Source organism: Prevotella sp. KH2C16, from assembly GCF_900113305.1.
In the GTDB taxonomy this organism is placed as follows: domain Bacteria; phylum Bacteroidota; class Bacteroidia; order Bacteroidales; family Bacteroidaceae; genus Prevotella.
The window spans coordinates 1-45,762 of record NZ_FOOW01000023.1 but is presented as its reverse complement, the minus strand read 5'-3'; the positions used below and the strand labels follow the sequence as shown (position 1 = coordinate 45,762).

At 51.5% G+C, this 45,762-nt stretch carries 41 protein-coding genes and 1 other RNA gene; 26 read left to right on the top strand and 16 right to left on the bottom strand.

Going from position 1 to position 45,762, the window contains the following annotated elements:
- A partial coding sequence (locus BM114_RS11985; RefSeq protein WP_092113736.1) for an SPFH domain-containing protein occupies window positions 1–908 on the bottom strand: 908 nt, incomplete at its 3' end.
- 672 nt (window positions 909–1,580) lie between these two features.
- Between BM114_RS11985 and BM114_RS11980 the strand changes: the two genes are divergently transcribed.
- On the top strand, window positions 1,581–1,844 hold the full coding sequence (locus tag BM114_RS11980; protein ID WP_092113734.1) for a hypothetical protein: 264 nt from the start codon (window positions 1,581–1,583) through the stop codon (window positions 1,842–1,844).
- 90 nt (window positions 1,845–1,934) lie between these two features.
- On the opposite strand, the gene BM114_RS11975 is transcribed toward BM114_RS11980, so the two are convergent.
- Complete coding sequence (locus BM114_RS11975) at window positions 1,935–2,357, bottom strand: DoxX family protein (RefSeq protein WP_092113732.1); 423 nt, start codon at window positions 2,355–2,357, stop codon at window positions 1,935–1,937.
- A gap of 306 nt (window positions 2,358–2,663) precedes the next feature.
- Between BM114_RS11975 and BM114_RS11970 the strand changes: the two genes are divergently transcribed.
- From BM114_RS11970 to BM114_RS11960, 3 genes are all read left to right on the top strand, one after another.
- Window positions 2,664–3,023 carry a DUF1304 domain-containing protein gene (locus BM114_RS11970; protein WP_092113730.1) on the top strand — a complete coding sequence of 120 codons (360 nt, stop codon included), beginning with the start codon at window positions 2,664–2,666 and terminating at the stop codon, window positions 3,021–3,023.
- 18 nt (window positions 3,024–3,041) lie between these two features.
- Window positions 3,042–3,536: a DUF255 domain-containing protein gene (locus BM114_RS11965; protein WP_092113728.1), complete on the top strand. Its 495-nt coding sequence runs from the start codon at window positions 3,042–3,044 to the stop codon at window positions 3,534–3,536.
- Between the two features lie 103 nt (window positions 3,537–3,639).
- Window positions 3,640–4,359, top strand: coding sequence for a sulfite exporter TauE/SafE family protein (locus BM114_RS11960; protein WP_255406509.1), 720 nt, complete (start codon window positions 3,640–3,642; stop codon window positions 4,357–4,359).
- A 205-nt stretch (window positions 4,360–4,564) separates the two neighbouring features.
- Here the strand turns inward: BM114_RS11960 and ssrA are convergent.
- The 3 genes from ssrA to BM114_RS11945 form a co-directional block, all read right to left on the bottom strand.
- Window positions 4,565–4,964, bottom strand: a transfer-messenger RNA (tmRNA) gene (gene ssrA, locus BM114_RS11955).
- Between the two features lie 66 nt (window positions 4,965–5,030).
- Window positions 5,031–5,561: a methylated-DNA--[protein]-cysteine S-methyltransferase gene (locus BM114_RS11950; protein ID WP_092113726.1), complete on the bottom strand. Its 531-nt coding sequence runs from the start codon at window positions 5,559–5,561 to the stop codon at window positions 5,031–5,033.
- Window positions 5,562–5,570: 9 nt separating this feature from the next.
- On the bottom strand, window positions 5,571–6,779 hold the full coding sequence (locus tag BM114_RS11945) for an MFS transporter (protein WP_092113725.1): 1,209 nt from the start codon (window positions 6,777–6,779) through the stop codon (window positions 5,571–5,573).
- An 814-nt stretch (window positions 6,780–7,593) separates the two neighbouring features.
- Between BM114_RS11945 and BM114_RS11940 the strand changes: the two genes are divergently transcribed.
- The 10 genes from BM114_RS11940 (at window position 7,594) to BM114_RS11895 (ending at window position 19,769) form a co-directional block, all read left to right on the top strand.
- Window positions 7,594–8,205: a sugar transferase gene (locus BM114_RS11940; protein ID WP_092113723.1), complete on the top strand. Its 612-nt coding sequence runs from the start codon at window positions 7,594–7,596 to the stop codon at window positions 8,203–8,205.
- A 5-nt stretch (window positions 8,206–8,210) separates the two neighbouring features.
- Window positions 8,211–10,703 (top strand): SLBB domain-containing protein, encoded by a 2,493-nt coding sequence (locus tag BM114_RS11935; protein ID WP_092113721.1) that lies wholly within the window; start codon window positions 8,211–8,213, stop codon window positions 10,701–10,703.
- Window positions 10,704–10,810: 107 nt separating this feature from the next.
- Window positions 10,811–11,938 carry an AAA family ATPase gene (locus BM114_RS11930; RefSeq protein WP_092113719.1) on the top strand — a complete coding sequence of 376 codons (1,128 nt, stop codon included), beginning with the start codon at window positions 10,811–10,813 and terminating at the stop codon, window positions 11,936–11,938.
- A gap of 103 nt (window positions 11,939–12,041) precedes the next feature.
- Window positions 12,042–13,064 carry a GumC domain-containing protein gene (locus BM114_RS11925; RefSeq protein ID WP_092113717.1) on the top strand — a complete coding sequence of 341 codons (1,023 nt, stop codon included), beginning with the start codon at window positions 12,042–12,044 and terminating at the stop codon, window positions 13,062–13,064.
- Between the two features lie 7 nt (window positions 13,065–13,071).
- The gene (locus BM114_RS11920; protein WP_092113716.1) at window positions 13,072–13,989 is read left to right on the top strand and encodes an AAC(3) family N-acetyltransferase; all 918 of its coding nucleotides are present in this window, start codon (window positions 13,072–13,074) and stop codon (window positions 13,987–13,989) included.
- On the top strand, window positions 13,970–15,316 hold the full coding sequence (locus BM114_RS11915; RefSeq protein ID WP_092113714.1) for a lipopolysaccharide biosynthesis protein: 1,347 nt from the start codon (window positions 13,970–13,972) through the stop codon (window positions 15,314–15,316). Before BM114_RS11920 ends, BM114_RS11915 begins: the two co-directional genes overlap by 20 nt.
- On the top strand, window positions 15,313–16,653 hold the full coding sequence (locus tag BM114_RS11910) for a hypothetical protein (protein ID WP_092113712.1): 1,341 nt from the start codon (window positions 15,313–15,315) through the stop codon (window positions 16,651–16,653). Before BM114_RS11915 ends, BM114_RS11910 begins: the two co-directional genes overlap by 4 nt.
- Window positions 16,650–17,768, top strand: a complete 1,119-nt coding sequence (locus tag BM114_RS11905; RefSeq protein WP_092113711.1) for a glycosyltransferase — start codon at window positions 16,650–16,652, stop codon at window positions 17,766–17,768. Before BM114_RS11910 ends, BM114_RS11905 begins: the two co-directional genes overlap by 4 nt.
- On the top strand, window positions 17,746–18,537 hold the full coding sequence (locus BM114_RS11900; protein ID WP_092113709.1) for a polysaccharide deacetylase family protein: 792 nt from the start codon (window positions 17,746–17,748) through the stop codon (window positions 18,535–18,537). The genes BM114_RS11905 and BM114_RS11900 overlap by 23 nt, the downstream gene beginning before the upstream one ends.
- A complete protein-coding gene (locus BM114_RS11895; RefSeq protein WP_092113708.1) occupies window positions 18,537–19,769 on the top strand; it encodes a glycosyltransferase in 1,233 nt (410 codons plus the stop codon). The genes BM114_RS11900 and BM114_RS11895 overlap by 1 nt, the downstream gene beginning before the upstream one ends.
- A gap of 90 nt (window positions 19,770–19,859) precedes the next feature.
- On the opposite strand, the gene BM114_RS11890 is transcribed toward BM114_RS11895, so the two are convergent.
- Entirely contained in the window at window positions 19,860–20,612 is a 753-nt protein-coding gene (locus BM114_RS11890; protein WP_092113706.1) for a glycosyltransferase family 2 protein, read from the bottom strand.
- A 108-nt stretch (window positions 20,613–20,720) separates the two neighbouring features.
- Here BM114_RS11890 and BM114_RS11885 point away from each other — a divergent pair, with 108 nt between their 5' ends.
- The gene (locus BM114_RS11885; RefSeq protein WP_092113705.1) at window positions 20,721–21,806 is read left to right on the top strand and encodes an MraY family glycosyltransferase; all 1,086 of its coding nucleotides are present in this window, start codon (window positions 20,721–20,723) and stop codon (window positions 21,804–21,806) included.
- Between the two features lie 8 nt (window positions 21,807–21,814).
- Here BM114_RS11885 and BM114_RS11880 read toward each other — a convergent pair whose 3' ends face one another.
- Together BM114_RS11880 and BM114_RS11875 are read right to left on the bottom strand one after the other, a co-directional pair.
- Window positions 21,815–22,273, bottom strand: coding sequence for a lipocalin-like domain-containing protein (locus tag BM114_RS11880; RefSeq protein ID WP_255406507.1), 459 nt, complete (start codon window positions 22,271–22,273; stop codon window positions 21,815–21,817).
- 3 nt (window positions 22,274–22,276) lie between these two features.
- Complete coding sequence (locus BM114_RS11875) at window positions 22,277–23,842, bottom strand: capsule assembly Wzi family protein (protein ID WP_092113701.1); 1,566 nt, start codon at window positions 23,840–23,842, stop codon at window positions 22,277–22,279.
- 163 nt (window positions 23,843–24,005) lie between these two features.
- Between BM114_RS11875 and BM114_RS11870 the strand changes: the two genes are divergently transcribed.
- Window positions 24,006–25,070, top strand: a complete 1,065-nt coding sequence (locus tag BM114_RS11870; protein ID WP_092113699.1) for a hypothetical protein — start codon at window positions 24,006–24,008, stop codon at window positions 25,068–25,070.
- Window positions 25,071–25,255: 185 nt separating this feature from the next.
- Here BM114_RS11870 and BM114_RS11865 read toward each other — a convergent pair whose 3' ends face one another.
- Complete coding sequence (locus tag BM114_RS11865; protein ID WP_092113698.1) at window positions 25,256–25,762, bottom strand: histidine phosphatase family protein; 507 nt, start codon at window positions 25,760–25,762, stop codon at window positions 25,256–25,258.
- 88 nt (window positions 25,763–25,850) lie between these two features.
- On the opposite strand from BM114_RS11865, the gene BM114_RS11860 reads away from it, so the two are divergent.
- On the top strand, window positions 25,851–26,585 hold the full coding sequence (locus BM114_RS11860) for an HdeD family acid-resistance protein (protein WP_092113696.1): 735 nt from the start codon (window positions 25,851–25,853) through the stop codon (window positions 26,583–26,585).
- 413 nt (window positions 26,586–26,998) lie between these two features.
- Here BM114_RS11860 and udk read toward each other — a convergent pair whose 3' ends face one another.
- Genes udk through BM114_RS11845 form a run of 3 tightly spaced genes read right to left on the bottom strand, consistent with a single transcriptional unit; the run spans window position 26,999 to window position 29,409 of the window.
- Window positions 26,999–27,634, bottom strand: a complete 636-nt coding sequence (gene udk, locus BM114_RS11855) for a uridine kinase (RefSeq protein WP_092113694.1) — start codon at window positions 27,632–27,634, stop codon at window positions 26,999–27,001.
- A gap of 31 nt (window positions 27,635–27,665) precedes the next feature.
- Entirely contained in the window at window positions 27,666–28,316 is a 651-nt protein-coding gene (locus tag BM114_RS11850) for a uracil-DNA glycosylase family protein (RefSeq protein ID WP_092113693.1), read from the bottom strand.
- Between the two features lie 46 nt (window positions 28,317–28,362).
- Window positions 28,363–29,409, bottom strand: a complete 1,047-nt coding sequence (locus tag BM114_RS11845) for an endonuclease/exonuclease/phosphatase family protein (protein ID WP_092113691.1) — start codon at window positions 29,407–29,409, stop codon at window positions 28,363–28,365.
- Window positions 29,410–29,559: 150 nt separating this feature from the next.
- Here BM114_RS11845 and BM114_RS11840 point away from each other — a divergent pair, with 150 nt between their 5' ends.
- The 7 genes from BM114_RS11840 (at window position 29,560) to BM114_RS11810 (ending at window position 41,127) form a co-directional block, all read left to right on the top strand.
- Window positions 29,560–32,130: a TonB-dependent receptor gene (locus tag BM114_RS11840; protein WP_092113689.1), complete on the top strand. Its 2,571-nt coding sequence runs from the start codon at window positions 29,560–29,562 to the stop codon at window positions 32,128–32,130.
- 11 nt (window positions 32,131–32,141) lie between these two features.
- Entirely contained in the window at window positions 32,142–33,377 is a 1,236-nt protein-coding gene (locus tag BM114_RS11835) for a DUF5689 domain-containing protein (protein ID WP_092113686.1), read from the top strand.
- Between the two features lie 42 nt (window positions 33,378–33,419).
- Entirely contained in the window at window positions 33,420–34,748 is a 1,329-nt protein-coding gene (locus BM114_RS11830; RefSeq protein ID WP_092113684.1) for a hypothetical protein, read from the top strand.
- 105 nt (window positions 34,749–34,853) lie between these two features.
- The gene (locus tag BM114_RS11825; RefSeq protein WP_092113682.1) at window positions 34,854–35,105 is read left to right on the top strand and encodes a type B 50S ribosomal protein L31; all 252 of its coding nucleotides are present in this window, start codon (window positions 34,854–34,856) and stop codon (window positions 35,103–35,105) included.
- Between the two features lie 95 nt (window positions 35,106–35,200).
- Window positions 35,201–36,121 carry a DNA/RNA non-specific endonuclease gene (locus tag BM114_RS11820; RefSeq protein ID WP_092113680.1) on the top strand — a complete coding sequence of 307 codons (921 nt, stop codon included), beginning with the start codon at window positions 35,201–35,203 and terminating at the stop codon, window positions 36,119–36,121.
- A 446-nt stretch (window positions 36,122–36,567) separates the two neighbouring features.
- Window positions 36,568–39,645, top strand: a complete 3,078-nt coding sequence (locus BM114_RS11815) for a SusC/RagA family TonB-linked outer membrane protein (protein WP_369808426.1) — start codon at window positions 36,568–36,570, stop codon at window positions 39,643–39,645.
- 18 nt (window positions 39,646–39,663) lie between these two features.
- Window positions 39,664–41,127 (top strand): RagB/SusD family nutrient uptake outer membrane protein, encoded by a 1,464-nt coding sequence (locus BM114_RS11810; RefSeq protein WP_092113677.1) that lies wholly within the window; start codon window positions 39,664–39,666, stop codon window positions 41,125–41,127.
- Window positions 41,128–41,477: 350 nt separating this feature from the next.
- Here the strand turns inward: BM114_RS11810 and BM114_RS11805 are convergent, their stop codons facing one another.
- Together BM114_RS11805 and BM114_RS11800 are read right to left on the bottom strand one after the other, a co-directional pair.
- Window positions 41,478–42,299: a hypothetical protein gene (locus BM114_RS11805; protein WP_143089330.1), complete on the bottom strand. Its 822-nt coding sequence runs from the start codon at window positions 42,297–42,299 to the stop codon at window positions 41,478–41,480.
- Window positions 42,300–42,394: 95 nt separating this feature from the next.
- Entirely contained in the window at window positions 42,395–42,919 is a 525-nt protein-coding gene (locus BM114_RS11800) for a hypothetical protein (RefSeq protein WP_143089329.1), read from the bottom strand.
- A 149-nt stretch (window positions 42,920–43,068) separates the two neighbouring features.
- On the opposite strand from BM114_RS11800, the gene BM114_RS11795 reads away from it, so the two are divergent.
- The gene (locus tag BM114_RS11795) at window positions 43,069–43,623 is read left to right on the top strand and encodes a glutathione peroxidase (protein ID WP_092113673.1); all 555 of its coding nucleotides are present in this window, start codon (window positions 43,069–43,071) and stop codon (window positions 43,621–43,623) included.
- The gene (gene trxB, locus BM114_RS11790) at window positions 43,623–44,552 is read left to right on the top strand and encodes a thioredoxin-disulfide reductase (RefSeq protein WP_092113672.1); all 930 of its coding nucleotides are present in this window, start codon (window positions 43,623–43,625) and stop codon (window positions 44,550–44,552) included. The genes BM114_RS11795 and trxB overlap by 1 nt, the downstream gene beginning before the upstream one ends.
- Window positions 44,553–44,737: 185 nt before the next feature.
- Here the strand turns inward: trxB and BM114_RS14465 are convergent, their stop codons facing one another.
- Entirely contained in the window at window positions 44,738–44,884 is a 147-nt protein-coding gene (locus BM114_RS14465; protein WP_177207115.1) for a hypothetical protein, read from the bottom strand.
- A 19-nt stretch (window positions 44,885–44,903) separates the two neighbouring features.
- Window positions 44,904–45,611, bottom strand: coding sequence for a toxin-antitoxin system YwqK family antitoxin (locus tag BM114_RS11785; protein WP_143089328.1), 708 nt, complete (start codon window positions 45,609–45,611; stop codon window positions 44,904–44,906).
- Window positions 45,612–45,762 lie beyond the last annotated feature (151 nt).

Below are 45,762 nucleotides of genomic sequence, written 5' to 3'. Positions count from 1 at the left end.
TTACCGGTCTCCGCAGCCTTCGCGCCAGAGCCGCCGGCCTGCGGGGCGAAGATGTCCTTGGCCAGCTGTACGCCTGCCCCCACCTGCAGTCCGGCACCGGCGAGTCCGCCTTCGTTGCGTGCGGCATCGCGCATCGCGGCCAGTTTCTGCACGCCGGTATAGTCTAAGTCAACTTCGGCAGCCGCCCGCTGCTCTGCCGTCATGTCGGCAATCTTGCCGATACGCTCCATCGTGTCTTCGTCGAAGGTTACGGAGTCCACGCGGAAGTCGGTCAGCGTGAGTCCCAGCCTCAGCAGCTCGTCGCCGGTCTTTTCCTTCAGGTCGGCCGAAAGCTCCATCAGGTGGCGGTCCACCTCACGATAGGGATAGGCCTTCGAGGCAAGGAAGGCGGTGAGCGGGGCCACGATACGCGAGGAAACGAGCTCCTGCACATCGGCCACACGATAGTCGCCCACGGTTCCGAGCAAGGTGGTGAACATACAAGCGGCGTCGGCAATCCTCACCGAGAAGTTGCCGCAGACACCGAGTGCCACGGGCAGTTGATAGTCGGGCTCTATATACTTCACGGGCGAGGCGGTGCCCCAGAGCACATTCACGAGTTCCGCCGTGCGGAAGAAGTAGAAGCGCATCTTGTGCTCGCTCTCCATCTGCTGCGCCAGGTTGAGCAGCGTGGTGATGAAAGGATGGTTGGCGGTGGCCATCTCATAGATGCCGGGCTCGGTCAGCGTGGCCATCACCTTGCCGTCGTAGACCACGAGGCAGCCCTGCCCCGGGGCCACGATGAGCTTGCTGGCGTTCTTGATTTCATCCGTCGTCGTTTCCATCCGGTGGAAGAGAAGGGAGGCGTCTTGCTCCTTCCATTCAATGACCGTGCGTAGTTGTCGCTTGAAAAAGTTCTTTAGTTCCATAGCCTTTAGTTAGTAAGTTTTCAGGGATGGCTTCCCCTGATTTGGTTTTTATGACTTCCGCAAAGGTAGAAAAATTATTTTGAAAAAAGCCACGGTAAAGGCAGAAAATATGTTTCCTGTCCCTCCAGACCGCCTCCCCGCATGGCTCTCCGCCCCCTGCGGGAGGAAGCCCCCTTTACCGAAATTCAGGACAATGGTTTCTGGTCTGATCGTAAGCAAAAATGAATATTTATACATGTCGCACGAGAGGCGTCGGAACGGTGCAGGTGGGGAATTGTGCCACCGCGACAGGCCAAAGGCTTTACGAGGCTTCTAAAAGGGGATTTTCCCTTTTTATGATAAACAGGATTTCCGTTAGGTGCCCTGCGAACGGCCGATTTCAGAGTAAAAGGCGGTCTTTTACACCCTGAAAGGCCGCTGGAAGCAGGGTCGGAAGCCGCTAAAAGGCGAGTAAAAGGCCGTTTGCAGCAAGGCGAGCGGCGGTATCCTGCATAAATATGCAATATCGAGTGAATATACAACTGCCGGGACTGGATTCCGGAGTGTCCGTTTTCGGAACAAGCACTTGCCGCGCACGGTCAGCCTCCCCGTGAGAAATTCTTCGCCATGAAACCATGCCAGTTGAAATAAAAGTCGTATATTTGCGGACAGTAAGCCAAAACAGACAAAGGTATGCAGCAAATCGATACAACCAACATGTGCTCCCAACTGAAGAAGAAGTTGTTTGAAGAGGAGGGTGCCTACCACCACCTTTGGACAGCCATGCTGCATGACGATGGGCTGACGGCCGTGATACGCTCACGCCAGCTCTACATCTACCGGAATGGCAAGAAAGTGTTGGTGCTGGCAGGCAAGGCCGCTCCGAAGATAATCAGGGAAGACCGGATTTGCGAGATGCTTGTCAAGGGAATCAAGGAAACAGGAGCAAACCCATAAGGCCGGGGCAAAGGCTGGGCACAGAACACAAAAGGATGGGTTTTCGCGGCTCATCCTTTTGTGTTTCCAGATTCTTTTACCGGGCAGACCTCAGCTGAAGATATTCCCCTTGGTGAGGGCATATCTGCCTCCGCCGGTAAAGCAGAGAGCAGCGGCTCCGAGCAAGAAGAGCAGCGGGTCTTCGATGAGCAGTCCGCCCGTCATGGGGTCAAGTGAGAATATCTGAGAGGAATGTGCCATGAGTATGGCTACCACCATATTGCCGGTGAGCACGAAAGCGGCAGCGCGCGTCCACAGCCCCACAAGGATGAAGGCTGCACCGACGAGCTCTGCCAGCAGGCAGCCGTAGGCAATGAAACCGGGAAGTCCCAGGCCGGCGAGCATGCCCTCGATGAAGCCCACGCCGTGCAGTAGTTTAGATACACCATGGAAGAGCATCAGTCCCCCTATACTTACTCTCAATACGAGCAATCCCAAATCCTGATTGCGAAGGAAATCTTTGTCGACTATCATTTCTTTCTATTGGTTTTATATTCGCCTTTACCGGGCTCCGTCGGCAAAGGTATGACAAAAAATTGAATTCCGCAAGAAGACAGCTTAATAATATATGGTTACCTTTTGGCAGGAATCAGGAAGGCGGCAGGCAGGACCGAATCAAATTTAACAACCATTAACCCAATTTCCCTTGGCACTTTGGCTTCTGGAAGTTATCTTTGTAATCCTGTAACAAAGGATTGCCCATGGGGGGAATCCACCGACACGGGGAAAAACCGATGAAGCAAAAGACAAGGACAGTCATGTTTAAAGTAAAAATATACAATGGGAACCATCACTATTATCCTGGCATCGCTTGTCTCCCTGGAGCATGTCTATATCATGTATCTTGAGACGGTGGCCACGACTTCCGGACATACGGCGAAGACCTTCGGACTGCAGCCGGGGATACTTCAGGCCAAGGAGGCCAGGGCTTTGCTCAAGAACCAAGGCATCTACAATCTATTGCTGGCCGTCCTGCTGGCCATAGCCGTTGTCCTGGGCGATACCTTATGGCTGCGCCTGCTTCTCGGCTATGTCATCCTTGTGGCAGCCTATGGCAGTCTGACGAGCAATAAAATGATCATCATGAAGCAGGGAGGCCCGGCCACGCTTGCCCTCATCTGCAGTTTTCTCGGAATCTAATCTCACAAAATAAGAACAATGAAGAAAGCAGCATTCACACTCTTGCTGGCTCTGACCACCATCATGGCCAGCGCCCAGGGCACCCTGAAGAAAGTATATGACGAGACCATCAACCCGATGGAGCAGATCGACAGGGCCATAGAAGATATACGGGCAACGGGTGCAAACAAGTTCATCGTCTGCCAGATTGGCGGCAACTGGTGCCCGTGGTGCCTGCTCTTTGCCGACTTTGTCAGCAGGGATACCGACATCATGAAGGTGATTAACGACAACTATCTCTATCTGCATGTCAACTACAATCCCCGTAAAGGCAATGCGGAAAACGCCACGGCCCTGATGAAGCGACTTGGCAGTCCTCAGCGATTCGGGTTCCCCGTATTTGTCATCCTTGACGGGAATGGCAAGGTGCTGCATATCCAGGACTCCAGTTTCTTGGAAGAAGGCAAGGGATACGACAAAGAGAAGGTGCTTCGCTTCTTGAAGGCCTGGACGCCCGAGGCCGTAAGAAACTGATTCGCAGGATGCCATCTGCGAAGTAATCGGCGAAGGCCTTCCTGCCGCCCGGCTGCCGAAGACACGGGACATCAGGAAAGAGGTGCTTCAAGATTGACACGAAATGATGTATATAGTATTAGTCGTTGTAGGATTCCTTGCAGGCTTCCTGTCGAGTGCGGTCGGCTTCGGGGGCGGAATGGTCCTGCTCCCTGTCATCACATATTTCTTTGGCATAGAAGTAGCAGTACCCATCAGCACCATCGCACAACTGCTGAGCAATGCTTCGCGGGCAGCACTGGGGTGGAAAGAGATTATGTGGAAGCCTACGATGTGGTTTCTTGCCACGGCAGTACCCCTGTCGGCACTGGGCGCATACGGCTTTTCAATAGCGCCTAAACATCTGATGACCGGCATCGTGGCCCTGGCCCTCATCGTGTTTGCCCTACTGAAACTGCGAGGCAAGATCAGGCTGAAGAAGCGTCCGGCTACCATGCTTGTCGGAGGTGCAATAACCGGATTCGTCAACGGTCTGCTGAGTATCTCCGGACCACTGAGCAGCGCAACCTTCCTCACCCTCGACCTCTCCCCGGTCTCCTACATCGCCAGCGAGGCGACAGCGGCAACCGTGATGCACATCGTGAAGACTCTTGTCTACGGGAAACTGAATCTGGTGAATACGCAAATCCTATTGACCGGACTCTTCATCGCATCGGCAATGATTGCCGGCAACTATTTGGCCTTGAAATCGATAAAGGACATCAACCGCAAGAAATATCAGAAATTGGTGGCAGGGTGCATGATAGCGCTCTCCGCCTACCTGTTTATCTCGAACATGATTTGACTGCCATGCCAGGGTGCTGAAAAACCGGCAGCAAACTCCAGGGCGCCTTCCTGCAGGCAATCCCCCCCGTAGAGGGAGGGATTGCCAATGTCCGCTTGCCGTGTTGGCAAAGTCGGCTGACAGCCCGCAAGCCAATGCCCTACCCTACCTATTTATATAAAAAGAAGCTGACGGTTGGACTTTCTGCAACCATCAGCTTCTTTACGAGTGGACCTGGAGGGATTCGAACCCTCGTCCGCACGGGGAAACCATATGCTTTCTACATGCTTATTCCGGCCTTTGATTTTCGTGCGGCGGCAAGACCCGGACCACCAACCGTCGCCTTATCCTCTGAATCTTCGCCCGCGGAGCGAGGCCTCCACAGGGCTATCCCCGACTAATCTAGCACCGCTGAGTCAAGCTATTTCGGGAAAAGAGTGCTTGAGCGATGTCCCGTCCCCTCACCTTGTGAAAGGATTGAGCCTGTCTACTATACTTCGACTAGGCAGCGAGAGCGTAATTGTTTTCGCCAATTAATTTGTTGATAACTGATATTTAGGAGCCAGCCACCGAAGCTCCGCATGCTTACATACCATCTCGGCCCGCCGTCAAATCCAGTCAAGCCCATTGTGTATATGCGCTGCAAAGATAGTATTTTTTTCGAATCAAAGCAAGTTTTCTGATGAAATTTCTCATTTCTGGCGCATTTTCTTCTCCGATAGGAAGGCCGAGGCTACGCCCTCCAATCGCAGCAGGCTGCGCTTGCGGTCGAGGCCGCCGGCATAGCCGGTGAGACTTCCGTCGGAACCCACCACCCGATGGCAGGGAACGAGGATGCTGACGGGATTGTGGCCTACCGCCCCGCCCACGGCCTGTGCTGACAGATGGGGCAGTCCGCGACTCTCTGCCATACGCCTCGCTATCTCTGCATAGGTAATAGTCTGCCCGTAGGGAACAGTAAGGAGGATGTTCCATACCTCGCGACGGAACTCCGTTCCCATCCGGCACAGCTGCGGACGGAAACCGGGCTCCCGCCCCGAAAAATAGATGTCGAGCCACTCCGCCGTCTGCCGGAACACCGGCAGGTCGCGCTCCTCGTGGTCCTGACCCAATGTAGAGCCGAAGTATTTCTGTCCGTCAAACCACAAGCCCGTGAGGAAACGACCGTCGCTTGCCATCGTGATGCCGCCCAAGGGCGACTGGTAATGTGCTGTATAGTCCATAGAAAAACCTTAAATAGTTTCTTTTTTCATTTTAGGAAGATACACCGCAATGACGCCCAGCAGAGGCAGCAGGGTGCTCACTTTGAAAATGAAGAGGATGCTCGTCTGGTCGGCCAGCCATCCGAAGAACGAGCTCCCGAGGCCGCCCAGCCCGAAGGAGAGCCCGTAGAAGATGCCCGCCACGACCCCCGTATGCGCCGGCATGAGATCGGTGGCATACACGAGGATGGCCGAAAAGGCGGAGGCGATGATCAGGCCGATGGCCACCGAGAGCAGAATCGTGCCCCAGAGCGTGCCCACATAAGGCAGCAGCAGCGTGAACGGAGCCGCCCCGAAGATGGAAAACCAGATGACATACTTGCGCCCGTATCGGTCGCCCAGCCACCCGCCTACGATCGTTCCCACGGCCTGGGCGGCGAGGAAAACGAAGAGGCAGAGCTGCGACTGCTGTATCGAGACGGCGAACTTGTCGATGAGGAAGAAGGTGAAGTAGTTGGTCATGCTCGCCGTATAGAAGTTCTTGGAGAACATGAGCATGAAGAGAATGAAGACGAAGAAATAGATTTGCCCCCGGCTATAGGGCTTCACGGTGGCCCAGCGGCTGCGCGCCTTGTGGGCATAGGTCTTCAGCTCGCGCATGTGCCACCGCCCCACATAGCCCAGTATCGTGGCCGCAAGGATGGCTACGACGGCAAAATAGCGGATGCCCGGCATGCCGTGGGGCAGTATGATGACGGCAGCCAGGAGCGGGCCGACGGCGTATCCGGCATTGCCGCCCACCTGAAAGATGCTCTGCGCCAGACCCTTCCGACCGCCGGAGGCCAGCTGCGCCACCTGCGAGGCCTGCGGATGGAACACCGACGAGCCGCAGCCAAACAAGGCCACGGCCATGAGAATCATGGGAAAGCTCGTGGCCGAGGAGAGCAGGAAGATGCCCGCAAGTGTGAAGACCATGCCCACCGAGAGTTGCCAGGCATGGTGATGCTTGTCGGCATAGAGCCCCACGAGGGGCTGCATGATCGACGAAGTGAGCTGCAAGACCAGCGTTATCGCGCCGATCTGGGCAAACGAAAGGGCGAAATCCGACTTCAGCATCGGATAAATCGACGGCAGCATCGACTGGATGGTGTCGTTCAGAAAATGACAGAAGCTCACCGTGAAGAGCACCGCAAACGAGGTGCTGCCGGCCTGCCGCATGATGTTAGAATCCGTGCGCATTGTAATTCCTTATCCTGCAAGGCCGCCCTTACCCCTACCGCCTCCCCTCCCAGCACGCAGACTGGTGAATGGCGTCAGGGAATCAGGATACCTTACCGCATGCAAAGATACACATTTGATTTGAAAACGCAAAATCCGGAACCCAACTTGAAAAAACCGGCGGCGAATGGGCGAAATGCCTTCGTGGAGCAAGGCTACTTATAAGAATTATTACGAAAATAGTTTATTGTTTTGCAAAGCACAAGGCAAAATATGCCCAAAAGACAAAAATCGGAAGACTTCGGGCAAAAACGAGACCGAAAATTCAGAAATTTATACTTCCTTGATAATCATAAAGTTATATTCAGTCCTGTTCTGAAAGCTATTGTCTGCACATCGAAAATCATCGTCGAAAGCGGCTAAAAGAGTTGAAAAAAGCGGTTAGAAGGAAGACAAAAGGCCGCTAAAAACAGAGTAAAAGGCGGCTAAAAGAAAAGTAAAAAGCCGTCCCCGACAGCTCTTGGGGTAGTCATTTTGTGAGAAAGCAGTCATTCTCTGTATATTTAAATGGAATTCGCAGATTTTCAGAATATTGTTGGAAATCGATAATTTTATCATTTTATCTAACTTTTCTTCTCAATACACGACACTTTAGAGGCCTCTCATACAGAAAGAAAAAGATTCTTACGGATTCCAGAAAGGCTACCCATTCCTCCGTTTCCGACGCCGAAAAATGCAACTGGATGCTTAAATTCGGCATTTTTTCGGAATTTATTGCGTATCTTTGCAACAATCTAACAAAAAGAGAGTTATTATTAAAAACTATCAAATAAGCATGGCTGTACAAGACGGAATGGGGAAGACGCAACTTGCGATAAAAAGGCTCACGGACATCATATGCGCCTCTCTCGGGCTGATTCTGCTCTCTCCCCTCCTCCTCTATATTGCCATCCGGCTCTATCGGCAGAACAACGGGCCCGTCTTGTTTCGGCAGGAACGCGTGGGAAAGGGCGGCAAAACCTTCACCATCTACAAGTTCCGCACCATGCCGAGCATCATCGAAGAAGACGGGCCGCAACTCATCGCCACCTGCGACGACTCCAATTCCACCCGATTGGAGCAAATGCTCCGCAGCCACCACCTCGACGAACTGCCGCAGCTCTGGAATGTGGTCCGGGGCGACATGTCGATTGTGGGCCCGAGACCGGAAAGGAAATACTTCGCCGACAAAATCATGGAGGTAGACAGCAGCTACGCGCAAATCTACCGGATGCGCCCCGGGCTCACCTCAGAGGCCACCCTCTACAATGGCTATACGGACACGATGGAGAAGATGCTGACGCGCCTGCACATGGACCTCAGCTATCTGGAGCGCCGCTCGTTGTGGCTGGACTTCAAGATTGCCGCGAAAACCGCTGCCGTCATCATTACCGGAAAGAAATTCTAAAAGATATGAAACGAATCCTTCTCTATGCATTGCTCTTGCTATGCGTTCCCCTCGGAATGAGCGCCCAGTCGTCAATGACCGACGAGCAGGTGATGCGCTTTGTCGCAAAAGAATACAAAGCAGGCACTTCGAATTCCCAGATTGTAACCAAACTCATGCAGAACGGCGTGGACATATCTCAGATTCGGAGGGTAAGAAAGAAGTATGAACGCCAGATAAACAACCACGGTCTCGGCACCGTGGCGGATGAAACCGTGGAGCAGACAGACGACCGCATGCGCAAGAACAACAGCGACAAGAAAGAGGGCAAACTGTCAAACTATCGCGTAAGTCCCGACGCAAGCTACCAGCACACCTACGACGAGAACGACGAGGAGTATACGGCCATCCGCCACGAGATGGCCGGCATGCTTAGAGACTCGCTCGAGACGGAGGAGCAGAAGACCTCGGGGCCGAAGGTCTTTGGCCGCGACATCTTCAACAAGAAGAACCTGACCTTCGAGCCGAACATGAACATTGCCACCCCTCAGAACTACCGTCTGGGCCCGGGCGACGCAGTCTTCATCGATGTATACGGCGCCTCGCAGAAGTCTGTCCAGGCCACCGTGTCGCCCGACGGCGATGTAACGATACCCGATTTCGGCCCCGTACAGGTAAGCGGCCTCACCGTGGCACAGGCCAACGCGCGGCTCCGCTCCACGCTGGGCGCACGCTATAGCAGTTCCAAAATACGCCTCACGGTGGGACAGACGAAGACCATCATGGTGAATGTGTACGGCGAGGTGAAGGCTCCGGGCACCTATACGCTGTCGGCCTTCGCGTCGGTATTCCACGCGCTCTACATGGCTGGCGGCACCAACGACCTCGGAACGCTGCGTAACATCAAGGTATATCGCAACAACAGGCTCGTTACCACGGTGGATGTCTACGACTATATCCTCAACGGCAAGCTGTCGGGCAACATCCGCCTTGCCGACAACGATGTCATCTATGTCGGTCCCTACGACTGCCTGGTGAACATTACGGGAAAGGTGAAGCGCCCCATGTTCTACGAAATGAAGAAGAGCGAGAGCATCAAGAGCCTGCTGACCTACTCCGGGGGATTCACCGGCGACGCCTACACGAAATCCGTCAGGGTGGTCCGCAAGACAGGGCGGGAATACGCCGTATTCAATGTGGAGGAATTCGACATGAGTTCCTTCCGCATCTCAGACGGCGACTCCGTAAGCGTAGACTCCATCCTTCCGCGCTATGCCAACACCGTGGAGGTCAAGGGAGCCGTGTTCCGCCCGGGCATGTATCAGCTTGGCGGCGACATCACCAGCGTGCGCAGCCTCGTCTCCCACGCCGAGGGACTGACGGAGGAGGCCTTCACCAACCGGGCTGTCATGCACCGCATGAAGACGGACCGGTCGCTCGAGGTGATCAGCATGGACATCGCAGGCATCATGGACGGCAGCGTTGCCGACATCCCGCTAAAGGAAAACGATGTGCTCTTCATCCCTACGAAGACCGAGCTCCAGACCCAGCGCACCATTACCATCCATGGAGAGGTGCAGTATCCGGGCATCTATAAATATGCCGACAACGAGACCATTGAGGACTTCGTGCTGCAGGCAGGCGGACTGAAAGACCAGGCCTCCACCGTGAAAGTGGATGTAGCGCGCCGCGTGAGCAATCCCAAGGCTCTCTCCACCGACAGCATTATCTCCGAAACCTTTACCCTTGCGCTCAAGGACGGATTTGTCGTAGACGGACAACCGGGCTTCACTCTGATGCCGTTTGACGAAGTATATGTGCGCAAGAGCCCGGGATTCTCCTCCCAGAAGAATGTGTATGTAGAAGGTCAGGCCATGTTTGCGGGCACCTATACGCTAAACAAGAAGAACGAACGCTTGAGCGATGTCGTCAAGAAAGCTGGCGGCGTTACCGACCTGGCCTATGTGCAGGGGGCGCGCATCCTGCGCCGCACGACTCCCGAAGACCGTACAAAGATAGAGACGCTGACCCGTCTCCTGCAAGCCCAGGCTGGCGGAAGCCGCGACTCCCTGAATGCTGCCCTGCTCCAGCTGGGCGACACCTACCCCGTGGGCATCGAACTCGACAAGGCCCTTGAGAACCCCGGAGGCGATGCTGACCTCGTTCTCCGCGAAGGCGACCGCCTCGTCATCCCGGAATATAACGGAACCGTCAAGATCAGCGGAGATGTGATGTATCCTAACACCGTGGCCTACGAGCAGGGCAAGCGGCCAGCCCATTACATCAACGAGGCTGGCGGATGGGGCAACAGAGCCAAGAAGAGCCACACCTTTATCATCTATATGAACGGTAAGGTGGCCCGCGTAGGACACGACGCCAAGGTGCGTCCGGGCTGCGAAATCGTTGTGCCTACCAAGCCAAAGCACGACGGCAGCGCCCTCAGCAGATGGCTCGGCATCGGCACCAGCGTGGCCTCTATCGCCACAATGATTGCCACGATAGCAAACCTGAGTAAATAAAAACGCAAAGAGCAAAGAGCTTACAGACAGTGATTTATAAAAAAGTTACCTTTGGGTAAGTTACCTTTGGGTAAATTTTTGTATCTTTGCAGCAAAGAAAAGAGAAAATGAAGGTACCCTTTCAGTTTGGAACACTCGCAACCAAAGAGAATTTCATTGACCGCGACGAAGATCGGGCACTGCTCAAGCAGCTGCTCACTTCACACATCAATGTGATGCTCATCTCCCCCCGCCGATGGGGCAAATCGTCGTTGGTAAGGCGCTCGATGGAAGAGCTCATGGTCGAGAGAAGCGATATCAAGGTATGTTACATTGACGCTTTCAGCATCGGATCGGAATCAGAATTCTACAGAACCTTTGCCAGCAAGGTCATTGAGTGCGCCTCAACCAAGTTTGAGAAATGGGCCGACGACGCACGAAAGCTCTTGAATGGAGTGGTTCCCCAGCTGGTTATCAAAGACCAGATTACCAACTTCATGGCCTTCGACATCAAGTTTAAGCCCGAAGAAAGAGACAAGCTCTCTATCCTCCAGCTCCCCCAAACGCTGGCAAAACAGAAAGGCATTGCCATCATCGTCTGCATCGACGAGTTTCAGCAACTGGCCAATCTGCCGGAATATAAAGACATGGAAGGCAAGATGCGCGCCGTTTGGCAGCAGCAAGAAGACACCACCTACTGTCTCTATGGCAGTAAGCGCCACATGATGATGGATATCTTCAATAACTCTAACAACCCCTTCTACCGATTTGGGCAGGTTATCTTTCTCGACAAAATCAACAAGGAAAACTGGTTGCCATTCATCCTCGCAGGCTTCAAGAAGACCAACAAACAGATATCAGAAGAATACGCATCCCAGATTTGCGACATCGTGGAATGCCACCCCTGGTATCTCCAGCAGCTGAGCTTCTTCATCTGGAACAAAACTGCCGATAACGTAACCGCCGACGATTTCAACTATGGCGTGGAGCAACTCCTCAACATCAACACGCCCATGTTCCAGGCCGACATCAACCGCCTCACCCCAGCGCAGATAGAACTCCTCCGAGCCATAGCGGCTGGCGAAACCAAATTCTCTTCTGCCGAAGTACGCAGGAAATATAATCTTGGCAATCCCAACACCCTCGTCAAGAACAAGCGGACCCTGCAAGAACAAGACATCATAGAGAAAACTCACGACGGGGGTTTTCACTTCGTAGACCCCCTCTTCCACCTGTGGATGGAACGATATTTCTAAGATGGAAATGTATGAAATGCATCGCCAACTTGACTGGAACAGCTATCTACATGAACAAGGCTGGCATTTGAATATCTAAAAGATTATAACTTAGAAACAGAATATGAAAAGCAATCAAGATGTGGCCGTCATTGACCTAAGACTGATCGTTAAGAAAATCAAGAGCAACAAGCTACCCTACCTCATTGTCTTGCCCATTGCCTTGATGATCTTTGTCTTCGTCATTCTGAGCGTGCCCAGATATTTCACAACTGACACGAAACTGGCTCCAGAAGTAGAAAATGCCTCCCCTTCGGGCACTATTGGCACTCTGGCCTCTTCTCTGGGCATCGACATATCGCAGATAAAAAGTTCAGATGCCATTACGCCCCTACTCTATCCTGAGCTCATGGAAGATGATCGATTCATCGTGGATCTCTTCGGAATTAAAATACAGACACTTGATGGTCAAAAGTACACCTACTCAGATTACTTAGCCAACCATCAGAAGGAAGCATGGTGGGGTAAAATCTTCAGCAAAGAAAAAGCCCCCCTACCAACGAATCGCGTGATTCCCTATCACCTCACAAAAGAGCAAGCTAAGGTAGCAGAGAAGATAAGGAGCGATGTATCGCTGAAAGTAGACTCTAAAGACGGAGTGATTACAATCACGGCCACCTCACAGGATCCAATGGTCTGCAAGATATTGGCAGATTCCATCAGTACCCGATTGAAGCAATATATCACAACCTATCGCACCGACAAAGCCCGAAAAGATGTGCTCTATTACAAGAAACTCGTACAAGAAGCCCAGGCCAAATATGAGCGTGCACGACAAATCTACGCTTCCTACTCCGATGCCAACCAAGATGTGGTACTACAGTCAGTGCAATCGAAGATAGAGGATTTGGAAAACGATATGCAGCTGAAATTCAATACCTATTCGAATGCGAAAAATCAGTATGACGCTGCACAGGCAAAATTACAGGAAAAGACACCTGTGTTCACCATACTAAAAGGAGCTTCCGTTCCTATCAAACCATCAGGGCCCAAGCGCATGATCTTCGTCCTGGTCATGGAAATTCTCACTGCCCTCATCCTGACCATTTGGGTGATGAGGAAAGATATTAAAAAGTTGTTTGCATAATCCTGATATGTCTACCTCTATTCTCACATCCTTAGGATTGGTATTCAAGAAAGTCACTGGCATCAAGGATATCTCCATGCTGAGGAAAGACATTCATAAACGACTTGGGATGCTGGTCTATCACCAGAAATACTCTGCCGATGATGTGGTAGATGTGATGTGCTCTATGGGAATGAGCAAAGGCAGTGTAGTCTGCATTCATGCGGCCATGAAGGAGTTCTATAACTATGAGGGAACAGCCGAAGAGCTGATACAGAAGATTCAAGCCGTCATTACCGAAGAGGGAACTCTCCTCATGCCAGCATACCCAGACCCGGAATTGCAAAGAGATACCCAATGCATCTTTCATCCGCAAACCGACAAAACATTTGCTGGGCATCTGGCCGAAACCTTCAGAAACTTGCCCGGCGTAAGACGAAGCATCAATGTGCAACACTCGGTGTGTGCATGGGGAAAACATGCGGAATGGCTAACTAAAGATCATTCCAAATGCAAGAACTGCTGGGACGAAGACTCACCATGGTATAGGATGACCACCCTACAGGCTTTGGTCTTCACCCTCGGCCTTGGCCCCCATTATATCGGCACTTTCGACCACTGTGTAGAGGGACTGCTCTATCTGGAATATCCTTACTGGAGGCAGTTCTTTACCGTTCAGAAAACTTACCGATACATGGACGAGCAAGGAAAGATAAAGACCTACACCTGCATAGAGGGACATCTGGAGCGAAGAACCCATGAGCAAACGCTCATCAGATACTTTAGCCCGGACATTTACAAGAAATATAAACTTTCCAACCTCCTCATCAAGGTTTTCTATTCCAAGCCTTGTCTGGATAAAATGCTGCAACTCGGACGGCAAGGCATTACAATGTATTACATTCCTTCGACAAAAGGATATCAATTTGAAGAAGCTATTAGATAACATTAAGAAAAGCCCGTTATTGCTCAACACCATAAAGATGTCATCGAGCAATATCGTGATGTTTCTGCTCCCAGTAGTAGTGACACCTATCTTGTCGCGACTATACACACCTGCCGACTTCTGCGAATGGGGTGTTTTCTCTTCTTTCGTCACCATCCTCTCCATCGTGCTCTTCGCTGGATATGAGAATACCATTGTGAAGGCCACAGAGGCCGAGATACCTTATGTTTCAACCCTTTGCCTGCTTACTAGCCTACTGATAAGCCTGCTTACAACCATAGTTTTCTATCTTGGCAGCAAGAGCGGAATTCCATTCTTTCTCCACTTTCCATCAATTTGGTTAATGGCTATTTATCTGGTGGCCTACGCCATCCACACCATCTTCAGCAACCTGTGCAACCGATATGGCCAATATTCTGGCATTGCTGCAGAGAGTGTGATTCTTGGAAGTTCACAGGCAGGATTTAGAGTACTCTTTGGCTTTATAGCCCTCACAACCATAAATGGTCTGATTCTGGGTACTACTATCGCACAGGTCATAACCATGATTTTTCTCCTTTTATATCTGATATACATCGGAAAGACAGGAAGTCTTTGCGCTTTAAACCCGAAAAAAATAAAGAATATTATCTTCAAATACAGGGACTTCGCCCTCTACGATGCCCCCTCAAGTCTACTGTGCTTCGTTGGATTTAATGTTCCCCTGCTAATATTGGTATCCTACTTCAACAAGACTACCATAGGTTGCTATTCCATTATCCTACAACTGCTATTGCTGCCCATGAGTCTGATTGGCTCAGCTATTGGACGGGTATATTACGAACTGCTATGCTCTGCCAAGCCTGACGAGCAAACCCTCAACGCCCGTCTCTGTACACTGCAAGTGGGCAAGGTGGTAGCACTCATCGCCTTTCTTCCCATGTTATTTCTGGCTTGTGGAGGTGATAAGATCGTGGTATTGTTTTTAGGTGCGAAGTGGGCTACTGCCGGTAATATATCTTTATGTCTGGCCTTCTGGTCATTTCCGACTATTCTTACCCAACCATTGATTCCTCTTTTTAGGTATATGAACAGACAGCGTATTCTGTTTCTCTATAACCTAGCCTACGCCGTCGTGGCTGTTGGCACCATTCTCCTCGGTTGCAGTATGAGCCACAATATTTACCACATCCTGACCTTCTATGCATTCCTTTGCTCCTTGGTCAACCTCGCCATGTATCTACATATCCTTCAGTTGGGCAATGTTGGCATAGGCAGTTTCAAGAAATATATCCCATTATGGTGCCTTTCTTCTCTCGTATTAATCATTAGAATTGTGCTGATATGAAGAGAATATTAGGTTTTATATTCAATGCCGAAAATATGCTCTCGCGTATCATCTGTGCACTGATATACATTGTGATCTATAATATTGCATTCAAAGGATTTGTCTACAGGCTCTTTGCCTATATGGGCATTGACTATATTGACATGACTGCAGGCAAGTTCATTGTGTGGGTCATATTGTCTATTGTGCCTTTCCTATTCTACAGAGGCCTACGGAACCTTTCTTCTTTCTTTACTCTGTTTCTCTACATTCTTGTTTATATTCCTTTTGCTCACGCGCTGTTCACGATGCGGAACATCAGTCCTCTAACCACCTACTCTTATGGGGGAGTGTTCTGCATGATATTCATTTTTCTTTTCTGCATTGGGAAAGGGCAAAGGATTTTCAAGGATATCATTATAGAACCCCAAATCCCCTTCAATTGGATACAGGGAGCAGCCATCATCCTGACCGTTGTCCTCGTTGCTATGAGTATAAATTCTATGCACTTCGTAAATGTTTTTACGCAGTCAGACATGATGTATCAGCTTAGAGCGGAAAACTCAGAAAATGCAGGTCGAATCTCTCTACTGGCCTATATTAAAGGTTGGCTTTTCGGAGGTTTCTATCCTTTCTTATTGGTCAACTATCTGTCTGAACGAAAATGGATGAAGACAACATCAACCATTGTAGCTTATTTCATCCTGTTTATGATTGATATGCAGAAGCTCACCTTCTTTATGCCTTTTGCCTTAATCATTCTGTATTTTTTCATTCGGAAGGAGAAAGAAGCCATCAGTAACAAGCTGCACGCGTTAATAATGTACTCTCTCTCGATAGCAAGTATCTTCATTGTTTTTCTCAAAGACGAGGTACTACAATTAGTCCTCGGATTTATTGTTGTTCTACGCACCTCAGCCGTTGCTGGTTGGTTAAGCCAGTATTATCTCCGATTTTTCTGTATCAATGATAATCCCTTCACCTATTATTCCCATATCAATATTGTCAATGTCATAACAAACGGCTATCCTTTTTCACAGCCGTTAGGAATGGCCGTGGCATATGGAAGCCAAAATGCAAATGCCAACTTCTTTCTTACCGATGGTCTGGCTGCCAGTGGAATATTTGGCATCCTCCTTATAGGGATTTTCTTCTATCTGTTAATGCACATCATCAACTCAATTTCCTATAGATATAAAATCTCAGACCTGCTCATCATCTTTCTTCCCACCCTATCATACATACTGAATACATCTATATTCACAACCCTCTTGTCCAATGGCCTGTTGATACTTCTTCTTATCATTGCAGGTACAAGCTGCCCTATTGACAACCGTCAACAAATTGTCAAAGAATGAAAAATAAGCTATGCATCATCACCAACATCGGCCCGCACTATCGATATCCCATCTTTAGTCTGATAGACCGCACGATAGGATGCGACTTCTATATAGGCGACAAGGTGGCTTCGCCCATCAAGAAGTTTGACTACCGCCTGCTGGATGGTTACCAGAAGACTCTACGCAACCTGTTTTTCCACCAGTTTTATTGGCAGTTTGGCTCCATCGCACCAGTCTTTAAGCCTTACAAATACTATATACTCGATGGGGAGCCTTATTGCGTTTCATCATGGATAATACTGCTATTGGCAAAGCTGACTGGGAGACAAGCCATTGCTTGGAGTCATGGCTGGTATGGCAAGGAACGGGGAATCAGGAAGATTCTTAAGAAATGGTATTTTTCTCTCTTCAGCAAACTCATGCTGTATAGCGAGTACTCTATTCATTTAATGGCAAACTTAGGATTCGACAAAGATAAGATGTTCTGCATTGCCAATTCCTTGGATTCTGACAAAGAGCTTGAACTTCGAGAGACTCTCAGGGCAACAGATATCTATTCTTCTCATTTTGGAAACGACAATCCCACTGTCATCTATTGCGGCAGACTACAAAAAAGTAAGAAAATTGAACACCTTATAGATGCCGTTGCCCAAATGAAAAGCGAAGGCAAGCCCTTAAATCTTGTAATCATAGGCAAGGATATAGAGCATGTAAACATCCAGTCATATGCCTTACGCAAAGGTTTCGACAACATCTGGATGTATGGTCCATGCTATGAGGATGAGAAGTTGGGAGAGCTGTTTTATAATGCTGTCGTATGTGTATCGCCAGGCAATGTAGGTCTCACCGCTATTCATTCTCTCACTTTTGGTTGTCCTGTTATAACCCATAACAACTTCCCTCAGCAGATGCCTGAGTTTGAAGCTATACATCCCGGCATTACTGGAGACTTCTTCGAGCAAGACAATGTTGGAGATTTAATGCAAAAGATTGAAGCTTGGACTTATGGATGTCCTCCAAAAAGGGAATCTATTACCCAATCTTGCTACCATGAGATAGACCGGAAATGGAATATTCATTATCAAATAGAAGTGATAAAAGAAGTAATTAATGGACAAGATAAAAACAGTTAAAGATAAGCTGCGTTCTTTCATGAGAGCAAGAATACTTGATACGCTGGGCGCATTCGCATCACCTGCTCCGGGGATACACATTCTAAACGGGCATAGGGTACAGCAAGAGGAAGAGCCTCAGACCTTTGACAAGTTGCTATATGAGCTGTCAAAAAGAGCTGATTTAATTAATATTGAGGATGCTATCAGTATGATAGTCCATCATGAGAACCCTTCACGCACGAAAATTGCCTTTACATTCGATGATGGATTCAAGGAGTGCTATGACTACTTTGCTCCCACACTCGAGAAATACGGCATCAATGGCTTGTTTTTTATTAATCCAAATTATGTGGATGGGGATGATAAATATATCAACAACTTCAATGAGAACACTATCTTGACTCCAAACAAGACTCCAATGAGATGGACTCACCTGGAGGAACTTGCCAAGAGAGGGCACATCATTGGCGCACACACGATGGATCACTACATGATCAATTCTAACGATATAAACCAACTTCAATATCAGATAACAGCATGTAAAGATGTTATTGAATCACATATTGGAAAAAGTTGTAATCACTTCGCCTTTCCATATGGCAAATTAACGCAAGCCAATGAAACCTCTATTGACATTGCCTGTAACACTTACAAGTATGTATTTTCGCAATCTGATTACAAAAACTACTTCTCTTTTGACGGGAAAGTTATCAACCGGCGCCACTTCGAGCCCTTCTGGCCCCTCCGCCATATAACTTATTTTCTAAGTTGCAATAAGAAATACTGATGCCAAAACTATTTCAGATAAATATTACTGCCAACTGGGGGTCTCATGGAAAGATTACAGAAGGGATAGGACAGATGGTTCAATCCAATGGTTGGGAAAGCTACATCGCTTACGGCCGATGGTTCAATGAGAGTTCGTCCCACTTATATCACATTGGCAGCGACTTAGATGAAAAGATTCACGGTTTAAGCACGCGTATCCTTGACAACCATGGATTAATGTCCAGAAGAGCTACGAGGAGACTCGTCCATTATATAGAATCCATTCAGCCCGACATCATCCACCTGCACAACATCCATGGGTATTATCTCAACTATCCTATCCTATTCGACTTTTTGTCTTCATATAATAAGCCTGTGGTATGGACGCTACACGACTGCTGGGCATATACGGGTCATTGCGCTCACTATATGTTCGCGGGCTGCGAGAAGTGGAAAAGCCATTGCGCCGATTGTCCCCAGAAGTCGGCTTATCCGAGGAGTTTCCTGCGCGACAACTCTTATCGCAACTTTGAGAAGAAGCGTGCCGCCTTCAGCTCACTAAACAGTTTAGTCCTCGTTCCCGTGAGCCGTTGGCTGGACGGAGAGCTCCAGTCGTCGTTTCTGAAAGACATCGACCGCCGACTCGTCTATAACGGCATAGACAGCTCCACATTTCATATCGCGGAAGACACCGACGCCATCAAGCAACGGTATCACATTCCGCCAAGAAACAAAATGATATTGGGAGTGGCCTCAAACTGGTATCACAAGGGTCTCGGCGACTTCATCAAGCTGAGCCGAAGGATAGGAGAAGGCTATTCGGTAGTGCTCGTAGGGCTGAACCAGAAGGAGCTTAAGTCGCTCCCAAAGGGCGTGATTGGCATTCGGCGAACCGAGAATGTCAAAGAACTTTGCAAACTATATTCCGCTGCTAATGTGCTGTTCAACCCCACATGGGAAGATAACTTTCCAACCATAAATCTTGAAGCCATGGCCTGTGGGACGCCCGTCGTTACCTACGCCACGGGTGGCGCAGCCGAAAGCATCGACTCTCTTACTGGTGCCGCCATAGAGCGGGGCGACCTCGCGGCAGCCATCAACAAGATTCAGAACTTCTGCCAAGCGCCAAAATCGCGATTCTCCACCCCTTGCAGAAAGAGAACTGAGGAGCATTTTACTGACCACGAGATGTGCAAAAACTATTTTCAATTGTATCAGGAGCTGCTCTCCGGAAACACTTCCGGCCGCTAATCAGCCAGACCTTATCCGCACTTCGCCTACAAGCGAGCAACCTCATCAAGGCCTCATCACCCTCAACCGTCTCACGAGCGATGGCCGCGTCTAAAGAAATTCAAACACCTTATATAGATATTTCAGGCTAATCAAAAAGGAAGAAGAATACAGACCATTTTCCTTGCATGCCCGAATATCTTCCCGCAGCAGGGTCTTATGGCTTCGGTATCCACAGGTGCTGACACCTCCCATCCGCATCGTTACAAAATCCATGGGAATATATTCAGCCTTTAGATTGAACTTCTTAAAAAGCCTGACCATCATTTCAAAGTCGGAGCCAATTTCATAATTGAGATTATAAAAGCCCGCTTTTTCATATACTTCTTTCCTTGTATAAAACGAAGGATGTGCTGGCATGAACCCAAAACGGAGCCAGAAGGGGCTGAAGAGCTTAGAAGAATAATATCTGACTATCTTATTCGGGTTACTATCCCTTATGAAATGAATGTCTCCATAAACAGCCTCTATTGTTGGATTGGAAAAAGGTTTCACCAATTCTTCTATAACATTGCCTGCCGTATAATAATCATCAGAATTCAGAAAACCTATCAATTTTCCTGTGGCCATGGAGATGCCCTTGTTCATTGCGTCATAAATACCCCTGTCTTTCTCTGATAAATACTTGAGACGACCATTAAATTGGGGCTCATAGCTATAAACTATCTCCATCGTCTTATCCGTAGACATACCATCTATAATTAAGTATTCTATGTCTTGATAGGTTTGCTTCAGCACCGACTCAATAGTATCAGAGATGGTTGCAGCACTATTATGGGTTACCGTTATAATAGAGACTTTCATGCTTATAGGATAAACTTGATTATTGAAATAATATTGTGTTTTTCTTGGATTTTATGCAATAACGATGAGTTTTCATAGTTATTCTCATACAGATCACGGACTTTTCTTATGCAGCAATATATACTCATCATCTTGGGGGCATTCTTTTTGAGTTTAATCACGGGTTTCTTATTGATACCAGAGATACTGAACTATTGCAAGGAAAAGAATCTCTACGACATTCCAAACCGGCGGAAGGTGCACAAGAACCCGATTCCCCGACTTGGCGGAATCGCCTTCCTGCCGAGCATGCTGCTCGCTTTTATCATCGCGATGACGGTGATGGGAGTGGAGAACCCCGAGAGCCGCATATCCATCAACCTGTGGAGCGTCGGCTTCCTGACCAGCCTACTGCTCATCTATGCTACTGGCATCGTAGACGACATCATCGGCTTGAACGCACGAGTGAAGTTCACGGTTCAGATTATCACCGCTTGCGTGCTTCCCCTCTGCGGTCTGTATATCAACAATCTGTACGGATTGCTCGGCATCCATGAGCTTCCCTACTGGGCCGGAGTCCTGCTCACGATCTGCGTAATCGTGCTGATAGACAACTCGATAAACCTCATCGACGGCATCGACGGCCTCTCGGCAAGCCTCTCCATCATTGCCTTGGGCGGTTTTTTCTACTGCTTCTGGAGAGAGGGGATGGAAGTTTACTGCATCCTGATAGCAGGATTGATAGGAATCCTAATACCTTATTTATACTATAATATATGGGGCAATGCGGAGCAGAACCGCAAGATTTTCATGGGAGACTCCGGCAGCCTGACCCTCGGATTCATCCTCGGATTCCTCTTCGTGAAGTATTCCATGGACAATCCCATGGTCATGAAATTCTCCCACGATCGCATCATGCTGGCCTACAGCCTGCTCATCGTTCCAGTATTCGATGTCTTCAGAATCGTCATCTACCGTCTCCGTCACCGGAAACCCCTGTTCGACGCTGATAAGAATCACATCCACCACAAGCTGATGAAAGCCAGACTCACTCAGCATCAGGCCTTACTGGCAATCATCGGTCTTGCCGTATTCTTCATCATATTGAACTCCTTGATTTTCGAATCCACAGGATTCACATGGCTCTTCGCCATAGACATCGCTGTTTTTGCCATATTCCACATGGTGTTGGCACAATGTATCCACGAAGCCTGAGTGTGCTCTTAAAACTTCGTGAAGTAAAGTCGCAGGGTTCCGTCGTTAAGTACCATCTTTGACGAAGACAGCTTTTCGACGGTGAAGGTGGTCTCTATGGCATTGATTCCATAAGGATTCAGCACCGCAGCATCCGTCAGCGGATGGTCGCCCTCCCCGCTCTCACGGTCATAGAGATAAGGATCTGAGAGCTTCAGCGCACCCCCGTCACGGTTGAAGCGCATCAAGCAGTGAGACAGTACATAGTCCTTATCCGACAGTTCCAGAAGGTCTTTCTGGAAAGCCCAGAAGATGCGCTTCTGCGACAAATCATTGAAGCCCCCGCTCAGGGTGTCTACAGACTCGAGGTGCCAGAACCCGTCGAGCTTGCCGTTGCCGCTCGTCTCCAGGTCGCAGGCAGCAAACAACAGCGTGAAAAACAATAAGCAGGAGGTGGCGAGGGTGCCTTTTATCATGTGATGACTCATCTTCTATAAATTTAAAATTCCTGATTTGGAAACCGTTAACTGGATTCCGTAATTATTGCCGAGGATATGTCCGAAGTCCATTCCGTAGCTACCTTTCACCTGCCAGTTGTTTTTCAGACGCCAGGCTGCCTCCAGCATGAAGCTCACATTGTGATGCTTGCGGGTATAAGGGCTGTTGTAAGTGCCCAAACCTTCCTGATAAGTGGCCAGAAGGCGATAGTTCAGATTGTCAGTAGGGCTGCCGTCTATTCCCAGATGGAAGGCCGTGAAGCGATTATCATAGACGGTGTTCACGCCGTCATCGTTGTATATCGGCGAGCGATAGAGAGGATTCCCCATCACCTGCCCCCAGTGGAACCAGCCCGGATAGATGCCGTGATTGTAGAAGTTGTCCATTCCCCCGATATGATCGGGTATCGTCTGCGAATGATCATGATAGATGGGACCGCTCTGATACTTCGTGTAGAGGTATTCGAAGACGATGTTCCGCAGCCACCAGCCGTCCTTGAGGTTCAGCTCCGCGCCCAGCATCCAGTCCTTGAAATCATAGAGCAGATAGCGGCGTTTTTCCTTGCTGTCCCATTGGTTGCCACTGCCATAGCCGTCGTAATCCAATTGCAGCATCGAGGAATGATCCTCAAAGAACTTGTCGGCGTAGAGCCCTATGCGCCAGGTCTCGGCATCATAGTTCATGCGGAGCAGCCAGCTGCCCAGCTGGTCGCCTTCCACATTCTGATAGACGGTTTCCCCCACATCCGAGCCACCGGGCCAGAAGGCATTCCAGAAGCTACGGAGACCCTTGCCGTTCCTTATCTCCCGATGGGCTTCGTCGGCCTGGGGGTTATACGAGGTGCCGCCGAAGAGTGTGGCCATTTCCAGTCCCATCTCTACCGACCACGGCACGAAGCGGTCAGGGTTGCCAATCATCAGGTAGCCGGCCTTGCTGTGATACAGCACATCGTCTGCGTAACGCGACTGTCTGCGGGTAAAGTCGTGCTGCCAATTGTCGTCGGTCATCTTTCCGAACGCCAAGTGGCCTTTCATGCGGAGCCAGCCTCCAAGGACAGGAAGCACCCAATATTCTGGAAGTGCGAGCCTCACCTGCGGCACGGGGCGGGCATTGATGCCTAAGGTCTGGGCACCGCTGCTCAGGGCATTGTTCTTCAGTTGCATGGAATATTGCTTGCTTCCCACGGAGAGCACGCCGTGCAGCCAGCGGGCTTCCACAAAGGCCTGCTGCACGACGGGCACGCTCGTATAGCCGTAGGCGACCGCCACATCCAGCCCATAGCCCACTCCCCACCTGCGGGTGGAATCGACAGCCAACGGTCGCATCACGCTTCCGCGCATATATCCATTGCTCTTGTCCAGCGACGAGAGGCCGTGTTTGTTGGCATTGAGCCATAGCGGAGTCTTCTCGTCGGAGAACGATGCCTGCAACTCTACCTCATAACGCAGGTTGCGACTCAAGTCCAGCTTGCCGGCATGCGCCCCTTCCTGCCACACATACTGGGCATCCGCAGTTAGGGCGACAAGCGCCAGGACGATTATCAGGGTTGACTTTTTCATCAATACATTATTATATATAACTTAACGGAGGATTGCCGACTATATTACATAAGGTTTAGGGAAAATCCCCGCCAAAGTAGGGAAAATCCTTTTCGCGGGTCAAGAATTCTTTGTTTCTTTGCAACAGATAAGAAAAGAAACGACGGTTTAAAAAGATACGATTATGAAAAAATTCATATTAGCCCTTACAGCTCTCCTCACGCTCGCGGTATCCGCCAGCGCCATGAGCTACGAGCAGGCTCGTGAGCAAGCCTTGTTTCTTACGGACAAGATGGCCTACGAACTGAACCTGACCGACGATCAGTATGAGGCAGCCTACGAAATAAACCTCGACTACCTGATGCGTATCAATGACTATAACGACCTCTACGGCGTATACTGGAGACAGCGCAACCTCGACCTGAGCTATATCCTGCTCGACTGGCAATACCGTACCTACTGCGCCGCACGCTACTTCTACCGCCCGCTCTATTGGGACGCAGGAGTATGGCACTTCAGCATCTATGCACGCTATCCTCACCGCGACTACTTCTACTTCGGCCGACCCCACTTCGTGGAAGTCTACTATGGCGGGCACAGCTGGGCTCACAATGGCGGACGCAGCTGGTATCACGGCAGACAATACGGCGGGACGCATCCTAACGGAATACGCCGGATAGGCATGCGCGACGGCTTCGACCGGGGAGACTTCGGCAACGGAACCCGTATTACGGAATTCGGCAGGACACGCAGCCACGGAAACTTCAACCAGTCAACAGGCAACGGCAACCGCACATTCGGTGGGCGCCATAACGGCAACGGAGTGTCTACCCGAAGCTTGGGACAGGCTCCCGGCGCACCGCGCACATTCGGCGGACGCCGCGACGGCAACCGGGCAAATCCCGGCAGGGAGCGCGACTTTGGAAGAGACAACGGCAGCGGTATACGCAGCTCCACTCGTTCCACGGCTCCAAGGATGGGTGCTGGATTCCGTTCCTTCAGCAGAGACAACAATACTCCCACCCGTTCTTTCGCACCCAATAATGAAAATCCGCGCCCGTCGGCTCCCAGCCGTTCCATGGGAGCTCCCTCTCGCAGTTTTGGCGGCTCGTTCGGCAGCAGCCGTCCTGGTAGCAGCCTCGGTAGAGGAGGCTTCGGAGGAGGACGCTCGGGGGGCAGTTTCGGCGGAGGCTCTCACTCCAGCGGCATCAATCGCGGCGGCAGAAGTTTCGGTGGCGGACACAGATAAGGGAAACAAGTCATACAGATAAGAAAACAAGTTATACAGGTAAAGTAATTAATAATGATGTTAATAAATAGGTAAGTGTTTAATAGGTTTTTAGTTTTAGTGAACAGATTAGAAGGATAACAAAATTAGAGAGTTATTAATATATTACTGAGAGGGGGATCTTCCGTGAGGAAGGTCCCTTTCGCCTATAGTATGAGCACCCTGACCTCGGCATTCATCATCTTCTGGACCTTGCTCATCGGCAGGTTGAAGTAGACGCTTTGCACGGCTTTGTTGATAATGCCGTGGCCCACGGCGAGCACGGTCTGCCCGGGATAGGCCACCTTCAGCCAAGTGAGGAAGTTGCGGGCCCGGGCTCCCATCCTCTCGAGCGACTCGATGTTGTCGGGCCACTCCTCGCCCTGAAGGTCGGGAATATAGCGGCCCGTGAAGTCGCCCCAGTCCCTTTCCCGCAGCAGAGGCGTCTGCACCACCTCCTTGTGATGGGGGGCGGCAATGATCTCGCAGGTCTCCACAGACCGCCGGAGGTCGCTGGCGATGAAGGCGTCTATCGGCTCGTGAAGCATCCTGTCGCGCAGTTCCTCGGCCTGCCGGATGCCGTTCGGATTGAGCCTTCCCTGCGTCTGCCCCTGCATTATCTGGTTGGCATTGTCGTCCGTCTCGCCGTGGCGCACAAGATATAGTTTCGTCATAGGCAACAGTTTTTCGGACACAAAAATACAAAAATTATTGCATTTCTGATATTTTGTTTGTATTTTTGCGATATTAAATCATCAGATTATGAAGTTTCTACAGAGTTCAGTCTTTCGCGCGCTGTGTGCGATAATCGTGGGCGTACTGCTCATTCAATATCGTGAGCAGACGGTTACATGGCTCACCATAGCCATCGGAGTATTGTTTTTCCTCTCGGGAGTCATCTCGCTGGCCAGCTACTACAGTGCCCGGAAGCATGCCGCGGAGATAGAAACCTACGACGCAGAGGGCAATCTGATAGCCGGGGCGAAGCCCTCGTTTCCCCTGGTGGGCATCGGCAGCCTTGTGCTGGGCGTCATCTTCGCCCTGATGCCGAGCACCTTTGTTACCGGACTGGTGTATATCCTGGCGCTGATGCTCATCATCGGAGCCGTCAGCCAGTTCATCGGCCTGGCATCGGCAGCCCGGATAGGTCATGTGGGATGGTTCTTCTGGGTGATGCCTTCCGTCATCCTGCTAATCGGCATCGTAGCCATCGTCTATCCGTCGGTCATCAAGGACGATCCGCTCTTCGTCATCGGATGGAGCATGCTGCTATACGGCGTGGTGGAATGCATGAACGCGGTGAAGATTCACAACGAGCGGCGCAAGTATACCAAGGCGCAGGAAGCCGTCCGCAAGGCAGCCGAGGAGACGGAGAAAGCTCGGGGTGAGGATGCTGCCGAGCCGGCCGGAGCCGAGGGAGCGAAGCCCGAGAGCACCCCAGCCCCGAAGGAAGACAACCCCTATTACACGCATACTCCCACCCAGCCGATGGAATAACGGCGGGAAGGAGGTTTTCGGGAGACGCAGTAAGAAATCGTAAGTGAATAATTATTCATCTGCGATTTCCCGCTTTGTGAATGCTTACCCTCGTCCTATGAGGCTAAAAAACGAAAGCCGCTTACGGGGCGTTTTAGGGGCATCTGCGGCGATGCCGTTTTTTCAAAAATTCCATTTTGCATCCTTTTTGCGGTCTGTTTCCCTGTAAAAGGCGGCAAACAGCCTTGTAGATAACGGCTAAAAGGCATGTAAAAGGCGGCTGGAAGCCTTCCTTTCAGCGGCTTTCCACCCCGTCGGAAGCCGCTGACGGCAAAATAAAAGACAAAAAATGAATATTATGCATTCTGCCGGCGGAAAAGTGCATAATTATGAGGAGCGATTACGCTGACAGGTTACAAATCGTAACCTTGCTGCTACTCTATGGGCACGAGCCCCTCGATATACTTGCAGAGGATGGCTATGCCCTTCGCGTTCTCTCCCCCCTGGGGGATGATGAGGTCGGCATAGCGCTTGGTGGGCTCAATGAACTGCTCGTGCATGGGCTTCAGCACTTTCAGGTAGCGGTCTACGACCATCGACACCGTGCGCCCTCGGTCGATGGTGTCGCGCTGGATATTGCGGATGAGCCGCTCGTCGGAATCGCAGTCCACGAATATCTTCAGGTCCATCATCTCGCGCAGTCGCTTGTTGATGAGCGTCATGATGCCCTCGATGATGATAACCGGTTTGGGCTCCACATGCACGGTTTCGGGCAGTCGGTTGCTCAGGATGTAGGAATAAGTGGGCTGCTCTATGGCACGCCCCTGCCGCAACTCGTTGATATCACGGATGAGCAGCTTCCAGTCGAAGGCGTCAGGATGGTCGAAGTTGATGGCCTTGCGCTCCTCGTCGGTCATGCCCGTCGTGTCGTTATAATACGAGTCGAGGGGCACCACCGCTACATAATGGGGCGGCAGAGCCTCGACGATTTTCCTGACCACGGTGGTCTTTCCACTTCCCGTACCACCCGCAATGCCGATGATGGTAACATTGTCGCTTGCAGCATTCATAGCTATTCTATTTGTCAGTCCTGCCGGCCGCTCATTCAGAAGCGTCGTCCAGCAGGCCTATTTCGTTAAACATTTTCCGATAATACTCCGCCTTACGCTCCAATGCCATCGGATAGGCGCGCGAGCTGCTGGGCATGCGATAGAGACGGAGGCGGCGCCCCTCGAAGCCAAACTCCGCGAAATCGCCCATGGCCAGATGTCTCGCGTCGATAGCGAAGTGCTCCGTAAAGACATGCGTAGCGAGCTGCCCCGCCGTGAGCACGGCCCTGCACTCAGGCAGGGCACGGAGCATGCCGTCGAGGTCGGCGGGCTCAATGATGTCAAGATCTTTGTCGGAGGCCGTGCCCGTGGTGCGGCGGATGCGCAGGGCGGTGTCGAAGAGGGCCACCCCCTTCTGTGCCAGGAAGGCCTTGAGGTCGTCGAGCCGGAAAGTCTTGTACGCCTCGTCGACGAAATGGAGCCTGTCGGCAAAGAATACAAGGCCAAAGATGCGCCACATGTCGTTGATGAAGTTCGGGTAATACCACGGCATGCTCCACCGCTTGGGAGCTGGCGGAAAAGTGCCGAGCATGAGCAGCCGCGCGTCGCGGGGCAGGAACGGCTCAAAGGGATGAGTCTCCACGGGAAACTCACCCGCCGCTCCCGCAGCGGCTCCCGGTTCCGGTTTTCTCCTTGATGTCATATCGCTGTCTGTATCGTGCTCCGCCGGGAGCGCGATGCGAGGGTGGCTATTTCTGTTCCTTCACTAAGTAGACCACCACGGGCAGATGGTCGGAATAGCCGTCGAGCCATACGCCGCCGGCCGTGGTGCGCTTGGGCGAGCCCTTGTACTTACCCTCGGTCTGCAACAGATAATCGCGCAGGAAGATATGGTTTTTCCAGAACTTCAGGCTCGAATAGTCCTTCTCGCCTTTCTGGTTGAGCAGGTTGGGCGAGAGCACGATCTGGTCGAAGAGGTTCCACGAGCCGTCGTAGGCCAGGGTTCCCCTGCCCTCCTTTGCCAGGATGTTGTACCAGGGATTATACATGTCGCCCGGACCCACCTCACTGATCTCGGCCTTTGCGGCGAGATACTCGCGCATGCTCTTGTTCGTGGGGTCGTCGTTCATGTCGCCCATCACGAAGATTTTCCGGTCGGGGTTCTCCGTCAGGAGGCTGTCCTTGATGACCTTGACCTGCCGGGCAGCCGACTCACGATAGAAATCCGTGCTGAAACGGCTCGGCCAGTGGCACACGATGACGGCCACATCGTCGCCGCCCATCCTGCCCTTGACGGTGAGGAAACCACGGGTAAGATAGGCACTATCCTTCTCCAGCTCCTGAACATAAGGATAAAGTTTTACATCTTCGGGCGTGAAAAGCGCAGGATTGTAGAGCAGCGCGCAGTCGATGCCGCGCCGGTCGGGACCCTCTATATGACAGAACTGCATGCCGCGGGCCTTCAGGGGCTCCTGGCTGATCAGGTCGCCGAGGACGCGGGCATTCTCCACCTCGCTCATTCCGATGAAGGCGCAGCCCACATTGGGCAGCACATCCGTGCCCATCTCCGAGAGCACGCGTGCCATGTTGCGCAGTTTGTGGGAATATTTAAGCTCATCCCACTTGTAGCTTCCCGTAGGCAGGAAGTCGTAGTCGTTCTTCCCCTCGTCATGGCAAGTGTCGAAGAGATTCTCCTGATTATAGAAACCTACGGCATAGACGGAGAACTTCTTCTGTGAAGAAGCCGGAAGCCAGAACATCGGGAGGAGTACCAATAGTAATAGATGCTTTTTCATATACTGTAAATTTAATTCTTCTGCAAATATCGCAATTATTTTCGAAACAAACCCCATCTTCACTAAAATTTAATCTAAATTACTTTTTTATGTCAAATAAATAATGTAAATTTGCAACATATATATACAATTATTAATTTAATTCAACTTATGCAGAACAAGCTAAAATTAGCAGTGATAGCTTTTTGTTACACTCCCTTAGCCTTTGCCCAAAACACCAATACGGAGCAAAACACGGCCAAGACGATGGACGAATCGGCTTTCACCTTTACCGAGGCACAGTTGGGTGAAGACGATAACATGTCTCAGAATGTTACCATCCTGAACTCTAACACCAATGCCTATGCGTCAGAAGTGGGATTCCGGTTCTCGCCGACGCGCTTCCGCTATCGTGCCTTCAACCAGAAGTTCAATGATGTCTACATCAACGGAGCCCCCATGAACGACATGGAATCGGGACAGTTCCGCTACTCCAATATAGGCGGGCTGAACCGTTTCACCCGCAATGTAGACTCCGCCCTTCCCTTTGAAAGCAACAATTTCTCCATGACGGGAATGGCCGGAAGCAACAACTATGACTTCCGCGCGGGAAGCATGCAGGCAGGAAACTATATATCCGTGGCCGGTGCCAACCGAAACTACACGCTGCGCGGCATGTACACCTATGCCTCCGGATTCAACAAGAAGGGATGGGCCATCGCGGCCGGCGTAACCTATCGCTGGGCCAACAGGGGATATGTAGAGGGCACCTTCTACAATGCCCTCTCCTATTTCTTCGGCGTCCAGAAAAAGTGGGACGCAGGGCACAGCCTCTCGTTTGCCACATGGGGCAACCCAACCGAACGCTCCACGCAGGGAGCCTCCACGGACGAAGCCTACTGGCTCGCCAACGACTACCAGTATAATCCCTACTGGGGCTACCAGAACGGACACCGACGGAATTCGCGCGTCGTGAACGACTTTGCTCCTTCTGCCCTCCTCACATGGGACTGGGACATCAACGACAACACCAAACTCACGACCACCGCATTCGGCAAATACAGCATGTATAAGAGCACGAAGCTGAACTACAACGGCTCGGAGAACCCCCAGCCCGACTACTGGAAGAACCTGCCAAGCTCCTACATCGATGTGTGGGGCGACAACATCGGCAACAACCAGTATGCCTATGCACAGTATCAGCGTTCGGTGGCATGGTGGCAGGCCAGCAAGGCCAACCGCCAGATTAACTGGAACTATCTCTACGCAGCCAACAAGACGGCTGCCGCACAGGGCAGCGACGCCTTCTACTTCGTACAGGCCAAGCACAACGATAACCTGATGCTCAACCTTGCCTCCACGCTCACGAAGCGTCCAGACAAGAACAAGACATGGAATATCGGATTCATCGTGGGCCAGAACATCGGCCGCCACTACCAGACCATGGAAGACCTCTTGGGAGGAATGTCGTACCACAACATCAACTCCTATGCCATGGGTATCTATTCCGGCATGAGCGACGAAGTGCAGTACGACCTCAACACCATGGGGCCGAACCGGCTCGGCCGCCTCGTCTACGAGGGCGACAAGTTTGGATATGACTATACGCTCCGTGTGCAGAAGGGCTACCTCTGGTCTAACTACGCCGTGAACACCGGTCGATGGCACCTGATGATAGCCGGCAAGATTGGCGGTACAGACATGGTGCGTCGCGGCCACATGCGCAACGGAATGTTCGCAAACAACTCCTTCGGCAAGAGCGGTCATGCCGGATTCGGGGAAGGCGGAGCCAAAGGCAGCATCACCTTCAACGCCGGACGCGGACACACTTTCCTGCTCGGGGCAGGCTTTGAATGGAGAGCGCCGGAAGCTGCGACAGCCTTCGTTTCTCCAGAGATGAACAACGACTATGTCCTGAACCTCAAACAGGAACATGTATTCAGCAGTGAATTCGGCTATCAATTCCAGAATGCATGGCTGCATGCCAACCTCAGCGGTTACTACAGCCGTCTCGGCCATGTAACGGAGTGGCAGAACTTCTACTTCGATGACATCAACTCTTTCTCGTATGTATCAATGACAGGCCTCCGCAAGGAATACTACGGAGCGGAGCTTGGTCTGAAAGTCAAGCTTACATCTTTCCTCGACTTCAACGCAATAGGAACCATCAACGAGGCCAAGAACATCAACAATGCCAATGTCTGGTATATGAGCTCGACCAAGGCAACCTATAACGACGCCAACAACGGACGCCCGGAAAAGGTAATGAACAAGGGTATGCGCGAAGCTGGGACACCGCTCACGGCAGCAGGACTGGGCTTAAGCTTTCACCAAGGAGGCTGGTTCATCGACCTGGACGCCAACTACTACGACCGTATCTATCTCTCCTACTCGCCCAGCATGCGCTACGAGAGTACACTCAAGACGATGGGGAATGTAGATAACGACGGCAACTATGACATCCCCGCACAGGCAAAGGGACATGGAGGCTGGATGCTCGACGGAAGCATCGGCAAGACCATTCGACTGAAAAAAGGCCAGCTGAGCTTCAATCTCATGGTTACGAATATCCTCAACAACCAGACTCTCGTAACGGGCGGATACGAGCAGAGCCGCAGCGACTATACCGTCAAGGACGACGGCACTATCAACAGTTCGCGCATCTACAAGTTCTCGCAGAACCCGAAGAAGTACTATATATTCGGTACTAACGGTATGTTCCAGATATCATATAGATTCTAAACCCCACGAACATGAAACAGATTAAATTTATTAGATTCATCATACTGCTGACTGGCGGCATCCTCCTGGCTTCCTGTATGGGAAAAGACTATGCAGAACCTACCCCGGGCGAAGGCTCCATTGCAGATATCGAAGAACTCAACTTGAAGACCATCAAGCAAGTAAAGGACCAATATGCCATGGCCATCAACACGAACGGCTATCAGCAGATAAAGGAAGACATCCAGATCAAAGGTTATGTTACCGGAAACGATATTGAAGGGAACCTCTATCAGCAGATTTCACTTCAGGACGAGACCGGTGCCGTCATCCTCTCCGTGGCCAAGGGCGGCCTCTCAGGCGAGGTGGGGCTCGGACAACAGATTCTCCTCAACCTCAAAGACCTCTACATTGGCGGCTACGGTGGCATGGCGGAAATCGGCGGCGTATATACGAACACCAACAGCTCCTCCAGCAACTATGGCACCCACTCCATCGGGCGCATGGACCGTTACCAGTGGGCTTCGCACTTTACGAAGATTGGCGAGGCTAACGAGGCTAACCTTGAAAAGCTCGTTCAAGTGTTTAAAACCGACAGCATGACCGACGCCAAATATATCAAGGAGAAGACCGGCATGCTGATGACCATCACCGGCGTAAGTTTCAAGGATGCCAACGGGACCAACACCTATGCACCAGACAATAAGATAGAACCCCAGTTTGGCGGTTGCGTCCACCGCGAGTTCAAGGAATATCCCAGCAAGGACATCGTGGTCCGCACAAGCACTTTTGCCGACTTTGCAGGTAACACACTTCCGACGGGCAAGGTTGCCATTACTGGTGTATTCTCGCATTATTCGCTTGGAAGCAGCAGCACATGGCAAATCTTGATGCGCAGAGCCGGCGATGTCGCAGACGCTACTCCGCAGAAAGGCCAAGACGCCAGCGACCCGCTCAGCGTAACAGAAGCATTGGCAGCCTACAATGCCGGCACCCTGAGCGGCAACATCTATGTGAAAGGTATCATTGCCAAGATAGACGAGGTGAGCACTTCCTTCGGTAATGCGCAGTATTGGATATCCGACGACGGCAAGACCACGGCCGGAACCATGATTGAGGTTTGGCGCGGCAAATATCTCAACAACGAGAAGTTCACCGCTACCGACCAGATCAAGGTAGGACAGACCGTAGTCGTATTGGGAACCTTGAAGGAATACAATGGTACGATTGAATTCGATCAGGGCAACTATATCATCTCCATCAAGTAATTGTACACTATCATATAATCGAAAACAAAAACAACAAATAACATGAAACGAATATTTTATTCCATGATAGCCTTGGCTATCACAGCCATGACTTTCACGAGTTGCGACGATGTGCCCATGCCATACAACATGCCGAATTTCAGTGAGACGGAAGAGCCTGTCGTAGTAGCTCCTACCGGCACCGGCACCAAGGAAGACCCGTTCAATATTTCGGCGGCAAACAACTATATCGCCAACGGCGGCGACGCAAATGCCACGGTCTATGTGAAGGGTGTCATCTCCCTGATCAACTCCATCGACACGGGACAGTACGGCAATGCCACCTACTATATCTCCGACGACGGCAAGACAACTACCCAACTCGAAGTATACCGCGGCTTTTATAAGAACGGCGACAAGTTTACTTCCGAAGATCAGATACATGTGGGTGATGAAGTTGTCGTTGCCGGCAAGCTCGTGAACTTCAATGGAACCTATGAATTCACGACTGGCAGCAAGATAGTCTATCAGAACGGCACTTGGTATGAGACCACAGGCGGCGGCTCCGGAATCGGGACACCTATGGGCGAAGGCACAGAGGCCTCTCCCTACAATGTGGCTGGCGTCATCGCGAAAGCCAACACTTTAAGCGAAAGCGACAAGCTCGAGAATATTTATGCCACGGGCATTGTTTCCGAAATCAAGAGCTTTGACTCTGGCAGAGGCCAGATCAGCTACTATATCTCTGACGACGGTCAGAAGACCACACAGTTCTATGTCTACGGAGGCCTCGGCAAGGATGGGGCCAAATTCACCTCACAGGACGACCTGAAGGTGGGTCAGAAGGTTATCATCGTAGGAACCCTGCTCAACTACAAGGGCAACACTCCTGAATTCCAATATGGGAACAAGATTGTCAGCATTGATGGAGAAGGCGGCTCCGGCAGCGGCACGGGCACGGGAGTTACTCCGACCGTCAGCGGAACTACCGTTACGGTTACCAATCCTAATGTTACGGCCGGCTCTACGACGGTTACCATCGACCTCAACACGCAGGGCTTCACCAACCAGCAGGAGGTAACAAGCGTAACCCTCTCTGACGGATCCACCATCACTTTCGGCAAGGGAGAAGGCACCACCACACCTAAGTTCTATACCGCCACGAAGGGAGTGCGCATGTATGCCAAGAACACCATCGACTTCGCCTGCAAGTCGAAGATTGCTAAAATCGTGATAACCTGCGATTCCTACAGCGGAACCGACTATACCGGCAATCCCACGCAGACAGTATCGTTCGATGGCACAAAGGCTACCTACATCAATGAGCATACCGCCGCCACCGGCGGGGTGCAGCTCCGCGTGCAGACCATCACCATCACTTATGGCGAATAAATAGCAAATAAATCACAAAACATTTGGCAGGGTGCAGAATTATTCGTAATTTTGCACCCTGTTCAGCAATACAAGATTATACATTATTAAATATAAGACAAGAAAATGAAAAAAGGTATTCATCCAGAAAACTATCGCCCCGTCGTATTCAAAGATATGTCCAACGGCGATATGTTCCTTACAAAGTCTACATGCAAGAGTACAGAGACAGTAGAGTTTGAAGGCGAAACTTACCCAGTGGTAAAAGTCGAAATCTCCAGCTCCTCTCACCCCTTCTATACCGGTAAGAACAAGCTCGTCGACACGGCAGGTCGCGTAGACCGCTTCATGAACCGTTACAGTAAGCTGAAGAAGTAATATATATCTTTTCGAATATATTCATAATATTCCGAGTGCGGTTTAGCGTAGTTGCACATGCGCTAAGTCGCATTTATTAATTTAAGTAAAGCCCTATGAAGAGAGGCCTTTTTCTGCTCTTGGCGTCAGCCGCCATCCTTGCCCTTGCTTCCTGCGGAGGCAGCGACTCCCCCGGAGGAGGCGCTGGAGGCTCCACGGCCCCGGCGAATACCAACGCCAACAATCCCAAGACCAGCCGCCGAGAAGTTACCCGCCTGGAGTTCCCCCGTCTCAAGGGCGGCAACAGCATCCTCCTTGTCCATAAGACCAGCGACAGCTATGACCCCGACGGCGTGAACTACTCCGTGGAGTGGGATTCCGACCTGAAATCTCAGCGCTGGACCTGCTATCAGATGCACAGAGGCTACTCGGGCGATGCCGGTTACTATGGCACATTCATGGAAGATCCCGACCTGCCCAGCTATGCCCGCTTCGCAGATACGCAAGCTATGTACAGCGGATCAGGCTTCACCCGCGGCCACATCTGTCCCTCCGCCGACCGCCAGTATTCGAAGGAAGCCAACCGGCAGACTTTCTATTACACCAACATGCAGCCCCAGTACTACAATTTTAATGCGGGAGACAACTACACCGGCGTATGGGTGAACATGGAGAACAGGGTGCGCTCATGGGCCGGACAGCTGGCTGCCACCGACACGATGTATGTCTGCAAGGGCGGCACCATCGACAGCCCGCAGAACATCCTGATGCGCATCAAGAACCAGCTCATCGTCCCGAAATATTTCTTCATGGCCTTGCTCATCAAGAACTCCAAAGGATATAAGGCGCTCGGATTCTGGGCAGAGCATAACAATGCCATCCCCCCGAAGGTGAATCTGGCAGACTATGTGGTCTCCATCGCCGACCTCCAGCAGAAGACGGGCATCGACTTCTTCTGCAACCTGCCTGACGAAACAGAAAACCATGTGGAAAACCTGGCCAGGGAAAACATCCTCACGGCCTGGGGATTCAAGTAAGGCAGGCGAAAGGCACCCGTCTCCAGCGGTGTGCCGAACCGCATCCCTACATGTTACACACAACTTGTAATGCCGTTACCAGCCGTTGGTAACGGCATTACAAGCTATTGGTAGCAGGATCACCAACGGCCGGTAATTCCACGGGAAGCCTCCCGTATATCCCCGCCCCGCACTTGCTCAAGGCCGCACAACTTATTTGTCGAGACACAGCCATCTGCCACTAGACAACTTTTCCCATGGAAACTACCACTATCCAAGTTGTAATTATAATTGTATAAATTAAATATTTTTAATATTATTTTTTATTATTATAAGTTAAATTTCACTATCTTTGCTTTACAAAATGCGAATATCGCTGTTAATAGACGATAAAGACTATGATGTCATTAACATACTTAAAACCTGAAAAAAGCAAGACTATGAAGCAGTTAGGAACATGGCAGCACATGCCCGTTTATCTGAAAATGCTGATGGCCACTTGCACGCTTTCCTGCTATTACATGGTTGCGACCGCAGCCGACAGCACCACAAGGGCAAACAGCGTCCAGCAGCAGCAAAACTCCTTTAGCGGAATCGTGGTAGACGAGAAGAACGAACCTCTCATCGGAGTTACCATCCAAGTAAAAAGCACCTCTTCAAGAACCGTTACAGACACTAACGGTCGCTTCACATTGCCTGCCGGCGAGAGGAGCGCGACACTCGTTATTACCTACATCGGATACACCACGAAGGAAGTCAAGGTCAGTGCCGGACACGCCGTCAGCATTTCTCTTTCCCCTGACAACCAGACCTTGGATGAGGTCATTGTTACGGGTTACGGCACCTTCAAGAAGTCAGCTTATGCCGGTTCGGCCTCTACCCTCAAGACTGACAAGCTCAAGGATGTGCCCACGGCCTCTTTCAAAGACTTACTGCAAGGCGCAGCCTCGGGCGTACAGATGAGCTCGGCCTCGGGTCAACCAGGATCCTCAATAGCCCTCAATATCCGTGGAATGGGATCCTTCAACGCCTCCAACTCGCCGCTCTATGTCATCGACGGCGTGCCCGTTATGTCGGGCAATGTCTCGGCTAACGACTCCAATGGCGGCTTCGACCTGATGAGCACCCTTAGCAATACTGACATCGAGAGCATCACCGTCATCAAGGATGCCGCCGCGGCCTCACTCTACGGGTCGCGGGCGGCCAACGGCGTGGTGCTCATCACCACCAAGAAGGGTCGGGAAGGCAGGCCCGTGGTAAACCTGAAGGCCGACTGGGGAAGCAGCGACTTTGCCATGGATTACCGTCCCGTGATGAATGGTGAGCAGCGCAGGGAATACATCTATAACGGCTTGAAGGCCGGCGCCCTGCGCAAGGGACAAACTGAAGCCGAAGCCGTGAAATATGCCGACAGCGAGATCGACAGCTATGCCCCCGTACCCTGGTGCGGATATGTAGATTGGGACCGCGTTCTCTTCCAGAAAGGCAATCATCAGAACTACGAGGCCTCGGTATCGGGCGGAACCAAAAGGTTCACCTATTATACCTCTCTCTCCTATCTCAAGCAGCAGGGTATAGCACGAAACTCCGGTCTGGAGCGAATCAGCGGCCGCGTGAACGCCGAATACAAGGCGACGCAGAAGCTCACGCTCGGTGTCAAGTCGCTCTTCGCAAGCGTCAACCAGGAAGTCTACAGCGAGGGCACCAGCTATACTGCGCCTTTCTATGCCTCGCGCAACTGTGTGGTTCCCTCCGATGCCGTCTACAACGAGGACGGCAGCTGGAATCGCAATTTCATCCGAAATGAAGACCGCAATCCTGCCCTCTCCATGATGTATGACTACAACAGAGAATACATCACACGCCATTTCAATACCGTATACGGTGAATATGAGTTCATCAAGAATCTGAAGTTCCGCAGCACATTGAGCTACGATTACACCACCACCAAGGGCAAGGAATGGCGCGATCCACGCACTTCCAACGGCGACGACACCAACGGAAGCAAGAGCGTCATGATGTATGAGCGCAAGAAACTGGTGTGGGCCAACCAGCTAAGCTATAAGACCACCCTCGCGGAAAACCATCATCTCGACGCCTTGGTGGGCTATGAGGTCGACGATCAGCGGCGAGACTATGCCGGCGGAACGAAGCAGAACTTCGTAAACCCCAGCAAGGATGCCCTGAGCAACGGTGCTAAAGTAATCGGAGCGTATGGTGCCGACACCCGCACCCGCATGCTTTCCTACCTCGGCCGACTGAATTACGACTATAAGAACAAATACTATCTGGGGGCCAGCCTTCGCGTCGACGGCAGCTCCCGACTGGCTTCCAGCAACCGATGGGGTACTTTCTGGTCGGCTTCCGGCGCATGGCGTATCATCGAGGAAGACTTCATGAAGCCCTGTAACGACTGGCTCACCGACCTGAAGTTCCGTGCTTCCTACGGTGTCAACGGCACCCTGCCTTCCAGCTATTTCGGGTACATGGGGCTCACCTCCCTTTCCGGCGACTACAACACCGACCCAGCCTACAACCTCTCGCAGATAGCCAACAACAGGCTGTCATGGGAAACCAACTACAACTTCAACCTCGGCGTGGACTTCGGGCTGTGGAACCGTCTCAATGTAACGCTTGAATACTACACCCGCACCACCAAGAACCTGCTCATGGACTACCCCATCTCCATGACAACGGGCTTCAGCAGCTATCTGCTTAACATCGGAAAAGTGAGAAACCAAGGTGTGGAACTGGAGATCAAATCCAATAACTTCTCTACTAAAGACTTCAGCTGGAACACCTCCTTCACGCTTGCCCACAACAAGAACAAGATCGTCGTTCTCGACGGCAAGCAGCAGGAGATCATCAGCGGGGTCTATATTCACCGCGTGGGAGAATCCTACAGGACCTTCTACCTCATTGAGTTTGCCGGCATCAATCCCGATACAGGTGCGCCGCAGTTCTACACCAACACGAAGGATGCCAACGGAAACCTCATGAAAGACATCACCGAGAACCCCGCCGAGGCCAATAATATCGCCTACAAACATGCAGAGCCTACCCTTACTGGAGGTCTTTCGAATACCCTTTCCTATAAATGGTTCGACCTCAACTTCATGTTCACTTATCAGTTTGGCGGCTATTCCTACGACACTTGGGCACAGAAGGTGGAACACGGAGGCAAAGACCTGGAGGCCAACATCCCCACTTACTACCTGAATAACTGGAAGCAGCCGGGCGACATCTCACAATACGAACTGTTCATAGAAGCTCCCGAGGTATCCATGGGCAAGTTCTCCAATACCCGCAGAGTGCACAGCACCGACTTCATAAGGCTCAAGAACCTCACTTTCGGTTTCACCATGCCGAAAGCCTGGACACACCCGATAGGCATCGACAAGATCCGCCTCTATATATCAGGCAACAACCTGCTCACTTGGGCACGCTACGACTATTACGACCCGGAAGCCGTAAGCGGCGGTACGGCCGGCTGGGGCACTCCCCCTCTGAAGACGATCACCTTCGGACTGAATGTCAACTTCTAACCTTTAAATTACCAGACAATGAAAATTCATCAATATATAGCTTTCGGAGCCTTATTGTTAACCCTGAGTTCCTGTGGCAACGAGTGGCTCAACCTAGAGCCCTCGACCTCCATGCCGACCGATAAGACCATACAAGAACTAAGCGACATAAAGTTCACCTTGAACGGTGTATACACCGTCATGCAGAATGCCTATGCCTATTCAGGCCGTCTCGTCTACTACGGAGACGCAACCGGCGACGACATGCAGGCCGTCAGCTCTACGAAACGCACGGCCAACTACTATCTCTTCAACTTCACCAAAGACAATGCGCCGACCACTTTCTGGTCATATCCCTATAACCTAATTGCCACCTGCAACCTCGCACTCGACAAAATCGATGGTATTAAAACCACCGAGACTGCTTTACGCGATGCCTACAAAGGCGAGGCCTTGGCCCTGCGCGGGATGTTCCTCTTCGACCTCACCCGCTTCTACGGCTATCCTTACAAGAAGGACAATGGTGCCTCCTTAGGCGTGCCCATCGTTACGACGGTGCTCGAAAAAGATGCCAAACCCAGCCGTAACACCGTGGCGGAATGCTATACGCAGGTCATCAGCGACCTGAAAGAGGCGGCAAGGCTCATGAACAATGAGGAGGGACTCAGCTATAAGAAAGGGCACATCAGCCGCTGGGGCGTGCTCACGCTTCTAAGCCGCGTCTACCTCTACCACGGCGACGACGCACTTGCACTGGCCGCAGCTGAAGAAGCCATCAAGGGAGCCGAGGCCAACGACTACGCCCTCTGGACCAACGAGCAGTATCCCCTGGCATGGGCCGACGATGTGAGCCCCATCAAACGGGGTGAGGTGCTGTTCGAAATCATCAACACCACCGACGACAGCCCCGGCAAGGAGTCGCTGGGCTACCTACACAGCGCCAGTGGATATTCCGACATCGTGCTCACGGGAAGCTTTTACAAGCTTCTCACTTCAGACAAAGACGATGTACGAACCCAGCTGATTTCCATATCCGGAAAGCGTGGCTATATCAATAAATACCAGCCTCAGGAAGGAGAGAACATCAAGGATGCCAACATCTTCCTGCTCCGCCTCTCGGAAACTTATCTCAATGCGGCCGAGGCTGCGGTAAAGATGGGCGACAACGACAAGGCCGTCAAGTATCTCGACGCCATCGTGAAGCGGGCTAATCCGGCAAAGACCGTAGAGGGGACAACCGTTACCCTTGAACAGGTGATGACCGAACGGCGCAAGGAGCTCGTGGGAGAAGGGCACCGGATGTTCGATGCTCTCCGCGACGGAGGCTCCGTACACCGCAAGAATGTAACCGTGAGTGCCATCAGCAAGGTAAAGCATCTCACTATGGACGAAAAGTACATGGACTTCAACTGGGACATGTACAAGTGCGTACTGCCCATTCCCAAGGCCGAGCGCGACGCCAATCCGAATATCAAGCAGAATCTGCAGTATGATGTAGATTAGGCTTTCCGCACACGGAGGGCTCGTCTCCCCGACGGCTGCAAGCAGCTTTTAGCCGGATTTGAAACGACCCTCCCGCATCCCCAAGGCGGCTTCCGATTTTCACGGAAGCCGCCTTTTGTATTCTTACACATGGCGTGTAATGTGATTACACACGGCGTGTAACAAATCTGGAAGTTAAGGAGAGCCCCTTCCCCAGCCCTCCCCCGCAGGGAGGGAGGATATGGAATAAGAAAGAAGGAATAAGGAATAAAGGCTTTTCGGAAGCTGAATCCGAAAGGCAAAGACACGAAAAACGGCCTGATGAATTTCTTCACCAGACCGCTTGGAGATATGTTGAGTTTCAGCTGAAATTATCTTCTGCCACCCTTCAGGGTTATCTGCTTCTTGCCGGAGGCTATGCGCTTCGCTGCGCCAGGCTTGCCTGAGAAGGTCTGCTCAGCCACCATGGTCCGCGTGCCGAGAGCCGGTTTAGCGTAAGTTACGCGGTTGAAGCTGAAGTCGTCGTATTCATCCAGTCCCTCGGTATTGCTCGACATTCTGCCCGCGAAGGTGCCCTCCGAGTCGCTCAGCTTGTCAAGGTCGGAATAGTAGATTACCATTTCCACTCCCTTGCCCTGTCCTTCTTCAGAGTCGAAGTCGAGGATGATGTTGCCGTAGCCGTCCACGCTCCAGTTGAATGCCGTATAGCTTTCGGACGAGCCGTCGGAGTAGTCCCAGCGATGTTCCTGTCCGCGTCCGCCCTTAGCACCCGTCGAGGTCAGGTCGAAATCATATTCCGCCGTACAGGAGGCCTGCGAGTAGCCGGTGCTTCCCGCATCCTTCCAGTTCATGGTGAGGTTACCGCTCCATGCGCCCGTGGCAAGGATGCTTGCCATCGACACCTGACACTGGCTATACCACTTGCTGAGCTCGCTGACGAAATCCCGGTAGTCTGCCTCGTAATACATGTCGTAATAGCCGCCGTAGTTGTCGTAGTTGTTATAAAACCACTGCTGCGTGGTCTCGTCGTCCGTTCCGAACTCGCCATAATAGTCAAGATAGGCGTTCATGGCGTCGGTGAGATTGAACTGGTCTATCGGGTCTCCCCAATCATCATCATCGCTACAGGATGCCAGCGAGAAGACGAGCATCGTCGCGCATGCAAAGGCTATTAGTGCAGAAAGCTTTTTCATAATCGTATCTTTTAGAGTTTTTGTTTCTGCTGCAAAGATACGAAAGTCTCAGCCACGGCAAGGTGTGAAATCCCTATTCCTTGGTGGAGAAATCCCTAATCTTTCCAGAAAGTATCCCCCAAGGTACCGGCCGGCTTGCTGCCATAGTGCCAGTCATAGTAGTGGTCATAGCCGTCGTAGCCGTAGTAGTCGGCCCTGAAGAGGTTGAAACTGGAGTAAGAGCCGTCCCCGTTCTCCACTTCTCCGTGGAAATGGGTATCGCTGATATAGAAGTGATAGATATAGCGCGTGGGCAGGGAGCGGTCGCGATAGCGAATCTCGACGGTGTTTCCGCCGTCCATCACATACCAGTCGAAGTAGTCGCGGTAGCGACTACCGCCCAGGTAGTTCTGCTCCCATCCTCTTCCATGGCGTGCTCCGAGCTTCCCGTCGAAGTACCACACCGTGTAATAATCCGAACTGTAGGAACCCCAGCGGTCCTGATAGAAGCCGGTGGACACCTGTCCTTCCCAGGTTCCCGACAGCAGCATGGCCACCTCCTGGTCGTCGTCGCAGCCGGTAAGCATGAAGGCCGGAAGCAGCAGGAGTAGCAGGGCGGGCATTCGCAAAATCTTTCTCATAACAATCCAAGTTTTCGTTGATAATATCGCGTGCAAATTTAGTACTTTTAATAAAACTATGCAAGCGATTTGAAATTTAATTCGTATTTTTGCATTCAGAAGGTATTTGACAAAAAGAACAACCAATTTATTAATATAAGAAAAAAGAAATGAGAACAGTTTATGAATTCTCTGTCAAGGACAGAAAAGGAAAGGATGTATCGCTGAAAGAGTATGCCAACGAGGTTCTCCTCATCGTAAACACAGCCACCAAATGTGGATTTACCCCTCAATATGAAGAACTGGAAAAGCTATACGAGACCTATCACTCCAAGGGTTTCGAGATTCTGGACTTTCCTTGCAACCAGTTCGGCCAGCAGGCACCGGGCACCGACGAGAGCATCCACGACTTCTGCAAGCTCAACTATGGCACGAAGTTCACCCAGTTCAAGAAAATCAAGGTGAACGGCGACGATGCCGACCCTCTCTACAAGTTCCTCAAGGAGCAGAAGGGGTTCGCCGGTTGGGACGAGTCCCACCCCATCTATCCTGTCCTGGACAAGATGCTGTCCGAGGCAGACCCGGACTATAAGCAGAAGGCCGACATCAAATGGAACTTCACCAAGTTCCTCGTCAACAAGAAAGGGCAGGTGATTGCCCGCTTCGAGCCTACGGAGAAGATTGCCAACATCGCTAAACTCATAGAGGAAGAACTGGAGAAATAATGGAACATACGAAGTGTCTGATTATCGGTTCCGGACCTGCAGGCTACACGGCAGCCATCTATGCCGGCAGAGCCAACCTGCAGCCCATTGAATACTGCGGACTGCAGATGGGCGGACAGCTCACCCAGACCACCATCGTGGAGAACTTCCCGGGCTATCCGGAGGGCGTAGACGCCAACCAGATGATGACCGAACTGCGCCAACAGGCCGAGCGTTTCGGCACCGAGGTGCGCGACGGAGTCATCGTGAAGGCCGACTTCAGCCGGAAGCCCTATGTGCTCACTACCGACCGCGGAGACGAGATCTCGGCCGACACCGTAATCATCGCCACCGGAGCCAGTGCCAAATACTTGGGCCTGGAAGACGAGAAGAAATACAACGGAATGGGCGTGAGCGCCTGCGCCACCTGCGACGGGTTTTTCTATCGCAAGAAAACGGTAGCCGTAGTGGGCGGCGGCGACACAGCTTGTGAGGAAGCCTCGTATCTCGCCCAGCTCTGTGCCAAGGTCTACATGATCGTGCGCAAGCCCTATCTGCGCGCCTCCGACATCATGAAGAAGCGTGTGGAAGAAAATCCGAAGATTGAGATTCTCTATGAGACCAATACCCTCGGCCTCTATGGTGAGGGGGGCGTAGAGGGCGCCCATGTGGTCTACCGAAAGGGCGAGGCCGACGAGCGAAAGTATGATCTGCCAATCGACGGATTTTTCCTTGCCATCGGCCATAAGCCTAACACCGATGTCTTCAAGGGACAGATAGACACAGACGAGGTAGGCTACATCAAGACGCAGCCCGGCTCGCCGCGGACGAATGTCGAAGGAGTGTTTGCTGCCGGCGACTGTGCCGACCCCACTTACCGTCAGGCGGTAGTGGCAGCAGGAACGGGTTGCATGGCCGCCCTCGAGGCAGAGCGATACCTGAACCAATAAGGTGCCAGCCCTTTTCGGATACTGCGCACCACAATTAGGGAATATGCCAGGAGTTTTCCGCAGAATTACCAGTAAGTGGTAATCTTGTTACCAGCCGTTGGTAACATCATTACCAGCAAGTGGTAACAGCGTTACAAGCCACTTGTAACAATGTCGGGAATACTCTTGGCATACCTTTTTTGTGCCTACCACTTCCCCACCTTGTCGCCATCGGCATGCACGGAGGCCTCCGGTTTGGCTCCAAAACTGCTCATCCACAGCCCCAGAAAGGTGAGCAAGCCGTTAATCATGAGCATCTCGTAGCCGAACCGATAGCCCGTAGCAGCCATCACAAGACTGTCTGCACTCCATCTATTTGTACTCTATCACGCCTTTATCGTTCAATCTGAGCTTTGGCCGCGGCTGAGGCGTGGTCCTCTGCTTTGTCTGGGCAGCCTTGCGACCTGCCCTATTCGACTTCGCAACCGGCTTCCTCGGCTCCGACCGGACAGCCTTCGGCTTGGGAGGATAGGGACGGAAGTCCACCACCTCCTCATAGCGATAGCCGCCTAAGACGGTGTTTGCCACGCGCCGGCGCGACTTATAGTAGATGCCCTCGGCCTCCATCGCGGTGTCGGTCATCAGGATTCCGTTTTCAAACCGGCGGCGGTTGGTGATGTGCCCAGCAGAGTCATAAACATATTCGGAGCCGTGCGTCTGGCCGTTCTTATAGGTTCCGCGGACATAAATGACGGATTTTCCCCCCGGTGTGTCGGGCAGATGGTATTGCACGAACGGACCTTCCAGCGTCCCGTGGCTGTAGGTGTAGGTGGTGTAGAGGTGTCCGTATTCGTCATACTCTCTGTGCACGCCCTCCTTCAGGCCGTTCCGGTAATCGCCTTCTCCCGATTTCCGGCCGTTGCGATAGTAGGATGTCCAATGTCCCTCGCGCTTGCCGGTCTGTTCGTTAATGTAGCCCGTCAGGCGCAACGACCCTTCCGGGTATCGCTCCTCGTACTTTTTCTGCCCGTAACCGATGACGGGCAACAGGAACATCAAGAACAAAAGCAAAGTCTTCATTGCCCCTTTATCTTATATTCAGTCAAGAACTGATTGTGCCGAGTCCATTTGCCATTTGCGAGATCGAGACTGTAGCAATAGGTCTCATCAGGCATATCGCGGATATCCGTCTCTGCTTCGAACCATATCCTGCTGCCGTCACGAACGGCAT

Excerpts from the sequence above, each read along its gene's own strand:
- BM114_RS11980 (WP_092113734.1), top strand. The coding sequence starts at position 1,581 with ATGCAGCAAATCGATACAACCAACATGTGCTCCCAACTGAAGAAGAAG.
- BM114_RS11975 (WP_092113732.1), bottom strand. The coding sequence starts at position 2,357 with ATGATAGTCGACAAAGATTTCCTTCGCAATCAGGATTTGGGATTGCTC.
- BM114_RS11970 (WP_092113730.1), top strand. The coding sequence starts at position 2,664 with ATGGGAACCATCACTATTATCCTGGCATCGCTTGTCTCCCTGGAGCAT.
- BM114_RS11965 (WP_092113728.1), top strand. The coding sequence starts at position 3,042 with ATGAAGAAAGCAGCATTCACACTCTTGCTGGCTCTGACCACCATCATG.
- BM114_RS11960 (WP_255406509.1), top strand. The coding sequence starts at position 3,640 with ATGATGTATATAGTATTAGTCGTTGTAGGATTCCTTGCAGGCTTCCTG.
- BM114_RS11950 (WP_092113726.1), bottom strand. The coding sequence starts at position 5,561 with ATGGACTATACAGCACATTACCAGTCGCCCTTGGGCGGCATCACGATG.
- BM114_RS11945 (WP_092113725.1), bottom strand. The coding sequence starts at position 6,779 with ATGCGCACGGATTCTAACATCATGCGGCAGGCCGGCAGCACCTCGTTT.
- BM114_RS11940 (WP_092113723.1), top strand. The coding sequence starts at position 7,594 with ATGGCTGTACAAGACGGAATGGGGAAGACGCAACTTGCGATAAAAAGG.
- BM114_RS11935 (WP_092113721.1), top strand. The coding sequence starts at position 8,211 with ATGAAACGAATCCTTCTCTATGCATTGCTCTTGCTATGCGTTCCCCTC.
- BM114_RS11930 (WP_092113719.1), top strand. The coding sequence starts at position 10,811 with ATGAAGGTACCCTTTCAGTTTGGAACACTCGCAACCAAAGAGAATTTC.
- BM114_RS11925 (WP_092113717.1), top strand. The coding sequence starts at position 12,042 with ATGAAAAGCAATCAAGATGTGGCCGTCATTGACCTAAGACTGATCGTT.
- BM114_RS11920 (WP_092113716.1), top strand. The coding sequence starts at position 13,072 with ATGTCTACCTCTATTCTCACATCCTTAGGATTGGTATTCAAGAAAGTC.
- BM114_RS11910 (WP_092113712.1), top strand. The coding sequence starts at position 15,313 with ATGAAGAGAATATTAGGTTTTATATTCAATGCCGAAAATATGCTCTCG.
- BM114_RS11905 (WP_092113711.1), top strand. The coding sequence starts at position 16,650 with ATGAAAAATAAGCTATGCATCATCACCAACATCGGCCCGCACTATCGA.
- BM114_RS11900 (WP_092113709.1), top strand. The coding sequence starts at position 17,746 with ATGGACAAGATAAAAACAGTTAAAGATAAGCTGCGTTCTTTCATGAGA.
- BM114_RS11895 (WP_092113708.1), top strand. The coding sequence starts at position 18,537 with ATGCCAAAACTATTTCAGATAAATATTACTGCCAACTGGGGGTCTCAT.
- BM114_RS11890 (WP_092113706.1), bottom strand. The coding sequence starts at position 20,612 with ATGAAAGTCTCTATTATAACGGTAACCCATAATAGTGCTGCAACCATC.
- BM114_RS11885 (WP_092113705.1), top strand. The coding sequence starts at position 20,721 with ATGCAGCAATATATACTCATCATCTTGGGGGCATTCTTTTTGAGTTTA.
- BM114_RS11880 (WP_255406507.1), bottom strand. The coding sequence starts at position 22,273 with ATGAGTCATCACATGATAAAAGGCACCCTCGCCACCTCCTGCTTATTG.
- BM114_RS11875 (WP_092113701.1), bottom strand. The coding sequence starts at position 23,842 with ATGAAAAAGTCAACCCTGATAATCGTCCTGGCGCTTGTCGCCCTAACT.
- BM114_RS11870 (WP_092113699.1), top strand. The coding sequence starts at position 24,006 with ATGAAAAAATTCATATTAGCCCTTACAGCTCTCCTCACGCTCGCGGTA.
- BM114_RS11865 (WP_092113698.1), bottom strand. The coding sequence starts at position 25,762 with ATGACGAAACTATATCTTGTGCGCCACGGCGAGACGGACGACAATGCC.
- BM114_RS11860 (WP_092113696.1), top strand. The coding sequence starts at position 25,851 with ATGAAGTTTCTACAGAGTTCAGTCTTTCGCGCGCTGTGTGCGATAATC.
- udk (WP_092113694.1), bottom strand. The coding sequence starts at position 27,634 with ATGAATGCTGCAAGCGACAATGTTACCATCATCGGCATTGCGGGTGGT.
- BM114_RS11850 (WP_092113693.1), bottom strand. The coding sequence starts at position 28,316 with ATGACATCAAGGAGAAAACCGGAACCGGGAGCCGCTGCGGGAGCGGCG.
- BM114_RS11845 (WP_092113691.1), bottom strand. The coding sequence starts at position 29,409 with ATGAAAAAGCATCTATTACTATTGGTACTCCTCCCGATGTTCTGGCTT.
- BM114_RS11840 (WP_092113689.1), top strand. The coding sequence starts at position 29,560 with ATGCAGAACAAGCTAAAATTAGCAGTGATAGCTTTTTGTTACACTCCC.
- BM114_RS11835 (WP_092113686.1), top strand. The coding sequence starts at position 32,142 with ATGAAACAGATTAAATTTATTAGATTCATCATACTGCTGACTGGCGGC.
- BM114_RS11830 (WP_092113684.1), top strand. The coding sequence starts at position 33,420 with ATGAAACGAATATTTTATTCCATGATAGCCTTGGCTATCACAGCCATG.
- BM114_RS11825 (WP_092113682.1), top strand. The coding sequence starts at position 34,854 with ATGAAAAAAGGTATTCATCCAGAAAACTATCGCCCCGTCGTATTCAAA.
- BM114_RS11820 (WP_092113680.1), top strand. The coding sequence starts at position 35,201 with ATGAAGAGAGGCCTTTTTCTGCTCTTGGCGTCAGCCGCCATCCTTGCC.
- BM114_RS11815 (WP_369808426.1), top strand. The coding sequence starts at position 36,568 with ATGCCCGTTTATCTGAAAATGCTGATGGCCACTTGCACGCTTTCCTGC.
- BM114_RS11810 (WP_092113677.1), top strand. The coding sequence starts at position 39,664 with ATGAAAATTCATCAATATATAGCTTTCGGAGCCTTATTGTTAACCCTG.
- BM114_RS11805 (WP_143089330.1), bottom strand. The coding sequence starts at position 42,299 with ATGAAAAAGCTTTCTGCACTAATAGCCTTTGCATGCGCGACGATGCTC.
- BM114_RS11800 (WP_143089329.1), bottom strand. The coding sequence starts at position 42,919 with ATGAGAAAGATTTTGCGAATGCCCGCCCTGCTACTCCTGCTGCTTCCG.
- BM114_RS11795 (WP_092113673.1), top strand. The coding sequence starts at position 43,069 with ATGAGAACAGTTTATGAATTCTCTGTCAAGGACAGAAAAGGAAAGGAT.
- trxB (WP_092113672.1), top strand. The coding sequence starts at position 43,623 with ATGGAACATACGAAGTGTCTGATTATCGGTTCCGGACCTGCAGGCTAC.
- BM114_RS11785 (WP_143089328.1), bottom strand. The coding sequence starts at position 45,611 with ATGAAGACTTTGCTTTTGTTCTTGATGTTCCTGTTGCCCGTCATCGGT.